Annotated in this window: 43 protein-coding genes and 5 tRNA genes (2 of these 48 running past the window's edge); 22 read left to right on the top strand and 26 right to left on the bottom strand. The window is 71.7% G+C overall.

What is annotated here, in order from left to right; genetic code table 11:
- Positions 1 to 471 carry the 3' portion of a hypothetical protein gene (locus WMF20_RS03035; protein WP_437610523.1) on the top strand. 402 nt of this gene lie to the left of the window's left edge, so only the last 471 of its 873 coding nucleotides appear in the window; the start codon falls outside the window, past its left edge; the stop codon is at positions 469 to 471.
- A gap of 114 nt (positions 472 to 585) precedes the next feature.
- Here the strand turns inward: WMF20_RS03035 and WMF20_RS03030 are convergent, their stop codons facing one another.
- The gene (locus WMF20_RS03030; RefSeq protein ID WP_437610521.1) at positions 586 to 1,584 is read right to left on the bottom strand and encodes an OmpA family protein; all 999 of its coding nucleotides are present in this window, start codon (positions 1,582 to 1,584) and stop codon (positions 586 to 588) included.
- 116 nt (positions 1,585 to 1,700) lie between these two features.
- Here WMF20_RS03030 and WMF20_RS03025 point away from each other — a divergent pair, with 116 nt between their 5' ends.
- From WMF20_RS03025 to WMF20_RS03015, 3 genes are all read left to right on the top strand, one after another.
- Positions 1,701 to 2,681 carry a LysM peptidoglycan-binding domain-containing protein gene (locus WMF20_RS03025; RefSeq protein ID WP_437610519.1) on the top strand — a complete coding sequence of 327 codons (981 nt, stop codon included), beginning with the start codon at positions 1,701 to 1,703 and terminating at the stop codon, positions 2,679 to 2,681.
- Positions 2,678 to 3,925 carry a serine/threonine-protein kinase gene (locus WMF20_RS03020; RefSeq protein ID WP_437610517.1) on the top strand — a complete coding sequence of 416 codons (1,248 nt, stop codon included), beginning with the start codon at positions 2,678 to 2,680 and terminating at the stop codon, positions 3,923 to 3,925. Before WMF20_RS03025 ends, WMF20_RS03020 begins: the two co-directional genes overlap by 4 nt.
- Before the next feature lie 62 nt (positions 3,926 to 3,987).
- Complete coding sequence (locus WMF20_RS03015; protein ID WP_437610515.1) at positions 3,988 to 5,412, top strand: Ig-like domain-containing protein; 1,425 nt, start codon at positions 3,988 to 3,990, stop codon at positions 5,410 to 5,412.
- Between the two features lie 32 nt (positions 5,413 to 5,444).
- Here the strand turns inward: WMF20_RS03015 and ftsH are convergent, their stop codons facing one another.
- On the bottom strand, positions 5,445 to 7,304 hold the full coding sequence (gene ftsH, locus WMF20_RS03010; protein ID WP_437610513.1) for an ATP-dependent zinc metalloprotease FtsH: 1,860 nt from the start codon (positions 7,302 to 7,304) through the stop codon (positions 5,445 to 5,447).
- Between the two features lie 274 nt (positions 7,305 to 7,578).
- Here ftsH and WMF20_RS03005 point away from each other — a divergent pair, with 274 nt between their 5' ends.
- Both WMF20_RS03005 and WMF20_RS03000 read left to right on the top strand, forming a co-directional pair.
- Positions 7,579 to 8,523, top strand: a complete 945-nt coding sequence (locus WMF20_RS03005) for a DUF58 domain-containing protein (RefSeq protein ID WP_437610511.1) — start codon at positions 7,579 to 7,581, stop codon at positions 8,521 to 8,523.
- Positions 8,520 to 10,616: a VWA domain-containing protein gene (locus WMF20_RS03000; RefSeq protein WP_437610509.1), complete on the top strand. Its 2,097-nt coding sequence runs from the start codon at positions 8,520 to 8,522 to the stop codon at positions 10,614 to 10,616. Before WMF20_RS03005 ends, WMF20_RS03000 begins: the two co-directional genes overlap by 4 nt.
- Before the next feature lie 103 nt (positions 10,617 to 10,719).
- Here WMF20_RS03000 and panB read toward each other — a convergent pair whose 3' ends face one another.
- The 19 genes from panB to WMF20_RS02905 form a co-directional block, all read right to left on the bottom strand.
- Positions 10,720 to 11,667, bottom strand: a complete 948-nt coding sequence (gene panB, locus WMF20_RS02995) for a 3-methyl-2-oxobutanoate hydroxymethyltransferase (protein WP_437610507.1) — start codon at positions 11,665 to 11,667, stop codon at positions 10,720 to 10,722.
- Positions 11,668 to 11,860: 193 nt separating this feature from the next.
- Complete coding sequence (locus WMF20_RS02990) at positions 11,861 to 12,490, bottom strand: GNAT family N-acetyltransferase (protein ID WP_129572921.1); 630 nt, start codon at positions 12,488 to 12,490, stop codon at positions 11,861 to 11,863.
- Positions 12,491 to 12,512: 22 nt separating this feature from the next.
- Positions 12,513 to 14,834, bottom strand: coding sequence for an HD domain-containing phosphohydrolase (locus WMF20_RS02985; RefSeq protein WP_272827724.1), 2,322 nt, complete (start codon positions 14,832 to 14,834; stop codon positions 12,513 to 12,515).
- A gap of 421 nt (positions 14,835 to 15,255) precedes the next feature.
- On the bottom strand, positions 15,256 to 19,545 hold the full coding sequence (gene rpoC, locus WMF20_RS02980) for a DNA-directed RNA polymerase subunit beta' (protein WP_129572920.1): 4,290 nt from the start codon (positions 19,543 to 19,545) through the stop codon (positions 15,256 to 15,258).
- A complete protein-coding gene (locus tag WMF20_RS02975; RefSeq protein ID WP_437610504.1) occupies positions 19,538 to 19,687 on the bottom strand; it encodes a hypothetical protein in 150 nt (49 codons plus the stop codon). The genes rpoC and WMF20_RS02975 overlap by 8 nt, the downstream gene beginning before the upstream one ends.
- A complete protein-coding gene (gene rpoB / locus WMF20_RS02970) occupies positions 19,687 to 23,823 on the bottom strand; it encodes a DNA-directed RNA polymerase subunit beta (RefSeq protein WP_437610502.1) in 4,137 nt (1,378 codons plus the stop codon). Before rpoB ends, WMF20_RS02975 begins: the two co-directional genes overlap by 1 nt.
- Before the next feature lie 366 nt (positions 23,824 to 24,189).
- On the bottom strand, positions 24,190 to 24,582 hold the full coding sequence (rplL, locus tag WMF20_RS02965) for a 50S ribosomal protein L7/L12 (RefSeq protein WP_129572918.1): 393 nt from the start codon (positions 24,580 to 24,582) through the stop codon (positions 24,190 to 24,192).
- A gap of 97 nt (positions 24,583 to 24,679) precedes the next feature.
- On the bottom strand, positions 24,680 to 25,210 hold the full coding sequence (gene rplJ, locus WMF20_RS02960; RefSeq protein WP_129572917.1) for a 50S ribosomal protein L10: 531 nt from the start codon (positions 25,208 to 25,210) through the stop codon (positions 24,680 to 24,682).
- Between the two features lie 3 nt (positions 25,211 to 25,213).
- A complete protein-coding gene (gene rplA / locus WMF20_RS02955; RefSeq protein ID WP_129572916.1) occupies positions 25,214 to 25,924 on the bottom strand; it encodes a 50S ribosomal protein L1 in 711 nt (236 codons plus the stop codon).
- A 145-nt stretch (positions 25,925 to 26,069) separates the two neighbouring features.
- Positions 26,070 to 26,513 (bottom strand): 50S ribosomal protein L11, encoded by a 444-nt coding sequence (gene rplK / locus WMF20_RS02950; RefSeq protein WP_129572915.1) that lies wholly within the window; start codon positions 26,511 to 26,513, stop codon positions 26,070 to 26,072.
- 117 nt (positions 26,514 to 26,630) lie between these two features.
- On the bottom strand, positions 26,631 to 27,161 hold the full coding sequence (gene nusG / locus WMF20_RS02945; RefSeq protein WP_020732609.1) for a transcription termination/antitermination protein NusG: 531 nt from the start codon (positions 27,159 to 27,161) through the stop codon (positions 26,631 to 26,633).
- A gap of 30 nt (positions 27,162 to 27,191) precedes the next feature.
- Positions 27,192 to 27,818, bottom strand: coding sequence for a preprotein translocase subunit SecE (secE, locus tag WMF20_RS02940; protein ID WP_437610499.1), 627 nt, complete (start codon positions 27,816 to 27,818; stop codon positions 27,192 to 27,194).
- A gap of 87 nt (positions 27,819 to 27,905) precedes the next feature.
- A tRNA-Trp gene (locus WMF20_RS02935) sits at positions 27,906 to 27,978 on the bottom strand.
- A gap of 29 nt (positions 27,979 to 28,007) precedes the next feature.
- Positions 28,008 to 28,178: a 50S ribosomal protein L33 gene (gene rpmG / locus WMF20_RS02930; RefSeq protein ID WP_020732607.1), complete on the bottom strand. Its 171-nt coding sequence runs from the start codon at positions 28,176 to 28,178 to the stop codon at positions 28,008 to 28,010.
- Positions 28,179 to 28,187: 9 nt separating this feature from the next.
- On the bottom strand, positions 28,188 to 29,378 hold the full coding sequence (tuf, locus tag WMF20_RS02925) for an elongation factor Tu (RefSeq protein WP_129344884.1): 1,191 nt from the start codon (positions 29,376 to 29,378) through the stop codon (positions 28,188 to 28,190).
- Between the two features lie 52 nt (positions 29,379 to 29,430).
- Positions 29,431 to 29,506, bottom strand: a tRNA-Thr gene (locus WMF20_RS02920).
- A 13-nt stretch (positions 29,507 to 29,519) separates the two neighbouring features.
- Positions 29,520 to 29,595: transfer RNA gene (locus WMF20_RS02915), tRNA-Gly, on the bottom strand.
- Positions 29,596 to 29,669: 74 nt separating this feature from the next.
- A tRNA-Tyr gene (locus tag WMF20_RS02910) sits at positions 29,670 to 29,751 on the bottom strand.
- Positions 29,752 to 29,832: 81 nt separating this feature from the next.
- Positions 29,833 to 29,905, bottom strand: a tRNA-Thr gene (locus tag WMF20_RS02905).
- Positions 29,906 to 30,780: 875 nt separating this feature from the next.
- Between WMF20_RS02905 and WMF20_RS02900 the strand changes: the two genes are divergently transcribed.
- Both WMF20_RS02900 and WMF20_RS02895 read left to right on the top strand, forming a co-directional pair.
- Entirely contained in the window at positions 30,781 to 32,580 is a 1,800-nt protein-coding gene (locus WMF20_RS02900) for a serine/threonine-protein kinase (protein ID WP_437610497.1), read from the top strand.
- 259 nt (positions 32,581 to 32,839) lie between these two features.
- Positions 32,840 to 33,133, top strand: a complete 294-nt coding sequence (locus tag WMF20_RS02895; protein WP_437610495.1) for a hypothetical protein — start codon at positions 32,840 to 32,842, stop codon at positions 33,131 to 33,133.
- Positions 33,134 to 33,340: 207 nt separating this feature from the next.
- On the opposite strand, the gene WMF20_RS02890 is transcribed toward WMF20_RS02895, so the two are convergent.
- Both WMF20_RS02890 and WMF20_RS02885 read right to left on the bottom strand, forming a co-directional pair.
- Positions 33,341 to 34,969: an MXAN_5187 C-terminal domain-containing protein gene (locus WMF20_RS02890; protein WP_437610493.1), complete on the bottom strand. Its 1,629-nt coding sequence runs from the start codon at positions 34,967 to 34,969 to the stop codon at positions 33,341 to 33,343.
- Positions 34,970 to 34,974: 5 nt separating this feature from the next.
- On the bottom strand, positions 34,975 to 35,730 hold the full coding sequence (locus WMF20_RS02885; RefSeq protein WP_237244980.1) for a hypothetical protein: 756 nt from the start codon (positions 35,728 to 35,730) through the stop codon (positions 34,975 to 34,977).
- A 213-nt stretch (positions 35,731 to 35,943) separates the two neighbouring features.
- Between WMF20_RS02885 and WMF20_RS02880 the strand changes: the two genes are divergently transcribed.
- The 8 genes from WMF20_RS02880 to WMF20_RS02845 all read left to right on the top strand — a co-directional run bounded on the left by WMF20_RS02880 (position 35,944) and on the right by WMF20_RS02845 (position 44,852).
- Positions 35,944 to 37,428 carry a prolipoprotein diacylglyceryl transferase gene (locus WMF20_RS02880; RefSeq protein ID WP_437610491.1) on the top strand — a complete coding sequence of 495 codons (1,485 nt, stop codon included), beginning with the start codon at positions 35,944 to 35,946 and terminating at the stop codon, positions 37,426 to 37,428.
- Positions 37,429 to 37,431: 3 nt separating this feature from the next.
- Positions 37,432 to 38,121 (top strand): bifunctional phosphoribosyl-AMP cyclohydrolase/phosphoribosyl-ATP diphosphatase HisIE, encoded by a 690-nt coding sequence (gene hisIE, locus WMF20_RS02875; RefSeq protein WP_129572911.1) that lies wholly within the window; start codon positions 37,432 to 37,434, stop codon positions 38,119 to 38,121.
- A gap of 284 nt (positions 38,122 to 38,405) precedes the next feature.
- The gene (locus tag WMF20_RS02870) at positions 38,406 to 39,308 is read left to right on the top strand and encodes a hypothetical protein (RefSeq protein ID WP_237244979.1); all 903 of its coding nucleotides are present in this window, start codon (positions 38,406 to 38,408) and stop codon (positions 39,306 to 39,308) included.
- Positions 39,309 to 39,389: 81 nt separating this feature from the next.
- Complete coding sequence (locus WMF20_RS02865; RefSeq protein WP_437610488.1) at positions 39,390 to 41,009, top strand: BamA/TamA family outer membrane protein; 1,620 nt, start codon at positions 39,390 to 39,392, stop codon at positions 41,007 to 41,009.
- Complete coding sequence (locus tag WMF20_RS02860) at positions 41,006 to 41,797, top strand: hypothetical protein (protein WP_437610486.1); 792 nt, start codon at positions 41,006 to 41,008, stop codon at positions 41,795 to 41,797. The genes WMF20_RS02865 and WMF20_RS02860 overlap by 4 nt, the downstream gene beginning before the upstream one ends.
- Positions 41,798 to 41,896: 99 nt before the next feature.
- A complete protein-coding gene (locus tag WMF20_RS02855) occupies positions 41,897 to 42,505 on the top strand; it encodes a precorrin-2 dehydrogenase/sirohydrochlorin ferrochelatase family protein (RefSeq protein ID WP_437610484.1) in 609 nt (202 codons plus the stop codon).
- Positions 42,506 to 42,653: 148 nt separating this feature from the next.
- On the top strand, positions 42,654 to 43,889 hold the full coding sequence (locus WMF20_RS02850; RefSeq protein ID WP_437610482.1) for a PEGA domain-containing protein: 1,236 nt from the start codon (positions 42,654 to 42,656) through the stop codon (positions 43,887 to 43,889).
- 12 nt (positions 43,890 to 43,901) lie between these two features.
- Complete coding sequence (locus tag WMF20_RS02845) at positions 43,902 to 44,852, top strand: hypothetical protein (protein WP_437610480.1); 951 nt, start codon at positions 43,902 to 43,904, stop codon at positions 44,850 to 44,852.
- Between the two features lie 45 nt (positions 44,853 to 44,897).
- Here the strand turns inward: WMF20_RS02845 and hflX are convergent, their stop codons facing one another.
- A complete protein-coding gene (gene hflX / locus WMF20_RS02840; protein ID WP_437610478.1) occupies positions 44,898 to 46,763 on the bottom strand; it encodes a GTPase HflX in 1,866 nt (621 codons plus the stop codon).
- A 220-nt stretch (positions 46,764 to 46,983) separates the two neighbouring features.
- On the opposite strand from hflX, the gene WMF20_RS02835 reads away from it, so the two are divergent.
- The 6 genes from WMF20_RS02835 (at position 46,984) to thiL (ending at position 54,361) form a co-directional block, all read left to right on the top strand.
- Complete coding sequence (locus WMF20_RS02835; protein ID WP_437610476.1) at positions 46,984 to 48,003, top strand: homoserine kinase; 1,020 nt, start codon at positions 46,984 to 46,986, stop codon at positions 48,001 to 48,003.
- Positions 48,004 to 48,166: 163 nt separating this feature from the next.
- On the top strand, positions 48,167 to 49,060 hold the full coding sequence (locus tag WMF20_RS02830) for a M48 family metallopeptidase (protein ID WP_237244977.1): 894 nt from the start codon (positions 48,167 to 48,169) through the stop codon (positions 49,058 to 49,060).
- 47 nt (positions 49,061 to 49,107) lie between these two features.
- Complete coding sequence (locus WMF20_RS02825) at positions 49,108 to 50,925, top strand: dynamin family protein (protein WP_437610474.1); 1,818 nt, start codon at positions 49,108 to 49,110, stop codon at positions 50,923 to 50,925.
- A 108-nt stretch (positions 50,926 to 51,033) separates the two neighbouring features.
- A complete protein-coding gene (locus tag WMF20_RS02820; protein WP_020732588.1) occupies positions 51,034 to 51,762 on the top strand; it encodes a GTP-binding protein in 729 nt (242 codons plus the stop codon).
- The gene (locus WMF20_RS02815) at positions 51,759 to 53,375 is read left to right on the top strand and encodes an ATP-binding protein (RefSeq protein ID WP_437610472.1); all 1,617 of its coding nucleotides are present in this window, start codon (positions 51,759 to 51,761) and stop codon (positions 53,373 to 53,375) included. Before WMF20_RS02820 ends, WMF20_RS02815 begins: the two co-directional genes overlap by 4 nt.
- On the top strand, positions 53,372 to 54,361 hold the full coding sequence (gene thiL, locus WMF20_RS02810) for a thiamine-phosphate kinase (RefSeq protein ID WP_437610470.1): 990 nt from the start codon (positions 53,372 to 53,374) through the stop codon (positions 54,359 to 54,361). The genes WMF20_RS02815 and thiL overlap by 4 nt, the downstream gene beginning before the upstream one ends.
- Before the next feature lie 139 nt (positions 54,362 to 54,500).
- On the opposite strand, the gene WMF20_RS02805 is transcribed toward thiL, so the two are convergent.
- Together WMF20_RS02805 and WMF20_RS02800 are read right to left on the bottom strand one after the other, a co-directional pair.
- Complete coding sequence (locus WMF20_RS02805; RefSeq protein WP_437610468.1) at positions 54,501 to 55,007, bottom strand: hypothetical protein; 507 nt, start codon at positions 55,005 to 55,007, stop codon at positions 54,501 to 54,503.
- A 210-nt stretch (positions 55,008 to 55,217) separates the two neighbouring features.
- Positions 55,218 to 57,671 carry the 3' portion of a vitamin B12-dependent ribonucleotide reductase gene (locus WMF20_RS02800; RefSeq protein WP_437610466.1) on the bottom strand. Its footprint extends 960 nt past the window's final position, so only the last 2,454 of its 3,414 coding nucleotides appear in the window; its start codon lies off the right edge, out of view; the stop codon is at positions 55,218 to 55,220.

Here is a 57,671-nt window from a genome sequence, read left to right as displayed (position 1 = left end):
CTCCGTCGCAGCAACGTTCCGGTCGTGACGGACCCGGCGGAAGCGGTCCGTCGACCGGAGCTGGGGGTGCTCTCCGCAATGGCCCACGGCGAGACGGAGCAAGGCGCAACGATCGCCGGGGCCGTGCTGCCTGCGATCCAGGGGCTCGATGACGAACGCGCCCGGCTCTACTACGATCTCCTATACAATTCCCTGAACGAGGCGGCCCGCCGGGCGCTGGAGGCCATGATGAAGGGCTACGAGTACCAGAGCGATTTCGCGAAGAAGTACGTCGCGCAGGGCCGTGACGAGGGGCGCATCGAGGGAGCGGTGCGCGCCCTGCTGAGCGTGCTCCGGGCTCGCGGCATCGCGGTGCCCGAGGCGGCACGCGAGCGCATCGTCGCCCAGAAGGACCCGGAACGCCTCGAGCGCTGGATCGAGAAGGCCGTCACCGCGGCCGCGCTCGCCGAGGTGCTCGACGACCCGAGCTGAGGACGGCCAGGCACCGGCCCCCCACCCCACCGCCGGCTCCTACGACGCGCACGGCCTCGCCGCGGTGCGCGCCGGGACGCCGGCCGGAGAGCGAAGGGGCCGCTCTCGCACCCCTCAGGGCGCCGTCGCCGCCCCCGCCTCGCCGGGCGCCTTCCCCGCCCCTTCCGGCTCGGCCTGCAGGACGATCTCGATGCGCCGGTTCTTCGCCCGCCCTTCCTCGGAGGCGTTCGGCGCCACCGGGGCGAACTCCCCGGCCCCGGCCGCAGACAGGCGCTCCGGCGACACCCCGCCCTCGATGAGCACCTCGACGACCGCCGCCGCACGCGCCGTCGAGACGTCCCAGCTCGACGCGCGGTTCGCGCCCCTCGCCTTCCGGTCGTCCGTGTGCCCGACGACCTGGAAGCGGTGATCGGCGATCGTTCGGAGCGCCCCGGCCACCTCGGCCAGGAGCTTCCGCCCGGCCGGCTTGACCTCGGTCCTCGCGCCGTCGAACAGCGCGTCGCTCGAGATCTCGAGCAGCGGCAGCCCGCCGCGGATCCCGACGCGGATCTTCCCGCCGTCCACCGTCGCCTGGAGCCGGCTCGCGGCGTCGCGCATCCGCGCCGCGCGCGCCTCGGCCGCCGCCTGGTGGCGGCGCAGCTCGTCGACCTTGGCCCGCGCCTCGGCGAGCTCCGCCGACAGGCTGCCGCGCTCGTTCGCGAGCTGGCCCACGCTCTGCCCCGCGCTCCGGAGCCGCGCCGACAGCTCCTCGTTCATCGCGGCGAGCTCGTCCAGCCGCCGCGCGAGCCCGGCCTCGGTCGTCGTCACGTCGGACAGCTGGAGATCGCGCGCCCGGAGATCGTCCGCGAGCCGCAACAGCTCCGCCTCGATCGCGGCGGCCTGCGCCGACCGCTGCGCCGCCTCGGCGCGGGCGAGCTGGGCCTCGGCGCGCGCCCGCTCTCCCGCCTCGCGCTCTCTCTGGATCTCCGCGCGCGCCTGGTCGTACAGGTCCTGCCGGACGAGGCAGCCCGGCGTCGCCAGCCCGAGCAGGGCGGCCGTGAGGAGCCTCGCCGCGGCGGGCCAGCGCCGCGACATCCACGCCGGGATCTTACCGGCCGTCGTCGTGGTGTTCATGCGTCGCGCGCACTCTGGCACGAAACCGCCGGCGCGACGAAATCGCGGCGAACGTCCCGCGGCCGCCGCCGAACGAGCCGCCCCACGCCGGGCGATCCCCTGGTACCCTCGCCGGCGTGAGCTCTCGGCGAACTTGGGTTTCCGCGGGCGCCCTGGCCGCGACGACGCTGGCAGCCAGCGCCGCGGCGGCGTTCCCGCACGTCGTCCGCGAGGGAGAGACCCTCGCGCAGATCGCGGAGCGCACCTACGGGCGCGTGCAGATGGAGCAGGTGCTCGTCGCCGCGAACGCGCTCGACGCGGGCGCCGGCGTGCCGATCATGCCCGGCCTGCGGCTGGAGGTGCCCGCGCTCGGCCACCACCGCGTCACCGCCGGCGAGACCTGGGCGATCCTCGCGGAGCGCCTGCTCGGCGCCGCCGACCGGAGCGACGTCCTCGCCCTCTCGAACGACACGATGCCCTGGATCGAGCCGACCGACGGCCAGGAGATCATCGTGCCGTACAACCTCCGGTACGTCGTCGGACAGCACGACACGCTGCTCACCATCGCCTATCGCTTCCTCGGCAAGCGCGACAACGCGTGGATGCTCCACAAGTACAACCATTTCAAGAAGGACACGCTGCGCCGCGGCATGGTGATCCTCGTGCCGCTCACGGACCTGCCGCTCACGGCCGAGGGCAAGGCCGAGGCCGCGAGCGCCGGCGCGCTCGTGCGCTCCGAGGGGGCGGGCCGCGCGCGCGAGGCGCAGCGGCGGGTCGACGCCGAGCTGCCGCAGCTCGCGAGCGACGTGCGGAGCGGCCGCTACATCGACGCGGTGGCGCGGGCGAGCCGGCTGCTCGGCTACGGCGATCTCGCCCGGATGCAGATCGCCACGCTGCACCGGCACCTGCTCGAGGCCTACGTCGCGCTCGACGCGACCGGGCTCGCCGAGACCGCCTGCGCCGCGTGGCGCGAGCACGATCCGACCGCGCGGCTCGACCCCATCGAGCTCAGCCCGAAGATCGTGCGCGCCTGCACCTCGTTCACCGAGCAGCACCTCCGGCTGCCTCCGCCGGATCCCGCGCCGACGGACCCCGCGGACGCGGGTGGTGCGCGGTGACCTCGCCGCCGCCGGCGCCCGATCGCCTCGCCCCCGGGCACCGCGTCGCGTCGCGGTACACCGTGGAGTCGGTCGTCGGCGAGGGCACCTCCGGCGTCGTCTACCGCGCCGCCCGCGACGAGGACGGCCGGCGCGTCGCGCTCAAGGTGATCCACCGGCACCTCTCCGGCGCGCCGCAGATCTTCCGGCGCTACCACCGGGAAGCCGCCATCCTGAAGCGCCTCGAGGGCCCGCACGTCGTCCGGATGCTCGACTTCGTCGAGGAGGGCGGGCTGCTCACGATCGCGCTGGAGCACATCGACGGCAGCTCGCTGGAGGAGCTCCTGCGGGAGCACGCGCCGATCGAGGTCGACCGGGCGATCGAGATCGCCCTCCAGATCTGCGCCGCGCTGGAGACCGCGCACGCGGCGGGCGTGGTCCATCGCGACCTCAAGCCGGCCAACGTGCTCATCGAGCGCCCGGGCGCGCCGCCGCCGGGCGGGCAACCTGGAGGCGCGCCGTCGCCGCTCGCGGGCCGCGTCCGCGTGGTCGACTTCGGGCTCGCGAAGGTCGTGCACGGCGAGCAGATGACGACCGGGCTCACCGAGCAGGGCATGATCTTCGGGACGCCGGAGTACATGGCGCCGGAGCAGGTGCGCGGCGAGGACGTCGATCCGCGCTGCGACATCTACGCGCTCGGCTGCATCCTCTACGAGATGGTGGTCGGCGCGGTGCCGTTCAGCAAACGGACGCCCATCGCCGTCATGACGGCGCAGATCACCGAGCAGCCGCTCCCGCCGCGCTCCGGCAAGCGCGACGGGCTCATCTCGGCCGGCCTGGAGGCCGTCATCCTGAGGGCCCTCGCCAAGGACCCCGCCGAGCGGCACCCGAGCGCCCGGGCCTTCGCCGACGCCCTGCGCGCCTGCCGCGAGCGGCGCGTCGTGGGCCACACCCCCACGGGCCTCGCGGACGCCATCTCGATCACCGAGCTCGGGCTCGAGCGCACCGGCCTGGACCACGCCGCGACGCCCCAGAACGACGTTTCCACCGCGGACGTCGCTCCCGCGGTTCCGCCCCGGGAGAGCCAGGGGATCGGGGCGCTGCCCGCGGGCCGAGCCGCGGCGCGCGGCGACGCGCTCGGCCGCGGCGCAGCGGCCGCGGCGACGCCGGAGCGCGCCTCGCGCGAGCGGCTCCTCTGGACCGTGGTGGCCATCCTCTGCGCGGCCGCTGGCATCGTGGTCGGCACGCTGTTCGGGGCACGTTAACGACGCCGCACCCCTGGAATGCGGCTATGGCGAGGAGCGCGCGGATCGTGGTAATCGCTAACATGCGTTCTCTGCTGTCCGGCGACGCTGATCTCGAGGCCTCCCGCTCCGCCCGGCCCCGGCGCGCGCTCCCCTGCGCCACCGCCGCGCTCACCCTCCTCGCCCCCGCGGCCGCGTCGGCCTACGACTCGCTCGCTGCGCCGTGCGCCGACGACCCGTTCTATTGCCAGCGGGGCGCGCTCACCTTCCAGCGCAGGGAGGGAATCCCGCTCGAGCTCGACTTCGCTACGGGCTGGGTCCCTCCGGGCTCACCGTTGCAAGTGAACCTCCGGGCCGCGGTCTACGCGAACACGCAGCTCTCGTTGAGCGGGGCGCTCGAGGCGTCGTGGCCAGAGGCGCTCGCGCTCGCGGCCCCCGGCGACCAGGGCGGAGGCACGTTCAGCTGCGATTACGGGCTCGACGTCAGCGCAGAGGGGCGCATCGGCATCTCCGTCCTCGGCCAGGACTTCGAGTGGACGGGCGATATCCCTTATGTGCCCCAGATCGATTTCCAGGTGCACGAGAGCGAGCCGTTCGACGCCTGGGGCTGGGAGCCGGGCATCGCGATGGCCAGCTCGACCGCGCCGCAGCGGCTCGCGTCCGTCTCCCTCGGCGACCTCATCGGCGGCTCGATCCCCGGGATCGAGGGGAGGTTCGAGCTCGACGTCGCCATGGATGTCGACGCTCGCTACGTGACCCACCGCGTGGCCGTCGAGACGCTCGATCAGGCGACGGTGAGCGGGGGCGACATCACGAAGGAGCGCAGCGCCTCGTTCACGGAGTACCTGGGCGGTCCGTCGGTCGAGCTCAACGTGCGTCCCGAGGGCTCGGTGCGCTACGAGGGCACGCTCCACCTCATCCCCGCGTTCAAGGTCAGCCTGCTCGGCCGCGAGTGGTCGATCCCGATCGCCGACATCCCGCTCGACTTCCCCCTCACCGAGCGGGCGTGGATCTTCGAGAGCGAGCGCGTCCATGTGCCGCTCCCGGATCTCGCGCTGGACAAGCGGGAGATCCACTTCGGCCCGGTCGAGGTCGGGCGGGCCAACGTGGAGATCGTCCAGCTGTCGAACGCAGGGGAGGCGCTGCTCGACGTCGCGGTGACGACGGACGATCCGGAGAGCTTCGAGCTCGCCGACGAGGCGCTCGAGATCGACCCCGAGGCGGCGGTCGACTTCGCGATCCGCTTCGCGCCGAAGGCCGGCGGCGCGTTCGCGGCGACCGTCCGCGTCACGTCGAACGACCCGAGCGATCCCGTGCAGGAGATCACGGTGCGCGGGATCGGCGTCGCGCCGCCGGACGACGGGCCGGACGGCGGCGCGCTCGCGGAAGAGGACGGCGGCTGCGGCTGCCGCGCCGCCGGGGGCGCGGGCGACCGGGCGTGGGCGGCCGTCGGGCTGTCGCTCGCCGCGCTCGCGGGCGGCCTCAGGCGACGGCGCCGCGCGGCCTGAGCCCCGGATCCCGGCCCCGCGCGGCGCGCGCCTCAGGCCGCGCTCGGCGACCCCACGGAGATCTTCCGGCGCGTCGACACGGCCGCGATCTGCTCCAGCTCCTCGCCGCGGAGGGTCTCCTTGAGCACGAGCGCCTCCGCGGCGGCCTCGAGGCCCTCGCGGCGATCGACGAGCAGCTGCTTGGCCTTCAGGTACATCTCGCCGAGCCTCTCCCTCACCTCCTCGTCGACCTCGCGCGCGGTCTCCTCGCTGCACGTGCGCTCCTCCTGGATCACGCCGAGCAAGGGCGCGCCGACGTTGCGCGAGAGCGCGGGCAACCCGAGGCGCCGGCTCATCCCGAGGCGGGTCACCATCTCGCGGACGAGCGCCGTGGCCCGCCCGAGATCGTCGTGCGCGCCGCTCGAGACCTGGCCCAGCGCGATCTCCTCCGCCGCCCTGCCGCCGAGCATCACCGTGACGCGCGACTCGAGCTCCTGCTCGGTGACCAGCTGGCGCTCGCCGCGCGGCACCTGGATCGTGACGCCGAGCGCGCCGATCGTGCGCGCCACGATCGACACCCGCTCCACCGGATCGGCGGCCGGCAGCGCGAGCGCGACGAGCGCGTGCCCGGCCTCGTGGTAGGCCACGCGCCGCCGCTCCTCCGCGGTCATGATCTGCCCGCGGCGCCGGAGGCCGAGCTGCGACCGGTCGAGCGCCTCGTCGAAGTCGGCCTGGCTGATCTCGCTCGCGCCGCGCCGCGCCCCGGCGAGCGCCGCCTCGTTGACGATCTTGGCGAGGTCGGCCCCGACCATGCCCGGCGTGCGGCGCGCCACGAGCCCGAGGTCGACGCCCTTCGCGAGCGGCACCCGCCGCGCGTGCACGGCGAGGATCGCCTCGCGCCCCTGCAGATCGGGGCGATCCACGATGACCTGGCGGTCGAAGCGCCCGGGGCGCAAGAGGGCCGGATCGAGCACCTCGGGCCGGTTCGTGGCGGCCATCAGGATCACGGTGGTGCGCGCGTCGAAGCCGTCCAGCTCGGCGAGGAGCTGGTGGAGCGTCTGCTCGCGCTCGTCGTGGGTCGACAGGGCGCTGAGGCCGCCCCGGGTCCTGCCCACGGCGTCGATCTCGTCGATGAACACGATGCTGGGCGCGCTCTTGCGCGCCTCCTCGAAGAGCTCGCGCACGCGCGCGGCCCCGAGCCCGACGAACATCTCGACGAACTCGCTCGCGTTCAGCGAGAAGAACGGCACGTTCGCCTCGCCCGCCACGGCGCGCGCGAGCAGCGTCTTGCCGGTGCCGGGCGGCCCGACGAGCAAGAGGCCCCGCGGGATCCGCCCGCCGAGCGACCGGTACCGCGACGGCTCCTTCAGGAAGTCGACCACCTCGACGAGCTCGTCCTTGGCCTCGTCGACCCCCGCGACGTCGGAGAAGCGCACCGGATCCTGCTTGGACCGGTCGTAGATCTTCGCCTTGCTGCGCAGGAACCCGAGCGGCCCGCCGGCCCCCTGCCCCGCCCGGCGCAGCATCATGAAGAACGCCGCGTTGATGAACAGGAGCGGCAGGAGCCAGATCGCCGCCTGCGCCCACGCCGAGGACCGGGCGCTCTTCGCCTCGATGCGGACGTGCTGCTCGAGCAGCGCCCGCACGAGCGGCTCGTCCTCGACGCCGGGCAGCCGCGTCACGCGGACGTGCTCCTCGGTCCGCTGCGCGCCGGCGTGGCGGACGAGCTCGATCTCGTCGGGCTTCACGACCGCCGAGCCGACCTCCCCGCGCCGCACCGCGGCGACCGCCTCGTCGTAGGGCACGAGCGGGGGCCCCGGCGGCTTGACGATCCCGGAAAAGACCAGGATCGCGGCGGCGATCAGCAGGTACCCGAGCCACGTGCGCGACACCGGCCTTTTCTCGTCAGCCATTCCATGGAGCTGATGTGTGGCGGGCGTCACCTCGGCAAGCCCCGGGGCCCGGAAGAACCGGAAATCACACGGTAAAGCGGCGCGGGAGGGGAGCCCCGCCGGGAGCCGCCTGGCCGCGCTTCACGGCGCGTCCGCCCCCCGGCTCCACGCCTCCACCGCGCTTCTACCGCCTGGTCACCGCTCGGCTGCCGCTCGCCACCGCTCGGCCACCGCTCGGCCACCCACGGTTGCCGCCGGGTGATCGCCCCGGGGATCCAGGCTAAGAAGCGCCCTTGTGCCGCTCGCTTCCGACCGCGCCTCGCTCGCCGCGTTCCCCATCGACTGGGGCGGGCTCGCCCCGCTCCGCCTCAAGTCGCGCGCCGTCGCCGAGGGCGTCTACGCCGGCATGCACCGGAGCATCCGCAAGGGCGCCGGCGTCGAGTTCGGCGGGCAACGGCCCTACGTGCCCGGCGACGATCTCCGCTTCTTCGATCGCCGCGCCCTGCTCCGCCACGATCGCCTCATGGTGCGCGAGTTCGAGACCGAGACCGACCGCGCCCTCTGGCTGTGCATCGACGCGACCGCCTCGATGTCCTACCGCGGCCGGCGCGCGCCCGGCGCCAAGCTCGCGTACGCGGCGCTCATCGCCGCGGCCATGGCCCGCGTCGCGCTCGCCACCGGCGACCCGGTGGGCCTCGCGTGGCTCGGCGGCGCCGGCACCCACGGCCTGCCCGCCATGGCCGGGCGCGAGGCGTTCGAGCGGATCGTGGGCGCCCTCGAGGCCACCTCCGCCGCCCAGGACTGGAGCGGCGACGCGGGCGCCATCGAGCGCGCGCTCGCGCCCGTCGCGAAGAAGGCCCGCCGCGGCGCCGTCGTCCTGCTCATCTCGGATCTGCTCGATCTCGCTCATGAATCCGGCACGGAGCGCGCCCTCTCCGCGTTCACGCCGCTCAGCACCGGCGGCCGCACGCTGATCGCCCTCCAGGTCCTCGACCCGAGCGAGGCGGAGCTCGACTTCGAGGGCAACGTGCGCCTCCGCGCGCTCGAGGGCGGCGCCGTCGTGGAGGCCGACGCGGGCGCGGTCCGCGCGCAGTACAAGGCGCGCCTCGACGCCCTCGCCGACGTCTGGGCGCGCGCGCTCGCGTCGCGCGGCGGCCGCCTGCTCCGCGCGACCAGCGCCGATCCCCCGACCGACGTCGTCCGCGCCCTGGTGCAGGCGATCGCCGAGGTGCGGCGATGAGCTTCGTCACGCTCGGCGCGCTGCTCGTCGCGCTCCTCGTCGGCGCGCCGATCGCCGCGCACCTCCTGCGCCGCCGACGCGCCGAGGAGCGGCCGTTCCCGCCCGCGCGCCTGGTCCCGCCCACGCCGCCGACGGCGCGGCGCCGGAGCCTCCTCGAGGACCGCGCCCTCTTCGCCACCCGGGCCGTGTCGGTGCTCGCGCTCGCTGTGCTCGGCGCCACGCCGCTCCTGCGCTGCACGCACCTGTCGCTCAGCCGCAGGGCCGGCGCGTCGGTCGCGCTCGCCATCGTCGTCGACGACTCGCTCAGCATGCGCGCGCGCCCGGGCGGCGGCGGCGCGGAGCGCGCCGGCCCCTCGCGGTTCGAGCGCGCGCTCACGGCCGCGCGCGAGCTCGCCGGCGGGCTCGCGCCCGGCGACGCCGCGGCGCTCGTCCTCGCGGGCGCCCCGGCCCGCGTCGCCCTCGCGTCGACGACCAACCTCGCCGCCGTCACCGACGCGCTCGCCGCGGTGACGCCGTCGGACCGCGCCACCGACCTCGACGGCGCCCTCGATCTCGCGCGCGATCTGCTCCGGGGGCTGCCCCAGAGCGACAAGCGCATCGTGCTCCTCAGCGACCTCGCGGACGGCGCGCCCGGCGCCCCGCCCATCTCGGGCACCCCCGACATCGCCACGTGGGTGCCGCTCGAGGAGCTGGAGGCGGCGGGACAGGACTGCGGGATCGTGCGCGCGGATCGGTCCAGCCAGAAGGCGCGCGTCCGCGTCGTCTGCACCGCCCCGCAGGCCGCCGCGCCCGGGCCCGACCTCCCCGCCGCGGAGCGCGACGGCGGCGCGGCGGCGCCGGCCGCCTCCGCCGCCGCGGGCGCGTCCGCCGCCGCGGGGCGGTCCCTGGAGGTGCGCGCCGGCGACGCGGTGATCGGCAAGGTCGCGCTCGATCCGGCGCTGCGCGCCGAGGAGCTCACGATCGACCTGCCCCCCGGGACGCCGGAGCTCTTGATCGCCGCGCTCACCGGCGGCGACGCGATCGCCGAGGACGACCGCGCGCCGATCATCTCTGCCGGCGGCCCGCTCTCGATCGCGGTCGTCGTCGACCCCGCGGCCACGCACGTCGAGACGGGCGGCCCGCCGCCGCTGGAGCAGGCGCTCTCGGCGCTCGATCTCGACGCGCAGATCAGGCCGCTGCCCTCGGTCCCCGAGCACGCGGACGAGCTGGCCGCGCACGCGGGGCTCATCGTCGACGACGCGCCCGGCTTCACGCCCGAGGTGCGCCGCTCGCTCGCCGCGTGGGTCGAGCGCGGCGGCGTCGCGCTCCTCACGCTCGGCCAGCGCGCCGCCGCGGCGCCGCTCGGCGCCGGGTTCGAGCCGCTGGTGCCCGGCGTGGTCCGCTGGTCGGCGTCCCCGGCGCGCGGGGTGGATCCGGCCACGGCGGGCTGGCTCGGCCCGTCCGCGGCCGGCCTCGCCGACGTCGCCCCGCGCGGCCGGGCCACGCTGGGCGCCGAGGCCTCGGAGGGCGCCGAGGTGCTCGCCCGGTGGTCGGACGGCGCCCCGTTCCTCGTGCGCCGCCCGCTCGGGCGCGGCGTCGTGCTGTTCATGACGCTGCCGCTCAGCACGGAGGAGAGCGACGTCGCGCTGCGGCCGGCGTTCCTCTCGCTGCTCGACGGGTTCGTCGGCGCCGCGCGCGCCCGCGGCGGCGCGCGGCGGCTCGCCGCGGGCGAGACGTGGACGTTCGACGGCTACCACGACGTCAAGGTCGAGCGCGTGCAGGTCGACCGCGGCCAGGGGCCCGCGGGGCGCGAGGCGCTCCCCGTCGTGGAGGTCGAGCGGCGGCTGCGCGTCTCGCCCCCGCTCGCCGGGCTCTACGAGCTCACCCTCGACGGCGAGCGCTCGACGCGCGTCGTCTCGGTCCCGGAGCGCGAGATCGATCTCCGCCCCCGGCGCGTCGCCGAGAGCGCCCGCGCGGCCGAGCTGGGCGGCATGTCGGCCTCGATCGACGGATCGCCGTATGTCGCGCTGCTGCTGCTCGCGCTGCTCGCGGCCGAGCTCCTGCTGCGCGCCCTCGGCGGGCGGCGGGAGGCGGCGGAGCTCCGGGCGGGCTGAGGCCGGCGGCCGCCTTCGGCGCGGCCCGCGAGCGGCGCGGCCGGCGCTCGTCGAACGCCGCAACGCCGCAACGCCGCAACGCCGCGCCGCCGCGCCGCCGCGCTCAGTGCGTCTGCCAGTGCGGGGGGATCTCGTCCGCCGGCGCGAACTCGGGCTTGGCCGGCGCGGCGGGCAGGACGGCCGCTCGGCGGGGCCCGTTCGGCTTGAAGCTGTGCTCTGCGGCCGGGAACGTGCGCGACTGCACCTCGTCCACGTAGGCGCGCGTCGCCTCCACGATCTGATCGCCGACCTCGGCGAAGCGCTTCGCGAACTTCGGCGTCAGCTCGCGGTACATCCCGAGCAGGTCGTAGCAGACGAGCACCTGCCCGTCGCAGCCGGCCCCCGCGCCGATGCCGATCGTCGGCACGGAGACCGCCGCCGTCACCTCCTGCGCGAGATCCGGCGGGATGGCCTCGAGCACGATCGCGTAGGCGCCCGCCTCGTCGAGGATGCGTGCGTCGGCGATGAGGCGCTCGGCCGCCTCGTCGCCCTTGCCCTGCACCTTGAAGCCGCCCATCGCGTGCACCGACTGCGGCGTGAGCCCGAGGTGGCCCATCACCGGGATGCCCGCGGCGACGATCCGGCGCACGTGCTCCGCGATCTCGGCGCCCCCCTCGAGCTTGATGCTCTCGAAGCTGCCCTCCTTCATCATCCGCCCGGCGTTCTCGAGCGCGTGCATCGGAGAGAGCTGGAAGCTCATGAACGGCATGTCGCCCACGACGTGGGCGCGCCGCGCGCCGCGCGCCACCGCGCGCCCGTGATAACAGATCTCCTCGACCGTCACGGGGAGCGTCGTCGCGTGCCCTTGCACGACCATCCCGAGCGAGTCGCCGACGAGCAGCAGATCGGCGCCGCCCTCGTCGAGCAGCCGCGCTATCGTGAAGTCGTAGGCCGTCACCATCGCGATCGGCGAGACCCCTTTGCGGGCGCGGATCTCGGGGACCGTGACCTTCGTCGAGCGCTGCGCTGGCCTGCGCGCGCCGCCCCCACCATTGCCTTGCGGACCGTACATGTTCCTCCGGGTCGCGGCCGCACCTGCGGTCCACGCCTCCAGGGAGGCTAGGGCCGCGCCCGCGTCCGGGCAAGACGCGGCGCGCGCCGGCCGCGGCCTACCTGGTCACAATCCGCAATCGTCCTGGATACTTATCCACCTCGGCAGCCGCGGCGGGCGCGGGCGCGGCGCGCCCGCTCTTGCGCCGGCCCGCTCATCCGCGGCGGTGCCCGGCGCCGCCGGCGGGGAGCGCCGCTGCCGGCGCTCGCGACGCGCCCGGCGGCGCGGACCTCGGGTTCGTCAGCGCCGTCAGGACGTGGTCGCGCCAGGCGCCGTCGATGAACAGGTAATCGCGGGCGTACCCCTCGACGACGAAGCCGAGGCGCCGGAGCAGCCGGCCGCTGCGCTCGTTGTGCGGCAGGTAGTTCGCCATCACCCGGTGGAAGCCGAGCGCGTCGAACACGTACGCGATCGCCGCCTCGAGCGCCTCGAACATCACGCCCGCGCCCACGGCGCGCTGGTCGAGCGAGTACCCGAGCGTCGCGGCCTGGAAGGCGCCGCGCACGAACTGGGTGAAGTTGCAGACCCCGATCACCTCGCCGTCGGGGGCGCCGCGCCACTGCAGCGCGAGCCGGAGCGCCCGATCGGCGGCGAAGTCGTCGTGATCGCGGAGGATGCGCTCGCGCCAGAACGCCTCGGTGTAGAAGCCCTCGGGGCGCGGCGGATCCCACCGGGCGAGGTGCTCGCGGTTGCGCTCGAAATAGGCGAGGTAGCGGCCGGCGAAGTCGAGGGGCGGGAGGTGGACGCGCAGCCGCGGGGTCTCGATGCAGACGGAGCTCTTCAACCCGGCCTCCCGCGCGGCGCGCCTACGACAGCGTGCCCTCGTCGAGGCGGCGCATCCCTTCGAGGAGCAGCGCCTCGGGCGAGGCGGTGATGCTGCGCGTGCTGGGGGAGAAGGTCGGGTCGAGGCGGAAGTCGCCCTCGCGGAGCGTGAGCATCCGGTAGAACGCGTCCTCGCCCTGCGCGCCGGCCCAGAGCGCGTGGACGACCTGCCCGTCGGCGAAGTGGATCTCGCCGGCCATGGAGTTCGCCTGGATCTTGAGCGCGCACGTCTTCCGGCCGTGCCAGAGGATCTGGATCATGTCCGGCAGGCCCATCTCGGCGAGCGAGCCGGACACGCCGCGCGGGGCGGCGGTCGAGGAGCGCCGCTCGATGAGCTGGCGGAGCTTGGCGGCCATGACGTCGGTCGACGCCGGCTTCGAGACGAAGTCGTCGACGCCGAGATCGAAGGCGCGCTGGGCGGTCTGCCGGTCGGTCTTCGCGGTGAGGATGACCCACGTCTTGTCGCGGCCGAAGCCGAGCTTCAGCGCGTCGGCGCGGAGCGCGAGGCCGGCGTCGGGCTCCTCGAGATCGATCTCGCTGACGACCACCTCGATGTCCTTCGTCTCGAGCTCGCGCCGCGCCTGCGCCACGTTGCGCGCGATCGAGACCTCGAACCCCTGCTCGAGGAGCCGCAGCTCGAGCACCGTCGTCTCCTCGGGATCCGGGTCGACGATGAGCGCCTGGTGCCGGTCGGAGAGGAGCTTCGCGCGCATGTCGTCGCCGGTCATGACCTGGCGGAAGAGGTCGACGATGTTCGGATCGAAGATGGTGCCGCGGTACTGGGCGAGCACGTCGCACGCCTCGGGCGGGCGGAGCGCCTTGCGGTACGGGTTGCGCGGGTTCTGGGTGAGGTCGGCGTAGGTGTCCGCGACCGCGAGGATGCGCGCGCCGAGCGGGATCTCCTTGCCGGACAGGCCGTCGGGGAAGCCGCTGCCGTCGTAGCGCTCGTACATCAGGCTGATCGCCGAGACGACCTCCTGCGGCAGCCCCACCGACTCCATGAGGTGCGCCGGGAGGTCGACGCTCTTCGTCGCGGCGAGCCGGTGCCCCTCGTACTCGGCCACGTTGAGCGCGGTGAGGTGGTACGGGCCGTTCTTGCCGAGGTCGTGCAGGTACGCCGAGGCCACGTAGCTCGCGACCGTCGTCGGCGGCAGGCCGATGCGCTCGCAGAGCTTGCGGACGATGCGCGCGACCGTGGAGGAGTGGCCCCGGAGGTCCTGCCGCGCGTTCTCGAGCAGGCTCACGAGGACGTTCAGCGTCTCGACGTACGCGTGGCTCGTGGTCGGGTCGGGCGGCGGCGGCGGGGCCGCCGCGATCGGCGCGGAGACCGGGGCGACCTGCAGCTGAGGCGGCGGCGAGGGCGGCACCGGCGTGGGCGGGGGGCCAGCCGGGGCCACGCGCGGCGGCGCGGAGGGCGCGGCGGGCCCCCGCATCACCGCCGGAGGCTGCGGCGTCGCGACGAGCGGCGCAGGGATGGGCGCTAGCGCCGGCGTCGCGTGCGCCGGCTGGCCGTGCATCGGCTGCGCGTGCGCCGGCTGCCCGTGCATCGTCGCCTGCCCGTGCATCGTCGTCTGCCCGTGCATCGGCTGGCCGTGCATCGTCGCCTGCCCGTGCATCGTCGCCTGCGGGTGCGCGGGCGGCGCGTGCGCCGGCTGGCCGTGCATCGTCGCCTGCCCGTGCATCGGCTGCGGATGCGCTGCCGGCACGTGCGTCATCGACGTGCGATCGGGGATCGACGCGCGCTCGTACGTCATCGACGTACGCTCGAACGGATTGCTGTTGTTGTTGTAGAGGATCTCGTCGAACGAGCTGACCGGCCGCAGCAGCGAATTGAAGGCGGTCGTGTCGCCCCGGTAATGGTAGGCGATGGCCGCGCGCACCGCCGCCGGCCGGGCGACGATGGCGCGTACATCCCGCACGCCCGCGGCCAGCCGGATCTCGTGCAGCGCGGCGTCGTTGTCGGGATCCGCGGTCGCGACGGAGAGCGTCGTGTTCCGCTCGTCGAGCAGGACCGGAAAGACGCCGTGCAACGTCGCGGTGATCGCCGAGACCTTGGCGAGCACGCGGGGCTCGATGATCGCCTTCGAGAGCTTCTCGGTCGAGACGAAGCGGGTGTTGTGGACGGTCGCGATGAACTTCAGGAGCTCGGCCTCGTTGACGATATCGAGCTCGATGATGGCGTCCTCGATGCGGCCGCGGGTCCGCATCGCGTACTCCACCGCGCGACGATGGTCGTCCGGGGTGATGCGCCCCTCGAGGACGAGGCGATCGGCAATCCGCTGGTTCAATCCTTGAACGGAAGCCATCGAAACCCTGATTCTACTCAGAAATTGGAGGTAGGCGCGCGCCCAAGAACCCTCGCGGAACGAAAGCACGCGGGGAAAGCTGGCCAGCCGCTCGCGGCGTATGAGCCATGGGGTGCGCTCGATGGATGAGAGCAGAGCTCGGAGCGGTGCGCGAGCCCCGTGAGCATCCCGGCCAGCGCCGGTTGGCCCCCGAGGTCCCGCTCGACCCGATGCGCTGCTACGTGGAGATGAAGACTGACCCCGGGTAGGCGCTCACGCCACGTCCGGCGCGGTTCGCCAGGCCGGCAAGCTCAGAGCTGGGAGAGGAAAGCGGCCCCCGGGGCGGCGCGCCCGGTGACTGGGGTGCCGGGCGGCGCGCCCGGAGTCCGGCCGGCGCGCCCGGAGGCGGGGGTGGGCCCCGCCCTGGGCGCGCCGGTGGCCGTCACTCCTCGTTCACCGCCGTGAGCGGCGCCGTCTCCTCGGGGCGCGGCCGCGGGGCGACGTACGGCGCCTGCACCACCGGCTCGCCCTCGACCACGACCTGGAGGCGCTTGTAGGCGGGCAGACCCGTCCCTGCCGGGATCAGGCGACCCATGATGACGTTCTCCTTCAGACCGCGGAGATCGTCCGTCTTGCCGTTGATCGCGGCCTCGGTGAGCACCTTGGTCGTCTCCTGGAACGACGAGGCGCTGATGAACGACTCGGTCGACAGGCTGGCCTTGGTGATGCCGAGGAGGAGCGCCTCGGCGATGGCGGGCTTGCCGCCGCGCTCGATGACGTTCTCGTTCTCCTTCTCGAAGATGTGCTTCTCCACCTGCTCGTCGACCAGGAAGTTCGTATCGCCGACCTCACGCACGCGGACCCGCCGGAGCATCTGCCGGACGATGACCTCGATGTGCTTGTCGTTGATGCCGACGCCCTGGAGCCGGTAGACCTGCTGGATCTCGTTCACGAGCCAGGCCGACAGCTCCTTCTCGCCCTTCACCCGGAGGATGTCGTGCGGGTTCGGCGGGCCGTCCTGGAGCGGATCACCCGCGCGCACCCGGTCGCCCGGCTGCACCTGGATGTGCTTGCCCTTGGGGATCAGGTACTCGCGCGCCTGATCGCCGAGCGCATGCCCGTCCGGCGAGTACGGCGTGATGATGACCTTCCGCTTGCCCTTCGTGTCCTTGCCGAACGTGACCTCGCCGTCGATCTCGCTGATGATGGCGTGATCCTTGGGCTTTCGGGCCTCGAACAGCTCGGCGACGCGGGGCAGACCGCCGGTGATGTCCTGCACCTTCGTCGTGTCGCGCGGGATCTTCGCGATGACCTCGCCGGCCTCGATGAGATCCCCCTCCTGCGCGACGATGTGCGCGCCGACGGGGAGCAGGTAGCGCGCCTCGAGCTCGCTGTTCGGGAGCTTCAGCGTCCTGCCGGACTCGGGGTCCTTCAGCGAGATGCGCGGGCGGACGTCGGCCGCCTTCGACTCGATGACGACCTTCCGCGAGAGGCCCGTCACCTCGTCGAGGCGATCCTGCACGCTGACGCCCTCGATGAGGTCGCCGAACTTCACCACGCCGGAGACCTCGGTGAGGATCGGCGTCGCGAACTGGTCCCACTCGGCGAGCAGCTCGCCGGGCTTGGTGCGCTCGCCGTCGGCCTTCTTGAGGATGGCGCCGTAGACGAGGCGGTTGTGCTCGCGCTCGCGCCCCGTCTCGTCGACGACCACGATCTCGCCGTGGCGGTTCATGACCACCATGGTGCCGTCCTTCTTCTTCTGGACGACCGCGCGGCGGAGGCGGACGGTGCCCTCGGTGCGGGCCTCGAGGTAGCTCGCCTCGATCTTGCCGCGCGCCGCGGTGCCGCCGATGTGGAAGGTGCGCATCGTGAGCTGCGTGCCCGGCTCGCCGATCGACTGGGCGGCGATGATGCCCACCGCCTCGCCGATGTTGACCCGGTAGCCGCGCGCGAGGTCGCGGCCGTAGCAGAGCGCGCACACCCCGCGGCGGAGCTGGCACGTGAGCACCGAGCGGATGACGACCTCCTCGATGCCGGCGTCCTCGATGGACCGCACCGCCTGCTCGTCGAGCTCGGTGTTCGCCGTGATGAGCACCTCGCCGGTGAGCGGGTCGACCACGTCCTCCAGCGCGACGCGGCCGAGGATGCGGTCGCCGAGCGGCTGGATGACCTCGCCGGCCTCCTCGAGCTTCGCCACGCGGATGCCGTCGAGCGTGCCGCAGTCGAACTCGGAGATGACCGCGTCCTGGGCCACGTCGACGAGCCGGCGGGTGAGGTAACCCGAGTTCGCCGTCTTGAGCGCGGTGTCCGCGAGGCCCTTGCGGGCGCCGTGCGTCGAGATGAAGTACTGGAGCACGCTGAGACCCTCGCGGAAGTTCGCGGTGATCGGCGTCTCGATGATCTCGCCGGACGGCTTGGCCATCAGGCCGCGCATCGCGGCCAGCTGCCGGATCTGCTGCGTGGAGCCGCGCGCGCCGGAGTCGGCCATGATGTAGATGGGGTTGAAGCTCGGCTCGACCGACTCCTTGCCCGTCTCGTGGTCGACGACGGTCTCCTTGCCGATGCCGCCCATCATCTCGGTCGTGACCTGGTCGGCGATGCTCGCCCAGATATCGACGATCTTGTTGTACCGCTCGCCGTCGGTGATGAGCCCCTCCTGGTACTGCTCGACGACGCGCTCGACCTCCTTCTGCGCCTCGCCGAGCAGGATCTTCTTGGCCGGGGGGATCACCATGTGATCCATGCAGATGGAGATGCCCGCCCGCATCGCGTGGTCGAAGCCGAGCGTGCGGAGCCGGTCCGCGAGGAGGACGGTCTCCTTGTTGCGGTGGATGCGGTAGCAGACGTCGATGAGCGCCGAGAGCGCCTTCTTGTCGAGGGTCTTGTTCGCGTACTCGAACGCGACCCCCTTCGGGAGGACCTCGGAGATGAGGACGCGGCCGACCGTGGTCTCGACGATGCGGCGCTTCACGTGGCCGAACTCGTCGAGCTGCGGGTTGCCGTCGTCGTCGATGACCGGCACGCGGACGCGGATGCCGGCGTGCAGGGCGACCTCGCCGTTGTCGTAGGCCATCCGCACCTCCTCGGGGGAGGCGTAGATGCCCCGCAGGTAGCCCTGCGCCACGCCGTCCTCGCCGACGGAGAGGGTGTCCGCGCGGAACGACCCCTTCTCGAACTTGCGCTCGCGGGTGGCGTAGTAGAGCCCGAGCACGATGTCCTGCGTCGGGTTGATGATCGGCTTGCCGCTCGCGGGCGAGAGGATGTTGTTCGTGCTCATCATGAGCACGCGCGCCTCCATCTGCGCCTCGACCGACAGCGGCACGTGGACCGCCATCTGGTCGCCGTCGAAGTCGGCGTTGAACGCCGCGCAGACGAGCGGGTGCAGCTGGATCGCCTTGCCCTCGATGAGCACCGGCTCGAACGCCTGGATGCCGAGGCGGTGGAGCGTCGGGGCGCGGTTCAGGAGCACCGGGTGCTCGCTGATGACCTCCTCGAGGATGTCCCAGACCTCCGGCCGCTCCTTCTCCACCATCTTCTTCGCGCTCTTGATGGTGTTGACGTAGCCGCGCTCTTCCAGCTTGTTGTAGATGAACGGCTTGAAGAGCTCGAGCGCCATCTTCTTGGGCAGGCCGCACTGGTGCAGGCGCAGCGTCGGGCCCACGACGATGACCGAGCGGCCCGAGTAGTCGACGCGCTTGCCGAGCAGGTTCTGGCGGAACCGGCCCTGCTTGCCCTTCAGCATGTCGGAGAGCGACTTGAGCGGGCGCTTGTTCGGGCCGGTGATCGTCTTGCCGCGGCGGCCGTTGTCGAACAGCGCGTCGACCGCCTCCTGCAGCATCCGGCGCTCGTTCCGGATGATGATCTCCGGCGCGTTCAGCTCGAGGAGCCGCTTCAGGCGGTTGTTGCGGTTGATGACGCGGCGGTAGAGGTCGTTGAGATCGCTGGTCGCGAAGCGGCCGCCGTCCAGGGGGACGAGCGGGCGCAGATCCGGCGGCAGCACCGGGATCACGGTCAGCATCATCCACTCCGGCCGATTGCCGCTCTCGCGGAAGGCCTCGACGACCTTGAGCCGCTTCGCGAGCTTCTTCCGCTTGGCCTCGCTGGTCGCGGCGCGCATCTCCGTCCGGAGCAGCTCGGCCAGGCCGTGCACGTCGACCTGCTTGAGCATCTCGAGGATCGCCTCGCCGCCCATGCCGGCGCTGAACTTGTCGTCACCGTACTCGTCGAGCAGCTGCAGGTAGCGCTCCTCGCTCAGGAGATCGCCCCTCATCAGGCCGGTCTCCTTCGGATCGATGACGATGTAGGCCTCGCAATAGAGCACCTTCTCCAGGTCCTTGAGCGTGATGTCGAGCATGTTGCCGATGCGCGACGGCAGGCTCTTCAGGAACCAGATGTGGGCGACCGGCGTGGCCAGCGAGATGTGCCCGAGCCGCTCGCGGCGGACCTTCGACTGGATGACCTCGACGCCGCACTTCTCGCACACGATGCCACGGTGCTTCATGCGCTTGTACTTGCCGCAGTTGCACTCGTAGTCCTTCACCGGCCCGAAGATCTTGGCGCAGAACAGACCATCGCGCTCCGGCTTGAACGTCCGGTAGTTGATGGTCTCCGGCTTCTTCACCTCGCCGTGCGACCACTCGCGGATCTTCTCCGGGCTCGCGAGCGAGATGCGGATGGCGCTGAACGAGAGCGGGTCTTTGGGCTTCTCGAAGAAGCTGAAGATGTCACGCATGGAGACCTCCGGAGACGGAAACGATACCGATGAACCTGCCCGCGCCCACCGAGTCGGACTTCGGGGGCGCGCCGCCCGCGCGGCGCGCCTCTCCCGTCACCACCGACCGTTCGCGCGGCGCTCGCGACGTGACGAACTGCATCACTCCTCTTCCTCCGCGGCCGAGGCCTCCACGCCCCCGCTCGTCTCGACCAGCTCGACGTTCAGGCACAGCGACTGGAGCTCCTTGATGAGCACGTTGAAGCTCTCCGGCAGCCCCGCCTCCAGGGTGTAATCCCCCTTCACGATGGCCTCGTACATCCGGGTGCGGCCCATCACGTCGTCGCTCTTCACGGTGAGGAACTCCTGCAGCGCGTAGGCCGCGCCGTAGGCCTCCATCGCCCAGACCTCCATCTCGCCGAGCCGCTGCCCGCCGAACTGCGCCTTGCCGCCGAGGGGCTGCTGCGTGACGAGCGAGTAGGGCCCGATCGAGCGCGCGTGGATCTTGTCGTCGACGAGGTGGTGGAGCTTCAGCATGTACATGATGCCCACCGTGACGTTCTGATCGAACGCCTCGCCCGTGCGCCCGTCGAAGAGGATCGCCTGGCCCGAGGGCGGGAGACCCGCGAGCTCGAGGGCGCCCTTGATGTCCGACTCGTGCGCGCCATCGAACACCGGAGAGCCCATGAAGACGCCCTCGTCGACCGTCTTGACGAAGCGCTTGACGTCGGCGTCCTCGAGGTCGTCGAAGAAGCCGCTCATCGACTCGTCGCCCGCGTAGATGGCCTTGAGGTGCTCCTTGATGTCGGCGGCCGACCGCTGCTGCTCGAGCATCCGCTGCAGCTGGTTGCCGAGCTCGAAGGCGCCCCACCCGAGGTGGATCTCGAGGATCTGACCGACGTTCATGCGGCTCGGCACACCGAGCGGGTTGAGCACGAGATCGACCGGCCTGCCGTCCTGCAGATACGGCATGTCCTCCTCGGGGAGGATGCGGCTGATGACGCCCTTGTTGCCGTGGCGGCCCGCCATCTTGTCGCCGACCTGGAGCTTGCGCTTGATGGCGATATAGACCTTCACCATCTTGATGACGCCCGGCGGCAGCTCGTCGCCCTTGGACAGGCGATCGATCTTGTCCCGGAAGTGCTCCTCGCGCGTGCGGACGAGCTCCTCGAGGTCCCGCAGGATCTGCTGGACCCGCTCGGCGTCGTCGACCGGGATCTCGCCCCAGTACTTGCGGGGGATCTCGGCGAGCGAGGCCTCGTCGATGATGGCGCCCTTCTGGAAGAGCACCTTGCCCTTGTCGTCGACGAGCTTGCCCGTCGTCTCCTTGCCGAGGAGGAGCTCGCGGATGCGGCGGAAGAACGAGTCGCGGAGGATCTTGATCTCCTCGTCGCGCGTCCGCTCGATCCGGGCCCGCTCCTGGTCCTCGATGTCCCGCGCGCGGTCGTCCTTCTCGGTCCCCTTGCGCGAGAACACGCGGGCGTTGATGACGATCCCGCCGACGCCGGGCGGCACCTTGAGCGAGCTGTCGCGCACGTCGCCGGCCTTCTCGCCGAAGATCGCCCGGAGCAGCTTCTCCTCGGGCGAGAGCTGGGTCTCACCCTTCGGGGTGATCTTGCCGACCAGGATGTCGCCCGGGCGCACCTCGGCCCCGATGCGGACGATGCCGGAGTCGTCGAGGTCCTTGAGCGCCTCCTCGCCGACGTTCGGGATGTCGCGGGTGATCTCCTCCTTGCCGAGCTTCGTGTCGCGGGCGACGCACTCGAACTCCTCGATGTGGATCGAGGTGAACACGTCGTCCTTGGCGATGCGCTCGGACACGAGGATGGAGTCCTCGAAGTTGTAGCCCTGCCACGGCATGAACGCGACGAGCACGTTCTGGCCGAGCGCGAGCTCGCCCATGTCCGTCGACGGGCCGTCGGCGAGCACGTCGCCCTTCTTCACCACCTCGCCCGTCCGGACGACCGGCTTCTGCGTGTAGCAGGTCGACTGGTTCGAGCGCTGGAACTTCATGAGGTGGTAGATGTCGGGCACCTCGGCGCCCTCGCCCTCGGCCCGGACGACGATGCGCGTCGCGTCGACGCTCTCGACGACGCCGGGGCGCCGCGCGATCACGCAGACGCCGGAGTCGCGGGCGAGCCGCTCCTCCATGCCGGTGCCCACGAGCGGCGCGTGCGACTGGACGAGCGGCACGGCCTGGCGCTGCATGTTGGCGCCCATGAGCGCGCGGTTCGCGTCGTCGTGCTCGAGGAAGGGCACGAGCGCGGCGGCGACCGACACCATCTGGTTCGGCGCGACGTCCATGAGCTCCACCATCTCGGGCGTGACGATCTTGAACTCGCCGTTGTAACGGGCCGAGACGAGCGACTCCTTGAAGCGCCCGCTCTCGTCGAGGTTCACGGTCGCCTGCGCGATGTACTTGCCCTCTTCCTCGAGCGCGGACAGCCAGATCACGTCCTCGGTCACGCGGCCGTTCTCGACCTTGCGGTACGGCGTCTCGACGAAGCCGAACTCGTTCACGCGGGCGAACGTCGACAGCGAGGCGATGAGGCCGATGTTCGGCCCTTCCGGCGTCTCGATCGGGCAGATGCGCCCGTAATGGGTCGCGTGGACGTCGCGCACCTCGAACCCGGCCCGCTCGCGGGTGAGGCCGCCCGGCCCGAGCGCCGACAGGCGGCGCTTGTGGGTGACCTCGGAGAGCGGGTTGGTCTGGTCCATGAACTGCGAGAGCTGCGAGCTCCCGAAGTACTCCTTCACGACCGCGCTGACCGGCTTCGCGTTGATCAGGTCGTGGGGCATGAGCGTGTCGATCTCCTGCGACATGCTCATGCGCTCCTTGATCGCGCGCTCCATGCGGACGAGGCCGATGCGATACTGATTCTCCATCAGCTCGCCGACCGCGCGGACGCGGCGGTTGCCGAGGTGGTCGATGTCGTCGACCGAGCCGCGCCCGTTCTTCAGCTCGATCAGGTGGCGCACCGTCTCGAGGATGTCCTGCGGCGTGAGCACGGTGAGGTCGAGCCCCGGCCGCTCGTCCTCAGGGACGTCCCGGTAGAACTTGTAGTTCAGCTTCAGCCGGCCGACCTTCGACAGGTCGTAGCGCTCGGCGTTGAAGAACAGGTTGTGGAACAGGGTCTTCGCGGTCTCGAGCGTCGGCGGATCGCCCGGCCGCAGCCGGCGGTAGATCTCGAGGATCGAGTCCTCCATCGTCTTCACCTTGTCGGTGAGGAGCGTGTCGCGGAGGTACGAGCCCACGTTCAGGCCGTCGATGAAGAGGATGCGGAACTGCTCGATGTTCGCGTCGCGCAGCCGCTCGAGCTTCGCCTCGGTGAGCTCCTCGTTGACCTCGACCACAACCTCGCCCGTCTCCGGGTCGACGATGTCGTGCGCCGCGACCTTCCCGACGAGCTCCTCCGGCTCGAGGCTGAGCCGCTCGAGCTTCGCCTCCTTCATCTTCCGGATGGCGGCGCGGGTGAACTTCGTGTTCTTCTTGACGATGACGTCGTTGCCGATCTTGATGTCGCGCGTCGTCCGCTGGCCGGCCAGGAGATCGTACTCGATGCTCTTCGAGTACTTGCCCCCCTTCTCTAGGTACACGGTCTCGGTCGAATAGAAGTAGTTGAGCAGGTCCTGCGTCGAGTACCCGAGCGCGCGCAGCAGCACGGTCGCGTGCATCTTCCGCCGCCGATCGATGCGCACGTAGATGATGTCCTTCGGGTCGAACTCGAAGTCGAGCCACGAGCCGCGGTAGGGGATGACGCGCGCGGAGTAGAGCAGCTTGCCGCTCGAGTGCGTCTTGCCCTTGTCGTGGTCGAAGAAGACGCCGGGGCTGCGGTGCAGCTGGCTAACGACGACGCGCTCGGTCCCGTTGATGATGAACGTGCCCGTCTCGGTCATCAGCGGGAGCTCGCCGAAGTAGACCTCCTGCTCCTTGATGTCGCGCACGATCCGCTCCCCGCCGTCGCGGGTGTCGTAGATCATCAGCTGGTTCGTGACCTTGATCGGGGCCGAGTAGGTCATGCCGCGCTGGCGACACTCATCGACGTCGTACTTCGGCGGCTCGAGGTTGTACGAGACGAAGACGAGCTCGCTCGTGCCGTTGAAGTCTTTGATCGGGAAGACCGAGCGGAACACCGCCTGAAGCCCGACTTCCTCCCGCTCGTTCGGCGGAACGGTCATCTGGAGGAACTTGTCGTAGCTCGACTTCTGGATGTCGATCAGGTTGGGGACGTCGATGATGCGACGAACGCGACCCAGGTTCTTACGGACGCGGAAGTTGGATTGGACGACCGACGGCATCGATTTCCTCCGGCTCACACGAGCCGCGCGGGGCGGGCGCACGGCTCGAACCGAGCAACGAACACGAAGCTACGCACCAATGGCGAGCGAGCGTCCCCAGCATGTGGGGACCCAAAACATCTTGGCTGTGGGGGCAGAGCGGACCGCGTGGCGACCCATTGAGCTCCGGCATTGGTCGAGGACCCGCACCCGCGGTCCTCTTCAGAATTGACCGAGGACCCGTATCCGCGGCCCTCTTCAGCGTTGCGCGAGGGCCCGCATGCGCGGTCCCCTTCTTCAGACAAAAGCGGGACGTGCGGCAGGGACGATCGCCCTGCCGCCGTCCTCCGGCGGATCCCGATTTCCCCTGGCAGGGAGCGGTGATCGTTACTTGAGCTCGACGGTAGCACCTGCCTCGACGAGCTTCTTCTTCATCTCCTCCGCGTCCGCCTTGGAAACCTGCTCCTTGACGGTCTTCGGCGCGGCCTCGACCAGGTCCTTCGCCTCCTTCAGGCCCAGACCCGTGATCTCGCGGATCGCCTTGATCACGCCGATCTTGTTGCTGCCGGCGTTGGCGAGGATGACGTCGAACTCGGTCTGCTCCGGCGGCTTCTCGGCCGGAGCGGCGCCGGCGGCAGCGCCGCCGGCCGCGACCGCGACGGCCGCCGGGGCGGCCTTGACGCCCCACTTGTTCTCGAGGTCCTTGATGAGCTCGGCGATCTGGATGACAGGGAGGTTGGAGAGGTAATCGACGACCTGCTCGCGCGTGATCTCAGCCATTGCAAGACTCCTTCAAACTCTTCTGCGCGCCCCGGGGAGGGGGCCATGTAAACCAAAACCAGACGGGCGCAAGGCCCATTTTTACGAAAGCGCCCTCTCAGGCCGACGTGCCCGCCGCGTCTTCCTTCGCCTTCAGGAGATAGGCGAAATTCTGGAGAGGCGCGTTGAGCTGCTGCACGAACTGCTGGAGCGGCGCCTGGAGCGTCGCGAGCAGCGTGGCGCGGAGTTCATCCTTGCCGGGCATCGACGCGAGCTGCGACTCGACGGCGTCGGCGGAGAGGATCTGCCCCTCGATGAGCCCGGCCTTGATCTGGAGCTTCTGGTTGTCCTTGCGGAACGCCTTGACGACCTTGGCTGCCGCGCTCGGATCCTCGTAGCTCCAGGCCACGCCGGTCATGCCGGTCAGGCTCTTCGCCAGCGTGTTCGCCCAGGGGTGCTCCTTGATGGCGTGGCGGACGAGCGTGTTCTTCACGACCCGGTACTCGACGCCGGACTTCCGGAACTCATCGCGAAGCTTTGTGACCGCCTCGACGTTCATCCCCTTGAAGTCCAGGAAGACCGCGGAAGACATCCGCTCGAACTTCTGCCGGACGGAGCCGACGACCTCTTCCTTCTGGGACCGTTCCATGGGCTACGCCTCCTCTGTCTTGCCGACGAAGTGGACCGGGTCGATACGAACCCCCGGGCCCATCGTCGAGGACATCGTGATGCTCCGGAGGTAGATGCCCTTGGCCGTCGCCGGCTTGGCCCGGACGAGCGCCTGGATCAGCGCGTCCGCGTTGACCTGGAGCGCGTTCTCCGCGAAGGAGACCTTGCCGATCCGAGCGTGGACGATGCCCGCCTTCTCGACGCGGTACTCGACCTTGCCGGCCTTGGCCTCGGTGATGGCCGTCTTCACGTCGAACGTGACCGTCCCGACCTTGGGGTTCGGCATCAGGCCGCGCGGACCGAGGATACGGCCGAGCTTGCCCACCAGGCCCATCATGTCGGGCGTCGCGATCACGCGGTCAAAGTCCATGAAGCCTTCCTGGACCTTGTTCACGAGATCCGCCTCGCCGACGAAATCGGCCCCGGCAGCCTCGGCCTCCCTGGCCTTCTCGCCCTTGGCGAACACCAGCACCCGGAGCGACTGCCCCGTACCATGCGGGAGCACCACGGCGCCGCGGACCATCTGGTCCGCGTGCCGCGGGTTGACCCCCAGCCGGACCGCGAGGTCCACCGTCTCGTCGAACTTGGCAGGCGCGGCTTGCTTCACGAGCGCGCAGGCCTCCTGCAACGTGTACTTTCGAGCGCGATCGACGACTGCTCGCGCTGCGAGTTTCTTCTTGGCGACTTTCGGCACATGCCCTCCTTCTTAACGGCTCTCGCCTCCCACGGTGCGCCTCAAACTACCGTGGTAAGTCTTCTATCCCGACCGCCGGTGCGCCCTCCTCGGAGCGCCGCCAGGCGGCGCGCATCCCCGACCGCGGGGAGCGCTGCGACCCACCTCAGTCGACGATGTCGATGCCCATCGAGCGGGCCGTGCCCGCCATGCTGCGCATCGCGGACTCGAGGTTCGTCGTGTTCATGTCCTGCATCTTGAGCTGGGCGAGCTCCTGCAGCTGCTTCTGCGTGACCTTGCCCACCTTGACCTTGTTGGGCTCCTTGGAACCCGCGCCCGGCTTCTTCTTGGTCTCGAGCCCCGCCGCCTTCTTGAGGAGGACGGAGGCCGGCGGCGTCTTCATGATGAACGTGAACGAGCGGTCCGAGTAGACCGTGATCACCACCGGGATGATCATGTCTCCCTGCGCTGCCGTCCGCGAGTTGAAGTCCTTGCAGAACGCCATGATGTTGACGCCGTGCTGGCCGAGCGCCGGACCGACGGGGGGCGACGGGTTGGCCTTGCCCGCCGGAAGCTGCAGCTTCACGTACCCAGTGACTTTCTTCGCCATGATGAATCTCGCACCCTATCGAACCGCCGCCCGACGGGCGGTCTACTTTTCAGAGAAACAGCGGAGCGCCGCGGAGGCGCGGCGCTCGCCCGCAGGTTTGCAGCCGTTCGCCCCCGGCTAGCGCTTCTCCACGGCTGAGAAGTCGAGCTCCACGCTGGTGGGTCGGCCGAAGATGCTGACCTTCACCTTGAGCTTCTGCTTGTCCATCTTCACGTCGTCGACCGTGCCGGTGAAGTTCGCGAAGGCCCCGTCCAGGACCCGCACCTCCTCACCCACCTCGAACGTGAGCCGCGGCTTCGGCTTGACCGACCCCTCGACGATGCCCCGCCGGAGGTTGTCGATCTGCACCAGCGGGACTTCCTGCGGCGTCTGGTTGCCGATGAAGCCGGTCACCTTGGGCGTGTCCTTGACCAGGTGCCAGACCTGCTCGTTCATCTCCATCTCGACGAAGATGTAGCCGGGCAAGCTGAGCTTCTGACGGACGCGCGTCTTGCCGCCGGGACGGTTCTCCGTGACCGTCTCGCTCGGGATGAGGATCTCGCCGAACCGATCTTCCAGTCCGTACTGCTTCACGCGCTGCTGGAGCGCGTCGCGCACCTTCGCCTCGTATCCCGAGTAGGTATGGATGACGTACCACTTCTTGGCCATGGCGCTTGATTCCCTCAGGATCCCCCTGCTTCAGCTTCCATCGCCGTAAACGATGTTGGTCACGAACGCCCAGAAGCGGTCGAGCAGCGCCAGGTAGAGGGTCGCCACGGTGGTCGTCGCGATGACGACGAACGTCGCGTTCGTCACCTCTTTTTTGGTCGGCCACTTCACCTTCGCCAGCTCGGAGGCGACCTCGTCGCTCCAGGTGCGGAGCTCCGCGTTGCGGAACGCACGCAGCACGACGATGAGCGCGACCACGCCGCCGACGACCATGCCGTAGGTCGTCTTGTCGTCGTCACCCACCGCGGAGACCGCCGGCAGCGCTCGGCTGAACCAGTCCTTGTTGGAGAGGGTCGCCCAGACGCCGTGGATGATCTTGCCGAGCAGGTAAGCGAGCAGCATCCCCGAGGCGAAGAAGCCGGCGAGCACATAGCGCTCGGTCCCGAGCTGCGTGGCCGCGACCTCTTCCTCGGCCTCCTCGGCGTCCTCGTGCTCGCCGGCGCGCTGCGCCTCGGCGCTCCCGGCGTCAGCGGCTTCCGGCTCCTCGCCCTGCGTCACGAGGGACGACGCTTCGGCGGGCGCGGGCGGTCCAGATTCATCCGGCTCCCCATCCTCCGCGACCTTCGGCGTTTGCTTGTCTTTTTGACCCTTCGCCATAACCACACCAAACGCGCCGGCACGCGGCAGACAGAAGCCTGCTCGATGGGGCTCCGAGGGCGCCCCCTGGGCGCCCACATTCCCCGGCAGGGGCAGAGAGGCTCGAACTCCCGACCTGCGGATTTGGAATCCGCTGCTCTACCAACTGAGCTATACCCCTAGAATCGTTGCGCCTTCCTGAGCACCCGTTCACTTCGTCTCGTTGTGAACCGTGTGCTTCTTGCACTGCTTGCAGAACTTCTTGAGCGAAACCACCTGGTCGGGCGCCTTCGTGGTCTTGTAGTTCCGCGACTTGCACTCGCAGCAGGCCAGTGAGACGGCGATGCGCGCCGCACGCCACCCACCGGCCTGCTCGCCCACGTCGGCCTCCTACGCGAGGATCTTGGTGACGACGCCGGCGCCCACCGTCTTGCCGCCCTCGCGGATGGCGAAGCGCATCTGCTCCTCCAGCGCGACCGGGGCGATGAGCTCGATCGTCATCGTGATGTTGTCGCCCGGCATCACCATCTTCACCCCCTCGGGGAGGTTCACCGTGCCGGTCACGTCCGTCGTCCGGATGTAGAACTGCGGCCGGTAGTTGGTGAAGAACGGCGTGTGGCGCCCGCCCTCCTCCTTCTTGAGGACGTACACCTCACCGGTGAACTTCGTGTGCGGCGTGATCGACCCGGGCTTCGCCAGCACCTGGCCGCGCTCGATCTCTTCCTTCTCCACGCCGCGGAGCAGACACCCGACGTTGTCGCCCGCCTGCCCCTGGTCGAGCAGCTTCCGGAACATCTCGACGCCGGTCACGACCGACTTCTTCGTGTCCTTGAAGCCGATGATCTGCACCTCGTCGCCGACCTTGATCACGCCGCGCTCGATGCGGCCCGTGGCCACCGTGCCGCGGCCCTTGATCGAGAACACGTCCTCGACCGCCATCAGGAACGGCTTGTCGATGTCGCGCACCGGCTCGGGGATGTAGCTGTCCAGCGCGTTGAGCAGCTGCTGGATCGTCTCCTCCCACTTCGGGTCGCCCTGGAGCGCGGGCAGCGACGCGCCCCGGACCACCGGCGCGTTGTCGCCGTCGAACTTGTACTTCGACAGGAGCTCGCGGACCTCCATCTCGACCAGGTCCAGCATCTCCGGGTCGTCCACGGCGTCGCACTTGTTCAGGAACACGACGATGTGGTTCAGGCCGACCTGCCGGGCGAGCAGCACGTGCTCGCGCGTCTGCGGCATCACGCTGTCGAGCGCCGACACGACGAGGATGGCCCCGTCCATCTGCGCCGCGCCCGTGATCATGTTCTTGATGTAGTCGGCGTGCCCGGGGCAGTCGACGTGCGCGTAGTGGCGCTTCTCGGACTCGTACTCGACGTGCGCCGCCGCGATGGTCACCGTCTTGGTCTCGTCACGGACCGTCCCGCCCTTCGCGATGTCGGCGTACGAGATCGCCTTCGCCAGCTGGCGCTTCGACTGCACCTTGACGAGCGCGGCCGTGAGCGTGGTCTTGCCGTGGTCGATGTGGCCGATGGTGCCCACGTTCACGTGCGGCTTCGTACGAGTGAATTTCTCCTTGGCCATCGAGATGTCTCCTGCCGAAATGAAGTTCGCGACTGCGTTGCGCTGTCCTCGCTGGAGCCCACCATCGGGATTGAACCGACGACCTCGTCCTTACCAAGGACGTGCTCTGCCAACTGAGCTAGGTGGGCAAACGACCGACCATGGAGCGGGCGACCGGGTTCGAACCGGCGACGTTCAGCTTGGAAGGCTGACGCTCTACCAACTGAGCTACGCCCGCGGGGTTCCGCCGGGAGTGTTCCCAGCGGATCTACTTCTTGGTCGGACCGCTGTCGGAGCGAACGACCGCTCCGGTGGAGGGTGATGGATTCGAACCATCGTAGGCATTGCCGGCAGATTTACAGTCTGCTCCCTTTGGCCGCTCGGGCAACCCTCCAGATTTTCTCTCTTTTCTTTATCTTACCGCGTTTGTCCGTCCCGTGGCCTCCCGAACCGTCGACCTGCTGCCTTGCATCGGAGCTGGCGAGGGGACTTGAACCCCTAACCCCCTGCTTACAAGGCAGGTGCTCTACCGATTGAGCTACGCCAGCGACATCGACCCGCTGCTCGCCCCCGGGGCTCCGGGAGGCGTGCGTGCTGACCTAGCGATATGTCCCAAGATCGATCACTTCTGTGCGAGCAATCAACTCCCGGCCCTGCTGGACCGTCAGCCTGCGCGGCTCGGGGCATCCCGAGCCGGGCTGGACCGCAGCGAGGTGGAGCAGCTGGTGCTGTTCACGTCGCTCCGAAGGTAGACGAGTCCCGCGAAGGGAGGAGGCTCTTAGCCCCCTGCAAGAGACGTGTCAAGCGGTGTGCATCGTTTTCGTCCCGTTTTCGTCCGTTTCGCTGGAATCGGCTGCGAAAGCGCGGGTCAAGCGCGCCGTCGAGCTGCGGCGGGCCGGAGCTCCTGCCTCGTCCGGCAGCGCCGATCTCGCTCGAGTGACGACCGTTTTCAAGGCGGACGTCGCGCCCAGCGCGAAGCGGCGCGGCGCGGGAGCGGCGCGGGCTCGATCCACACCTTCGCCGCCGGGCACGGCGGCGGGCCCAAGCCGCACGATGGCGCCGCGCCGGCACGACGGCGAGCCCGCGCCGCACCGTCGTCGCGCCGCGCCCTCCGGAGCACGACGCCGTCGCGACGCGCGGCGCGCTCCGGAGCACGACGCCGTCGCGACGCGCGCGCTCGCGGGGAGCCACGGGAGGCGAGCGAAGGCACGCTAGGGCACGCGAAGTCGCGGGAAGTCGCGGGAAGCCACGGGAAGTCACGGCAGACGCTCCGTGGCCGCGCCTCGGGCGAGCAAGAGCTCCCTTGCGCTCGGCGCGCGGCTGCTGCGATCCTGCCCGGCGCACGTTCGCTCGAGCGCGCAGCGGAGCAGCGCCGGGCGTCGTCGCGGTTCGTCACGCTTCGGGGGGGTAGAGGTTCGATCGCATGGACTGTCCCGCTTGCCATCAGCCAAACATCGATGGGGCGCGCTTCTGCGCCACGTGCGGCGCGCTCCTCCCTGTCGCGCCGGTGGAGGCAGACCCGCTCATCGGCACGATCGTGGGCGGCCGGTTCCGGATCGTCGGGGTGCTCGGCGAGGGCGGGATGGGCCGCGTCTACAACGGCGAGCAGCCGATGGGGACCTCGGTGCGGAAGGTCGCCATCAAGACGCTCCTCTCGCAGCACGCGAAGGACCCTCAGGTGGTCGCGCGCTTCATGCGGGAGTGCGGCACGGTCAGCGAGCTCGAGCACCCGAACACGATCAAGGTCTACGACTTCGGGCAGACGAACACCGGGGAGCTCTACATCGCGATGGAGCTCCTCACCGGGCAGTCGCTGGAGACGGCGCTCGAGCGAGGCGGCGCGCTGGCGCCCGAGCGGGTCGATCGCATCCTCGCGCAGGTGTGCGGGTCGCTCCAGGAGGCCCACGAGAAGGGGATCGTCCACCGCGACCTGAAGCCCGCCAACATCTTCCTGACCAGGCGCGCCGGCGAAGAGGACTACGTCAAGGTCCTCGACTTCGGCATCGCGAAGCGCGACGAGCGCAGCGCCAAGGCCGAGCAGAAGCTGACGCAGCAGGGGACGGTGCTCGGGACGCCGCCGTACATGAGCCCCGAGCAGTTCACGGGCAAGGAGCTCGACGCGAGGAGCGACATCTACTCGCTCGGCGTGCTGGGGTACGAGATGCTCACCGGGCGCCTGCCGTTCGAGGCCGACACCCCGTGGGCGTGGGCGACGCAGCACATGACGGCGCAGCCGTTCCCGTTCGAGGCCGTGCCGATGGGCGCCGCGGCCCCGGCGAAGATGAAGGCGGCCGTCATGAGGGCCCTCAGCAAGAACCGCGAGGACCGCCAGCAGTCGGCGCGGGAGTTCTACGAGGAGCTCACCATCGGCGCCGGGCCCCGCCTCTCGGTGCTCGGGACGCCGCCCCGCACCCAGGTCGGGCTCGAGGCCCCGACCAGCGGGACCGCGCTGATGCCGTCGCGCTCGGGTCAGACCCAGATCGGCGAGCCGCTGTTCGTCGCGGGGCCGCCCACGGGACCGGGCAAGACCGTCGTCCCCCACCACGCCGCCACCGTGATGGACCAGGCGGCGCTGCCGGGGGGCGCCGTGCCGGCCCACCCGCCCGTGAACACGGGCAGCGGTCAGGTGTTCCCCGCGCCGCCGCCGCCGCCGGTGCAGAAGAGCAAGACGGCCCCGATCCTCGCCGCGGTCGCGGCCGTCGCGGTGCTCGGCGTCGTGGGCGTCGTCATGATGACGAAGCGGGGCAGCGGGGGCGCGACCGAGGAGAGCACGTCGACCGCGATCCCCCTGCCCTCGGGCGCATCGTCCGTGGCGCCGCCCGTCTCCGTCGCGTCGGACCCGACCGTGCCCCCGCCGACGAGCGAGCCCTCCACCCCGGAGCCCCCGCCCGAGCAGGCGGGTCAGGTCAAGACGCCCCCCGACCCCACGAAGAGCACGCCGACCCCGACCGCCGGGCCCAAAACCCCGCCCGCCGGCAACGAGAAGGCCGAGCAGGAGTGCAGGGCCGCGATCAACCTGGCGAACGGCGGCAACACGGATCTCGCGGTGAAGCGCTTCGCGGCCTGCGACGGCCCCAGGAAGGCCGAGGCGAGGGCCGCGATCAGCGCGAGCGCCAAGCGGGCCGTCGCCTCCAAGGGGTGCGCGGCCAAGTCCCACGCCATGGCTGCCGCGCGCATCGGGGCGGGTGAGGCGATGTCCCAGCTGCCGGCGCGGTGTCAGTGACCATGCCGCGCGGACGTGGCCGACGTGGCGAACGCCGCGAGACGAACGTGGCGAACGGAGCGGCGCGGGTGCGACGGCTGTGGACGATCGGGCTCAACGCCGGGCGGGTCCGGTCTGTTCCAGGCTTGCCTTGACGCCCGATTTTGACCGATGCTAGATCCTGCCCCGACGGGTTCTGAAAGTTCAGTGAACGCCACAACCTGGCTTGGTAGGTTGGCGCTTGACTTTGGAACATGGGGGAGAAGGTCGCTCACGGGAAATGGGCAGTAAGATTCGTTTGGCCGCGCCTCGAATGACCTGGCGCGACATATGTCGATCCGAACAGTTTGCTGGGCGATGGATCGCCCTTGACAACGTCCGATACGTTCAGGGCGGCTGTCAGCCGGCCGAGGCCGACGTCGTGGACGCCGACGACGACCTGGCCGACTTATGCGCGCGGATGCGCGAAGCCGATCGTACGGCCTGTGCGATCCTCTTCGTCGAGGAGGAGGCCGGGGTTCCGTCACAGGTCCAGCGACTGCCGCAGCTCTGGCGCCGCGTCGCGCACCACTGACCGGTCACAACCACATCATCCAACCCGCGACCTGACGTAACGAGCGCTTCCGGAGCGACACGGCGCGCCGGGCACGGCTCGGCGAGCTCAGCTCCTGGGGCTCGCCGCGGTGGCAGTGGTGCGCGCGCGCCAGCGCCCGCCTTGGCGGGTCGCGCCCCCCCGGGGCCGCCTGGATCTGGCGGAGCCCGGCTGAGCGACGACGACCGGCTACTTCAGGATCGGCTTCAGCAGCGTCTTGCCGTCCTTGACGACGACGTCGTAGTCCACCGACTTGGCCGGGTTCGTCGCGCGCAGCTTCGCAGCCTGCGCGCGGAGGCTCTCGGCGAGGCGCTCGTAGGTGACGCCGGCCGTCGATTCCCGCGCGGCGCGCTTTGTCTCGACGTACTTCGCGTAGATCTGGCGCAGCCGTTGTTCCGGGAGCTCGTCGTCGCGCGCGGCCGATCGCTGCGGGGGCGGCCCGGGCCGCGGGCGCGCCGCGGGGTCCAGGCCGGCGCGCGCGGCCTCCGGCGGGCGCGACGATGCGCGCGGCGTCGCGTGCCGCGCTCCGCCGCTCGCCGTACCCGTGTCCGCCGCGGGCGGCGCGGTGGAGCGACGGCGCCGGCTCGGCGGCGGTCGCTCCGAGTGCACGCGGTCCTGCCGCCTCGCACCAGCGCCCCTCGCCTCGCCAGCCGCCGCGGTGGCGGGCGGCGCTGCGGCTGCCGGCGCTGCGGCTGCCGGCGCCTTCGCGGCGCCCGGAGCCGATGCGGTCGGCGGCGCTGCGGCTGCGGCTGCCGGCGCCTTCGCGGCGCCCGGGGCCGACGCGGCTGCCGGCGCGGCCGCAGCGCTCGGCGCAGCTCGGACGGGCAGCGGTGGCGGCGGTCGCTTCGGCGGAGCAGCCGGCGGCTCGGACGCGACGTCCGTCAGGGCCCCGGGAGACCCGGCGGCGACCGCCGCCGCGTCGCCGGTCTTGGCGCTCTGCGCGCGCTGAGCGCGCATCTCCGCCGCGAGCTCGGCCAACCGCTGGCGGTTGGCGGCGCCCGTCGCGGGCGGCGCCCGGTCGGCGGCGGTGCGCGCGGAGGTCCTCACCCCCGCTGGCGCTGCCTCGGTCGGCTTCGCTTCGGCCGGCTTCGCCTCGGCCGGCTTGATCTCCGGCGGCTTCTGCTGGGGCCTGGTCAGGCCGAGCCCCCGGGGCAAGCCCCCCAGCGGGGCCGGCTTCACGGCCGCCGCCGCTTGCGGCGTGGCGGGCGGCACCAGGGCGGGGCGCACCTGCGGGCCGGCGGGCGCCGGGGCCGGCGGCGGTGCGATCGGCGGCGCGACGGCCTCATACGGCGAGGCCTCCTCGGCGGCCAGCTCGACCGGCGGCTGCTTGCGCGACGGCGACGCGGCGGGCAGCGGCGGCGGCGCCAGCGTGACCGCCTCGTCGTCGACGTCGATCTCCTCGTGATCGTCGGTGTCATCGCGGCGGGCTGCCTCGCGCGCCGCCTGCTGCTCGGCGAGCTCCGCGTAGCGCTCCGCCCGCTTCCGGCCGACGATCGTGAGCGCCTCCTTCGTTCCGACCCGCTTCGCTGCGCGGATGACGTCGCGACGGTACGTCCCGTTCTCGATCTCGCGCGCGATGCGGCCCCAGTACTGCTGGAACGTGTTGTAGCGCTGGAACAGCATCTGGAACTTGAACCGGAGCCCGGTGTTCCTGATCTGCTCCCGCCGCATCACCCAGATGCGGCGCTCGACGTCCTTGCGCGGGATGAGCGGCTCGATCCGCTCGATCCCCATGAAGTACTGCTCGTACAGCGCGCGCAGCCGCTCGATGCGCGTCTCCAGCTCCTCAAGCTCCCGTTCGACCTCGCTCGATTCCATCGCGGCTAGAGGGGCGTGATGCGCAGGTTGTCGAAGCAGACTGGCGCATCCCAGTCGTTGAAGCCCAGGTGCTCGTGCCCAGGGCCGGAGAGCGGCGCGGGATCGCTGAGCTCCAAGGTGTCGACGCCGTTGACCGACCAGGAGAGCGTCCTGCCGTCGCGGCGCTCGATCCGGAAGCGGTACGGCTGCCCCGGCGCGACCGGGCGCGCGCGCTCGTCGTCGCTGTCCGGATCCACGTCGATCTCGAGGCGATCCGAGCCGTGCTCGTCGAGCCGGGCGAGCACGTGCTTCGTGTTCTTCCATCCGCCGAGGATCACGAGGTAGCTCGTCGCGTTCGTGTAGCTCGCCGCCGTCGCGCCGCTCCGTCCATCGCCCCAGAGCTCCGCCTTGAGATCGCCGTCGGGGGCCTCGGCGATGGCGTCGAACTCGATCCGAGCGTTCTCGGGCAGCGGCCGTCTCAACCACACGCCGCGGTTCCGCGCGCCGCGGACGCAGAGCCGCCCCTCCTCGATCTTCCACTTGGGGCTGAGGGCGTTCCAGTCGGGGCCGAGCGCCGACCGGTCGAAATCGTCCTCGAACACCCCCGCGCGCTGCGCCCCCTGGACGCCGCCCGCGACGATCGACGCGGAGGTCGAGGCCGCGACCGTCCCGGCTGGCCGCGCGCTCGTGTCGCCGGTGGCCGGACCCTCGGGCACGCACGACGCGCTCACGAGCAGCGAAGGCACGGCGAACACGCTGACGGTGGCACGGCCAGAGAGCACGGAATCGATGCTAGCAGCGGTGCGCGCGGACTTCGAGACCGCTGGCGGACGCCATCGCCGGGAGGGAGTCGAGCCTGCGCCGCGCCGCCAGTCCGGGCGCATGGCGATCGCCCGACGCGGCCGGACCGGCGTCCGAAAGCGCCTTGGCTCGCCGCGTCATGCCCGAGAGACGGCGCTTGATGGGCCCCAATCCCGGGCGTAAGGAGAGGCGCCATGCATCCCATCCTGTTCCGCGTCCCGCTGCCCGTCTGGACCGTGCCCCTGCTCTGGGTCTTCCTGATCGCTGCGGGCATCGCCTTCGCGGGCGCGATCGGGCTGCTCATCGGCAAGAACAAGCCAGGCGCCGCTGCGGCGGGCGTCGCGGGCGTCGTGCTCGCCGTGCTCGCGTCCCAGTTCAAGGAGCAGACCTACACCCTGGGTCCGATCCCCATTTACAGCTACGGGGTCATGCTCGGCCTCTCGCTCGTCGTCGGCTGGTACCTGACGCTCGGGCTCGCGGAGCGCGACGGCCTGCCGAAGGAGACGATGGCGAACTGCTACGTCGTCACCGCGCTCGCCGCGGTCCTCGGCTCGCGCGTGCTCTACATCCTCACGAACCTCGACGAGTTCGACTCGTTCGGCGCGATGTTCGACATCCGCCGCGGCGGGCTCGTGGCGTACGGCGGGTTCCTGGGCGGCTTCCTGGGCTCGTACCTGTTCCTGCGGTCCCACCGGCTCCCGCTGCTCCCCTGGGCCGACGTCGCCGTCCCGAGCCTCGCCTCGGGCCTCATGATCACGCGCATCGGCTGCTACCTCTTCGGCTGCGATTTCGGCCGGCCGCTCGGCGAGACGGCGCCCGCCTGGCTGAAGAAGCTCGGCACGTTCCCCCACTGGGCCGAGGGCACGCTGGACCACGGCAGCGGGTCCCCGGCGTGGGTGCAGCACGTCAAGGAGCGCGGGCTGGATCCGACCTCCGAGGCGTCGCTCGCCGTGCACCCGACGCAGATCTACGAGTCGCTCGTCGGCGCGGGGCTGCTCGCGCTCCTGCTCCTCGCGCGACGGCGGCAGAAGTTCCGCGGCGAGATCTTCCTGCTCTTCACGTTCTCCTACGGCGTCTGCCGCTACCTGCTCGAGCTCCTGCGCGACGACGCGGAGCGCGGCTCGATCCCGCCGACGCTCCCGGAGCACGTGCTGCTCCCCGCCGGCCTCCTCGTCTTCGCCGTGGGGTACACGATCGGGTTCTCCCACGTCATCCGCAACGACGTGGCGCGCAAGGTGACGCAGGCGCTCGCCTTCGTCCCCGCGGTCGCCCTGTACCTCGCCCTCAAGCCCGAGACGTTCGGCGCGTCCACGGCGCTCCAGTACTCGACCTCCCAGGCGGTCGCGCTGGCGACCGGGCTCGGCGCGTCGATCGCGTTCGCGGTCTACTACAAGGCCGCCCTGGACCACCCGGAGCAGGCGATGGCGCTCCACCTCCCGCAGAGCCAGCCCGCCGCCGACGACGAGGGCGATGAAGAGGACGAAGACGAGGACGAGGACGACGCGCCGGGCGACGGCGACGACGAGGAGGGCGCGCCGAGCGAGAAGCGCGGCGCGAAGGCGAAGGCCGGCGACAAGCCGTCGCGGGGGAAGCGCGGCAGCGCGAAGGACGGAGGCCGGGCGACGGCCCGCGAACGCGGCGCCGCTGCCGAGGCGCCCGACACCACCGGAGAGGCATAGGCTGTGAAGATCGCATTCGGAGAGGGCAAGCTCATTCCGGCCGTCGTGCAGGATCGGCTGACTGGACAGGTCCGGATGCTCGCGTACATGACGCGCGAGTCGCTCGCCCGGACGCTGGAGACGGGGCGCGCCACCTTCTTCAGCCGATCGCGCGGCGAGCTCTGGGAGAAGGGGGCGACGAGCGGCAACACGCTCGCCGTCACGAGCATTCACGCCGATTGCGACGGGGATGCGCTCCTCGTGCTCGCGGAGCCGCGCGGCCCGACGTGCCACACGGGCAGCGCGAGCTGCTTCTTCCGGCAGGTCGAGGCCCGCGGCGACGCCGAGCCGGAGGCCGCCGACGAGGGGCAGGACGCGTCCGCGGTGCTCGAGTCGCTCGAGCGGGAGATCGAGGCGCGCAAGGCGTCGTCGGCGACGAAGAGCTACACCCGCAAGCTGCTCGACGGCGGCGCGCCGCTCATCGGCGCGAAGCTGCGCGAGGAGGCCGGCGAGCTCGCGCAGGCGATCGCCGGGGAGAGCGACGATCGCGTCGCGTCGGAGGCGGCAGACGTCATCTACCACCTGCTGGTCGGCGTCGCGTCGCGCGGCGTCCCGCTGCGCGCGGTCCTCGCCGCGCTCGCGGCGCGCATGGGCACGAGCGGCCTCGTCGAGAAGGCGCAGCGAGCGCAGAAAGACCGGGCGGGAGCGCCGTGACGCGCCGCCGTCTCAGCGCGGCGGCGTGGGCGCAGGCGTGGCCGCCGCGCATCGCGCGAAGCCCTCGGTGAGCTGCCGCGAGGCGTCGGACCGCACCTCGCCGCAGCTCGCCATCGCGTAGCAAGACCGCCCCGGTCGCGGCGGCGCAGGCGAGGGCGAGGCAGCAGGCGGCCATGCGCTTCACGCGCCGAGCGTGTAGACCGTGAAAAGCGGGCGCAATCCGCCGTGGCCGCTGCGCCGCGGCGCGCCCTCCGCGCCGGCGAGGGATGGGCTATCCTGGAGGCGTGAGCCCGTTCCGTGAGCCGCCCGGCGTCGAGCTCGGCCCGCTGGAGGTCGGCCTCGGGCGCGCGGCGCGGCGAGCGATGGTGGGCCTCATCCCGAGCGGCGGAAGGCTCATCGCGCCCGACGGCTACGCGCGGCTCATCCAGGGCGAGGGCGGCGCCTTCCGCTGGCGGTCGCATGCGGCAGGCGCGCTGGGCTCGCTGGGGCTCTTGCTGGCGGCCGCCTGCGCCTTCGTCGCGGCGACCGGCGGCATCAGGCTGCGCGGCGTCGGTGCGACCGCCGCGACGGTGGCGCTCGTGATCGCCGGAGGGCTCTCGCTGGCCGCGGTGCTGCGCGCCCTCGATGCGCCGCGCGAGCGGCTCACCGTGCGCGGCGCCGTGGTCGGCAGGGCGGCGAGGCGCGCGCTCCGCAGCGCATTGCGCCTCGCCCGCCAGGCGGCGCGCGCGCCGGAGCGGTTCGGCCCCCGCCGCGTCGCCGCGCTGCGCAGGACGCTCTCCATGCTCGCGGATCCGCTCGTCGCCGACTGGATCCCCGCGGACGTGCGCGGCCGCGCGGAGCTCCTCCTGGCCCGCGCCATCGCCGCGAGCGCCGGCGCGCGCTGGACGCGCGACGCCGGCGTCCGCGACGAGGTTCGGTCGCTGCTGCTCGCCGCGGCCGATCACCTGCTCGAGCCGACGCCGGCCCGGCTGGATCTGCTCACGCTGGCGGAGCACACCGAGGCCGCCCCGATCTCGCGCGAGCCGCGGCGGCAGCAGCGCGCGCCCGCCGCGGCGCGGATCCGCCGCGGGGCGCCGTCGCCCGAAGCCCCTCCCGGCGACGACGCCGCGGACGCCGCGTCGCTCGCCGAGCTCGACGCGGCCGAGCCCGCCGGCGGAGGAGAAGGCCGTGCTATGGTGCGCCGTTGACCGGTGCCCCGCTGAGCGATGCGTCGTCGAAGGGTGCGTCGCTGACGCCGCAGCAGGCTCCGGCGGTGTCGCGGCGATCCTGTGAATCCTCCTCGATTCCGGAGCGCGTCACGCTCCCCGGCCATCCCCCTGCCCCCTGTGCTCCGCCGCGCGCTCCTCGCGCTCTGTAGCGCGCTGCTCGTGGGGTCGCGCCCGGGCCCTGCGCTCGGTCAAGGCGCGGAGGCGGCCGCCGGCGCGGGGACCGCGGCCCCCGAGCCGGCGCCTCGCGCGGCGGCGCGCCACCGCGCGGCCGGGCTGTCCGCCGGCGCGACGCCGCCGGAGAGGCACCGGGTCCGGTACACCCTCGACGGCATCGAGATCCGCGGCAACGTGCGGACCGCCGCGCGCGTGATCCTCCGCTACGTCAGGTTTCGCGCAGGCGGCGTGCTCGACGTCGAGGATCCGGAGATCGAGCTCACGCGCTACCGCCTCCTCGGGACCGGGTTCTTCGCGTCGGTCGGGCTGTCGCTCCGCAAAGGGGCCGAGCGTGGGAGCGCGACGCTCGTGATCGACGTGGTCGAGCGCAACACGTTCGTCGTGCAGGACCTCTGGCTCGGCATCGCGGCCGACGAGGACACGGCGGGCAACGCGCGGCCGCTCTCCGCGTTCACCGGCGTGCAGGCCGCCGAGACAAACCTCGCGGGGACCGGGATCACGCTCGGCGCCGGCGTCGGCCTCGCGGCGGACCAGCTCGCCCTGAGGACCCGCTTCGTCGATCCCGCGTTCGTCGGGACCCGCTGGTCGGCCGCGGTGACGGTGCTCTACAACGACGCGCGCGACTTCTTCGGCAACCGGGACGTCTCGTTCGAGTCCCCGCTGCTCGAGCAGCGCGAGGTCACGGGCTACGCGGTCGTCGCCTACAAGCGGTTCGGCGCGACGCTCGGCACGGGCCACGACGTCTCCTCCTCCTCGCAGCTGTCGCTCGACTACCACCTCGAGCAGATCGACGCGACCGTGCCCACGGTCGCCTCGCACATGCGCGGAGACCGCCGCGAGCCCATCGATTTCGACATCCTGGGCGGCAAGACGGTGCTCTCGTCGCTGCGCGCCGCGATCGACTACGACACGCGCGACGCGCCGTTCCTCACCACGCGGGGCACGCTCGCCTCCGTCGCGGTCACGGTGGGCGTCCCGCCGCTCGGCAGCGACTACGGCTACCAGAAGTTCGAGTTCGCCGCGCAACGCTGGTTCCGCCTCCCGATGCGGCACGTGCTCCGCGTCGAGGCGTTCGCCGGCGCCGTCGCGGGGGACGCGCCCTTCTTCGAGAAGTTCTACGTGGGCGACCTCACCGATCTCCTGCCGGATCGGCTGCTCGACCTCGCCCCCGATCGCAGGCAACCGCCGAACTTCCTCAGCACGGACATCATCGAGGTCCGGTACGGGGACTTCGCCGCGAAGCTCGAGGCGGAGTACCGGATCCCGGTCTACGCAGGCCGCGGATCGATCTACGGCGTCGATCTCTTCGGCGCCGCAGGCGTGTACGGGCTCGCGACCCGCCGCGAGTTCACCGATCCGCCGACCGGGTACGAGGGCTTCGCCCGCGTGCCCGTGGACATCACGTACAACCTCGGTCTGCGGGTCGACACGGCGGTCGGCGGCGTGACGCTCGCCTTCTCGAACCTGCTCGGGCTGATCCCGGCGCGGCGCGGTGAGCGGAAATGACCTGCCCTGGCGCAGGCCGCGGCGCGGCGCGCTGGCTCTGGATCGCGCTGCTCGCCGCGCTCTCCCTGGGCGCGCGCCGGGCGGCGGCCCAGGAGGGGCCCGGCGGTGCGGACGGCCGGCAGGGGACCAAGGAGATCGCCGACGCGGACGCGCAGCAGGCGCTCGGCACGCCGGCCGCGCTGCCCATGCGCGTGGCGAGCCTCTCGCTCGACAAGACGATCGTGCAGCTCACCGTCGGCTTCCGCGACGTGGTCGACGGCGAGATCTCGAAGAAGCTGCTCAGCGGGCTGCCGACCGTCATCACGATGCGCGGCTATCTCTTCCACGAGAGCGGGGGCAACCCGGTCGCGCTCGCCGCCAAGAGCTGCCGGATCGTCTACGACCTCTGGGACGAGGTGTTCCGGATCCAGCTGATCCAGGCCGGAGGTCAGTCGAGCACGGTCGCGGTCAACGTCGAGGGCGTGCTCCGCAACTGCGCCGAGGCCCGGAGGCTGCCGCTCGTGGAGCGGTCGCTCGTCCGCGACGGCAACCGCTATTTCGTGGCCGTGCTCGTCGAGGTGAACCCCATGAGCGCCGAGATGCTCGATCGCATCAAGCGGTGGGTCACGCGCCCGCCCGGCTCCACCGCGATCGGGCCCAGCGACTCGCTGTTCGGCTCCTTCGTCGGCCTGTTCGTGACGCGCATCGGCAACGCCGACCGGAGGCTCGCGTTCCGCACGCAGGCCTTCCTCCCGCCGGCTCCGCCGCCGAGCCCTCCCCCGCCGCCCCAGAGCCCCCCGAGCCGCTGAGGCGCGGCGCGCTCGCCCGCCGTCACGGCGCAGCGCCGCCGCGTCCGACGCTCGACAATCGCTGCGCGGCCAGCCCCGGTTCGTGTCTACTCCACCCCCATGCGCCTCTTTCCCATCGCGCTCGACCTCAACGGCCGGCGGGCCCTCGTCATCGGCGCCGACGGCGAGGTGCCCTACACCGTGGAGCGGCTCCTCTCGGCGGGCGCCCGCGTCTCCGTCGTGGCGCCGGGGCAGGTCGACGCGTCGATCGAGCGCGCCGCCCAGGAAGGGCGGCTCGAGCTGCACCGGCGGCCGTTCGCGGACGGCGACCTCGCCGGCGCGGCGATCGTGTTCCTCGCGCCGGGCGACGACGCGCTCTCGCGGCGTCTCCATCGCGAGCTCGCGGACGCCGGGCGACTCGTCTGCACGCTGGATCGCCCGGAGGTGTCGAGCTTCGCCAACCCTTCGGTGGTCTCCGCCTCCGGACTGACCATGAGCTTCAGCAGCCACGGCGTCAGCCCGGGGACGATACGGCGCATCCGGGAGGATCTCAGCGCGCTCTTCTCGGATCCCCGGTTCGCGCGCTACATCGAGGCGCTGCGGCGGCTCCGCGAGAGCCTCCCGCGGGGCGCCGAGCGGGCCGCGCGCATGCGGAAGGCCACCTCGGGCTTCGGCGTGGAGGCGAGGCTGCGGTTCCCTGCATGGGTGGAGCGCGGCGACGAGCCTTGATGTCCGGAGATGCCGCGGGCCGGGCCGGGGGCGCCGCGAACGAGGGGGCGCGCGGTCCCCCGATGGACGCGAAAACCCTTGTGTAAAGCGGCCTTCAAGGCTTAAGTGGGCGCCCACGCGACACTATCCGCGGAGGAGGGCTTACGGTATGCGTTCACGATCGGGCCGGCTGACGATGTTGACCTCGGCGGCGATGGTCTCTGGGCTCCTGACGCTGACGAACGTCAGCCCGGTATCTGCGCAGACGGCGCCGCCTCCGGCGGGCAAGCCGGCCGCGCAGGCGCCCGCCGGGGCCGCGCAGGCGCCCGGCGCCACGCCGCCCGCCGCCGGCGTCACGCCGCCCGCCGCCGGCGCCACGCCGCCCGCCGCCGGTACGCCCGCGACGGCAGCGCCCGGAAAGACCGCCGAGCCCGCGGCGAAGGTGACCACCACCAAGCCGAAGAAGCCGCTGACGGAGAAGCAGAAGAAGGAAGAGGCGAAGAAGCTCTACAAGGAAGCCGAGGCCAGGTTCGAGAAGGGCGAGTACGCCGTCGCGGCCGACCTGTACCGCCAGGCGGACGAGCACGTGCCCGGCGCCGCGCCGAAGTACAAGCTCGCCCTCTCGCTCGACAAGCAGGGGCTCGCGGCCGAGTCGGTCGCGGCGTGGCAGGCGTTCCTCGACTCGAAGCCGGACGCGGAGAAGTTCAAGGACAAGATCACCGAGGCGCAGGGGCGCGTCGAGGCCCTGAAGAAGACGCCGGCCAAGGTGAAGGTCGCGACCGTTCCGGAGGCGCCGCCGGGCCTCAAGATCGCGATCGACGGCGTGGCTCAGACGGGCGCTGAGCTCTCGGTCCCGCCCGGCAAGCACACCCTCACCGTCTCGGCCGAGGGGTTCGCCGACGCGAGCCAGGAGCTCGAGGTCACCTTCGCCGAGGCGCGCGAGGTCAGCGTGGCGCTGACGCCCAAGCCGCCGGAGCCGGTCGCCGCGACGCCGGCGCAGCCCCCGGCCCCGCCGCCGGCCGCCGAGGTGCCCCCGGCGCAGCCGCCGCCGCCTGCGCCGGTGACCGAGCCGCGCTCCCCGGTGCCGGCGTACGTGACCCTCGGGCTCGCCGGCGCCGGCGTCGTCGTCGGGACGATCTTCGGCATCCAGGCGCTCGGCGCGAAGGGCGACTTCGACGAGCAGCCGACGACGAAGAACGCGGATCGCGTCGACCGCTTCGCGCTCATCTCGGACATGTCCTTCGCGGTGGCGCTCACGTTCGGCGTCACCGGCGCGGTCCTGCTCCTCACCGATGACGCGCCGGCCGAGCCGAAGGCCGCTGCTGCGAGCGCGAAGAAGAAGGCGTTCGTCACTCCGTACGTCAGCCCGACAGGCGGCGGCGCCGCCGCGCGGTTTACCTTCTAAGGGGACTACACCATGTGGAAGAACCAGTACCTTCTCGCGATGGCGCTCTGCGCCGGCGCGCTCTCGACCCTCGGGATGGGCTGCGAGCTCATCGCCACGGTCGACCGCTCGCGCATCCCCGGGGACGACGGCGTCACCGACGGGTGTGCTGACGGCACGAAGAACGGCGAAGAGACCGACATCGACTGCGGCGGCCCCACCTGCCCGCAGTGCGAGCTCGCCAAGGCGTGCACGGCGAAAGAGGACTGCGCGAGCGGCTTCTGCGCCGACGGCGTCTGCTGCAACGCCGCGTGCGACGCGGAATGCGACGCCTGCACCGCCGCTCTCAAGGAGTCGGGCGAAGAGGACGGCTCGTGCGGCCCCGCGAAGGCCGAGTCCGAGTGCGGCGAGGCGACGTGCTCCGAGGGCGTCCAGACGGCCCGCGGCACCTGCGACGGGACGAGCGTGGAGTGCGCGCCCGGCGAGGAGACGTCGTGCGAGACGTTCGCCTGCGATCCGGAGGCGAACGCGTGCTTCTCCGAGTGCTCGGAGGACACGCAGTGCGCCAAGTGCCACGTCTGCGATGCGGAGACCTGCTCGCTGGCCCCGGCGGGCACGCCGGGCCTCGGCTGCGAGGACGACCAGGCGTGCGACGCCGCGGGCGAGTGCAAGGCCGCGAACGGTCAGGAATGCACGGAAGCGGCCGACTGCGGCAGCGGGATCTGCGTCGACGGCGTCTGCTGCGACACCGCCTGCGACTCGGCTTGCCAGGCCTGCAACGTCGAGGGGTCGGCGGGCACGTGCTCGAACGTCCCGCTCGGCGCCGAGGACGGGATGGACTGCAGCGACATCAACGTCTGCGACGGCGAGGGCGCTTGCAAGCTGGCCGAAGGCCAGAGGTGCGCCACGGACGACGAGTGCGCGAGCGGCAACTGCCTCGGCACCGTCTTCACCTGCGACGAGATCGCGACCCCGGATCCCTGAGCTCTCCCCGGCTCCCGCCGGGCTCCCCGCGGAGCCCGGCGGAGCTCACGCCCCGAACGTCCCTCGCGCGCGCGCGCTGCTCGCCTCGGCCCCGGCGCCGGAGGTCGGGCCGAGCACCGTCATCGACTCGGCTTCCCCGTCGAACAGGCCGCCGTCTTCCTCCGGCTCGCCGCCTTCGGCCTCCGCCTCGTAGGCGGGCACCGTCGCGGCCTCCTCCCAGCGGCTCTTGAGCCGATCCGCGAGCTTCGCGAGCAGCTCTCGCGTCGTCTCCCGGTCCGTGGCGGACAGGAGCACCGCGTCCGGGTGCCCGAGCAGCAGCCGCCGCCCCTCCTCCGGGGCGATCAAGTCCGCCTTGTTGAACACCAGGATGCGCGGGATGCCGATGAGATCGAGCTCGGTCAAGAGCGCCTCGGTCGTCTCGATGTGCTGATCGCGCGCGGGATCGCTCGCGTCCACGACGTGGAGCAGGAGGTCGGCGTCGGCGGCCTCCTCGAACGTCGCCCGGAAGGCGGCGAACAGGTCCTTCGGGAGCTCCCGGATGAAGCCGACCGTGTCGGTGATCACCACCTCGCGCTCCTCGGGGAAGCGCAGCCGCCGCGAGCGGGTGTCGAGCGTCGCGAACAGCTTGTTCTCGGCGAGCACGTCGGCGCCGGTCAGCGTGTTCAGCAGCGTGCTCTTGCCGGCGTTCGTGTAGCCCACGATCGAGACCACCGGCACGCCGAGCCGGGCGCGGCGCCGGCGGCGCTGCTCGCGCTGCCGGGAGAGCCGCTTCAGCTGCGCCTCCAGGAAGCTGACGCGCTCCTTCGCGCGGCGGCGCCCGATCTCGAGCTTCGTCTCGCCGGGACCACGCCCCCCGATGCCGCCGGTCAGGCGGGACAGGGAGTCGTCCTTCTGCCCGAGGCGCGGGAGCGTGTACTTCAGCTGGGCCAGCTCGACCTGGAGCTTGCCGTCCGACGACTCTGCGCGCTGGGCGAAGATGTCGAGGATGAGCTGCGTCCGATCGAGCACCTTGAGGTCCGTGTGCTTCGCGATCGCCGACGCCTGCGACGGGGTGAGATCCCGGTCGAAGACCAGCGTCTCCGCGTCGAGCTCCGAGGCGCGCAGCACGACCTCGTCGAGCTTCCCCTTGCCGAGCACGAGCCGCGGATCGATGCGGTCGCGCAGCTGGAGGACCGTGTCCGCGACGTCGACGCCGGCGGTCCCGGCGAGCTCGGTCAGCTCGCGCAGGCTCTCCTCGGCCCGCGCGAGCGCGCCCGCCTTGGCCTTCTCGGCGACGTGCACGAGGATCGCCCGGCCGTCCTTGGCCGAGACCGATCGCGTGCGCGAGCGCTTCGCGAATTCGTCCTCGAGCGCCTGGATGAGCGCGCCGAAATCGACGTCGACGCGGCCGACCGCGACGGGGCCCACGGTCCGGTACGGCAGCTCCGCCTTCCCGCGGCCGTCGCCGCCCTCGTCGTCCACGGTCACCGTGACCGCTCCCTTCCCGTGGACCGGCACGTTGTACGCGTACTGGACGGTCCGCGGCTCTCCCTGCGGGGAGAGCTGCACGGCCGCGATCAGATCGAGCCGGAGGCGGACGAGGTCGACGAGGTCGTCCCGCGTGAGCGGCTCGTTGAAGAGGTGCGTGTGGACGAGCCGGAGCGCCCTGAAGCGCCCCTGCGCGGCGCGGAGGCGCCCGATGTCGGGCAGCATCAGCCGGGTCGCGTCGCCGACGACGACGTAATCGATCTCGCCCGAGCGGTGGACCAGGGCGCCGACCTGGCGCCCCGTCTCGTGCGACGCTTCGGCGAGCGCCTTGATGAGCTCGGGCGTGGCGATGCTGGCGAGCGGGACCTTGCGGCGGTAGATGCGCTCTAGGGTCTTGGTGGCGAGGGGGCTGAGTCCGGTGGTGTTTCCGTAGAGGGTGGGCATTCGGTGGTCGAAGGGAGTGTTGCTCCCGCTCATTCATAACGCACGCAGGGCCGGTCCGCGACCTGGCCCGCCGCGGATCTCGCGTGGTTCGCGCATTTTCTCGTCGCTCGCCTCCATCTCCCCTTCCAGCGTCCCCTTCCCCGCGCTTCGCGTCTCCCGCCTGCGCGCGCCTCCACGTTCCTGTAGAGGCCGCGGCCGAGCCGTGGCAACGCTGCCCACGATGGCCATCCTGACCCCCCTCTCGCTCGCAGATGCCCGCCGCATCGGCGCGCTCTACGGCCTCGAGGTCGCCGACGTCCGCGGCCTCCTCGCCGGGAGCGTGAACTCGAACTTCGCGCTGACGCTCGCCGACGGTCGCGGGCAGGTCTTCCTGCGCATCTACGAGGAGCAGCAGCTCGGCGCCGCCTCGCGCGAGGCGCGCATGCTGGCGCACCTCGCGGCCGGCGGCGTGGCCACGCCGCAGCCGCTCCGGCGCCAGGATGGGATGTCCGGGTCGGAGGACACCGCGTTCATTGCAGAGCACGCCGGCAAGCCGGTCGCGCTGTTCCCGTGGGTCGCGGGCGACTCGCTCTGCCAGAAGCGCGTCACGCCCGACGCGGCCCGACGCGTCGGCGCGGCCCTGGCGCGGGTGCACCTCGTCGGCGCGTCGTTCGAGGGGGCCAACGCGAGCCGGTTCGACCTCGACAGCCTCGACCAGCGGCTCCAGGGCCTCCGCGCGCCGGCGCGCCCTACCGGCGAGGCCGCCGCGGCCCTCCCGCCCGATGTGGCCGCCGCGGTGGACGAGCTCACCGGCCGGCTCCAGCGGATCCGCGCCTCGGCGCCGCGGGCGCCCGGGCCCGAGACGCTGATCCACGGCGATCTCTTCCGCGACAACGTGCTGTGGCAGGGCGGCGAGATCTCGGCGCTGCTCGACTTCGAGAGCGCCTCGCGCGGCAGCGCCGCCTTCGATCTCGCCGTCACGATGCTGGCGTGGTGCTACGGCGACGACCTCGACCCCGACCTCGCGGCCGCGCTCGTCGCCGGCTACACCTCGGTGCGGCCGCTATCAACCGAGGAGCGCGGCCGGCTATTCCACGAGAGCTTGGTCGCGGCGCTGCGGTTCTCCATCACGCGGATCACCGACTTCGAGCTCCGCCCGAAGGGCAGCGGCGTCTACAAGGATTTCCGGCGCTTCCTCGCGCGGCAGCGGACGATCGAGCGCCTCGGCCCGGAGGGGCTCCTCGCGCTGCTGCGCGTCTGATCGCGACCGCTCGCGTCATGATCGCGCCTGTGTTGCGCCCGCTCTCGTCCGCTCGCGTCCGATTCGGGTGTGCGCGATGGTCGCCTCGTGATTTTGCGTGAAGTTCACGGCGCCGGGCGAGGGCGGCGTTGCGCGCCCGCGGCCCGACCGTTACCTTCGCCGGATGGCACAGGTCGGAACGCTCGATTTCAAGGGCTTCATCGAGAGACGGAAGGGCCAGCGCGCGGGCGGCGGGGACGGCGCCGGCAACGCGTACGCCTACGTGTCCGATAAGAACACGCGGCTCGCGTTCGAGAAGATGCGTCCGGTCGAGCTCGCCGTGACCGCCGCGGTCAGGCTGTTCAAGACGGTCGGCAAGAACGAGCTCCTCGGCCACGCCGTGAAGGTCGGCCCCGCGCAGTTCCCGCGCGTCCACAAGCTCGCGGTCCACTGCGCCGAGACGCTCGGGATCGCGACCCCGACGCTCTACATCGTCAATAGCCCCACCCTCAACGCGGCCACCTACGGCACGAACGACGACTCGTTCATCATGGTGCACTCGGCGCTCGTCGACCATTTCACCGACGACGAGCTGCTCAGCGTCATCGGCCACGAGTGCGGCCACATCCACAACAGCCACGTCGTCTACCTGACCGCGATGCACTACCTGACGCGGATGGCGTCGGTCTTCGTGAAGTGGATCGTCGGCCCGGCGATGCTCGCGCTCTCCGGCTGGTCGCGCCGGGCCGAGGTCACCTGCGACCGCGCCGGCCTGCTCTGCGCGAAGAGCCTCGACGTCTCGACGCGCGCGCTCACCAAGCTCGCGCTCGGCTCGACAAAGCTCTACGAGGAGCTGAACCTCGAGGCGTTCATCGCCCAGCACGACGAGGGCAAGGGCGGCATCGGCCGGTTCGCCGAGTTCACGGCCAGCCACCCGTGGCTGCCGAAGCGCGTCCTGGCGCTCCGGGCCTTCGCCGAGAGCGAGCTTTACCAGCGCCACGCCGGGCTCGGCGCGGGCGGCCTCTCGATGGAGGAGGTCGACGAGAAGGTGCACGAAGTCATCAAGATCTGGGGCTGAGGGGCTCGCTCCTCCTGGCTACCGACCCAAGGCCGAGGTCAACGCACATGCTCGAATCCTTCCACAGCCGCAAAGACGACGTGACCGGGGCGCTCCGGGAGCTCGCGGAGTTCGCCGAGGGCCTCGGCGCGAAGAGCGTCGGGACGCGCATCACGAACGATCTCGTGAAGAAGCTCGAGGCCGACAGGTTCCACCTCGTCGTGGTCGGCGAGTTCAACCACGGCAAGACGACCTTCGTGAACGCCCTGCTCGGCGCCTCGATCCTCCCCGTCGGCGTGACGCCCACGACGGCGGTGATCCACCACCTCGAGTACGCGGCCGAGCCGCGCGCCGAGGTGGTCTACGCGTCGGGAGAGCGCGTGGGCCTGCCCTTCGAGGACGTGCGGGCCTTCACCGTCGGCGGGGAGCGCTCGTCGAGCGCCGGCGAGGTCAAGTTCCTCGAGGTGGGGTACCCGGCCGAGCTCCTGCGCGAGCGCGTCGTCCTCGTCGACACCCCCGGGGTGAACGACCTCTCGCTGCAGCGCGCGGACATCACCTACAGCTACATCCCGCGGTCCGACGCCGTGCTGTTCCTCATCGACGCCGGCCAGCCGCTCAAGGAGAGCGAGCGCGTCTTCCTCCAGGACAAGCTGCTCGGGCAGTCCCGCGACAAGATCCTCTTCGTCGTGACGAAGCGCGACATCTGGAGCCATGACGAGGAGGCCGAGGCGCTCGCCTACATCCGGGGCGAGCTCGGCAAGCTCGTGAAATCGCCGGTGGTGTTCCCGATCTCGAGCGAGCGGGAGCTGGAGGGTGACCGGGCCGGCAGCGGCATGCCGGAGCTGCTCGATCACCTGACCCGGTTCCTCGCCGAGGAGCGCGGGCGCATCCTCCTCGACAACGCGCTCGGCGAGGGCCTGGAGTCCGCGCGGCTGCTCGGCAAGGGCGTGGACGCGCGGCGGCGGGCGACCGCGATGTCGCGCGACGAGCTCAGCCGCCGCATCGAGATGATCGAGAAGGACCTGGCCGGCCAGTCGCGCACCATCGAGGAGCGGCGCGCCGGCATCCGCGAGGAGGTGAGCGCCATCCGGGCGTGGGTGCGCCGCGACCTGGACCGCTTCGTCGACGACGTGCTCCGGCAGCTGCCGGCGATCATCGACGAGGCCCACACCGACGAGATCAAGGTCTACCTCGGCGCCTTCCTGGAACGCACCTTCGCGGAATGGGCGCAGGCCGAGACGAAGGAGATCGCCACGGCGCTCGAGACGCTCGCCGAGAAGACGATCGCGCTCGTCCGCGAGGACGCGCACGACGTGGCCAAGCGGGTCAGCGAGGCGCTCGGGGGCGACGTGAAGACGCCGAACGTCGAGGTCGACACGTTCGGCTACGACGTCGGGGTCTTCGCGCTCTTCACGATCGGCCTCGGCGTCATGTTCACGAACGCCCTGCTCGGCGGGATCCTGGCGCTCGCGGCGCCGGTCCTGGCCGTGTACGTGAAGGAGAAGGTCGAGGCCGAGACCCGCAAGAAGGCGAAGGAGATGGCGCCGAACGCCCTGCGCGAGGCCGCCACCCGGATCGGGCCGAAGCTCGACGAGATGATCCAGGAGTTCGCGAGCCGCCTCGACGCGTGGGTGGTCACGGCCGGCCAGGAGCTGCACCGGGAGGTCATCGAGGTGCTCAAGGCGGCCCGCGAGGAGCGGGTCCGCGCCGAGCCGAGCAGCGAGAGCCAACTCAGGGCGTGCGACGACCAGGCGGAGGCGCTCAAGGCGCTGACGGCCCGCCTCGAGGGGCTGCGCAGCGCGCTCTGGACCGTCGAGAACGGCGAGAGCAAGCCGATCCCCCCGCCCGTGTCCAGCGTGCCCAACGCGCCCGGCGGCTCGGCCTGAGCGGCGCGCACGCCTCCTGACACGGGGGGAGGCGCCGCCCGGCCCGGCCCCCTCGGCCGGGCGCCGTGGCCATATCCAACCGTCCGGCGCTCATGCGAGAATGCGGCCGTGCAGCTCGACTTCGCAGCCCGTGAAGTGACGATCAAGCTCGTCTATTACGGCCCGGCGCTCAGCGGCAAGACGACGAACCTCGTCTCGCTGCACGGGCTCGCCGGGTCGGACGCTCGCGGACGCCTGATGACGCTCGAAACGCAGGACGATCGCACGCTGTTCTTCGATCTCCTGCCGCTCACCTTCCGCGCGAAGGACGGCGACGTCTCGCTCCGCATCAAGCTGTTCACCGTGCCCGGCCAGCCGATGCACGCCGCCACGCGGCGGCTCGTGCTCCAGGGCGCGGACGGGGTCGCGCTGATCGCCGACTCGCAGATCACGGAGACGCAGCGCAACGCCGAGGCGTTCTTCGACCTCCGCCAGAACCTGCGGGAGAACGGCCTGGATCTCGCCCGGATGCCGCTCGTCATCCAGTTCAACAAGCGCGACCTCCCCGATATCCGGAGCGACGAGGAGCTGGCGCGGCTCGCCGCGCGGGGCAAGGAGCCGGTGTACCGGGCCATCGCGACCCGCGGCATGGGCACGGTGGAGACGTTCATGGGCCTGCTCCACCTCACGTGGGAGACGCTCGATCAGACGCACCAGCTCTCGAAGCGGCTGTCGATCAGCGGCGAGGAGCTCCTGAACAGCGCGGCGCGCCAGCTCGGGGTGACGAGCTCGGTGGGCGAACTCCTGGCGAGGCGTATGGGCGGCAGCTTCGAGAAGAGCTCCCGGATCGTTCCATGAGGCCCGACGCCCACAAGGGGACGCCGGCTGACTTCGGCCTCGACGACGAGGACCTCCTCCATGTGCCGAGCTCCGCGCCGATGCCGTCGGCGCGCGTCGCGGACGCGCCCAGCTCCTCGAAGCGCGACGGCGCGGCGAGCGCGCCCGAGCCCTCGACGCTGCCGCCTCCCGCGGCCGCGCCGGTCGTCGATCTGGTCGGCATCGGCCCGCTCTCGCTCGAGGATCTCGTCGATCGCCAGGCCCTCGGCGAGATGGCGACGTCGTTCCACGAGCTGTTCGGGCTGCCCATCCGCATCCAGTCGATCGGCGGCGCGATGCTCGCGGAGGCCGGCGCGCTCGCGCCGCCCGCGTCGCTCGCGTCGCCGGGCGGCCCTGCCGGCGACGCGCAGGAGACCCAGCGGACCGGCGCGCCGCCTCCGGATCGGGCGCAGCGGCGCGGCCCGGCGGCCGGCGGCGAGCTCGCGGATCCCCGCTTCCCCGGCGCGCTCTACCAGGTGTTCCCGATCGAGTACGACGGCCGCGCGATCGGCCGGTCGATCCTCGGCCCGTACCTGCCCGAGGGCCTCGACGCGCCCCCCGCTGCGGAGCTCGCCGCGGCGGCGCAGCTCGAGCAGGCGCGCGCGGCGGAGGGGCTGCCGCCGCTGCCGAGGCTCCGGCCGGAGCGGCTCGGCCAGATCGCGGATCACCTCCGCGCCGTCCTCGATCTCATCCTGTTCAGCGGGCACAAGTCGCTCCTCACGTCGACGATGCACGTCGCGTCGATCCGCGAGAGCTTCCGAGAGCTCTCGCAGAAGAACGCCGAGCTGGAGCAGGCGTACGAGCGGCTGAAGGAGCTCGATCGGCTCAAGTCGAACTTCCTCGCCACGGTGTCGCACGAGCTCCGGACCCCGCTCACGTCGATCATGGGCTACAGCGAGATGCTCGCCGAGGGCATCGGCGGCCCGCTGACGGGCGAGCAGCGCGAGTTCATCGACACCATCCGGTCGAAGAGCGAGCAGCTGCTCGGGCTCATCATGAGCCTCCTCGATCTCTCGAAGCTGGAGAGCGGCACGCTGATCGTGCACCGCACCGAGGTGGCGGTCGGCCCGGTGCTCGTGGAGGCGGCGTCGACGATGGCGCCGGCCGCCTCGAAGAAGGGCGTCGAGCTCCGGATCCACGCCGAGAGCGATCTCCCGCCGGTGCTCGGGGACAGCGACCGGCTGCGCCAGGTCTTCGTCAACCTCGTCGAGAACGCGGTGAAGTTCACCGAGGCGGGGGGCGAGGTGCAGCTCGTCGCCCGCGCCGTGAGCGAGGACACGGACGATCTCCCCGGGCTGGTGCTGGTCGCGCCGCTCCAGCAGGCGGTCGAGATCCGCGTCGTGGACACGGGCATCGGCATTCCTGCGGGCGAGCGGCTGAAGGTGTTCGATCCGTTCTACCAGATCGATCAGAGCTCGACCCGGGAGCACGGCGGCACGGGCCTCGGCCTCTCGATCGTCAAGCGACTGGTCGAGGCGCACAGCGGCACGGTCCGCATCGAGCCGAACGAGCCGCGCGGCACCGTGTTCGTGGTCAAGCTGCCCACGGTCGCCGGCTCGTCGTCGAACAGCCTCGTGCCGCCGATCTTCCAATGAGCGGGCGCTCCGAGTGGACGCGCATCGAGCTGCTGCGCGCCGTGCTCGGCGGCGCGGCCGGCGAGCACGTGCTCTGCGGCATCGGCGACGACGCCGCGATCCTCGCGCCCGTGGCTCCGCAGGGCGGGGCGCTCCCTGGCGGCGCGGCGCCGCTCGTCTGGACGGTCGACAGCGCCGTCGAGGGCGTGCATTTCCGGCGCGATCTCCTGAGCTTCGAGGACCTCGGCTACCGGGCGACGATGGCCGCGGCGAGCGATCTCGCCGCGATGGGGGCGCGCCCGCTCGGCCTGCTCGCCGCGCTGGTGTTGCCTCCGGACGTGAGCGACGACGATGTCGGCGCCATCGCCGCGGGCCAGCGCGCCGCGTGCGACGAGATCGGCGCGGCGATCGTCGGCGGCAACCTCTCGCGGGGCGGAGAGATCTCGATCACCACGACGGCGCTCGGCGCCGCGGCCGCGCCGCTCCGGCGCGACGGCGCGCGCCCCGGCGACGCGCTCGCGCTGGCGGGGCCGGTCGGCCTCGCCGCGGCGGGGTTCGCGCTGCTCGACCGGCGCCTCTCGCCGGCCGACGCTGCGGCCGCCCCGGCGATCCGGGCGTTCCGCCGGCCGGTGGCCCGCATCGAGGCGGGCCTCCGCGCGGCCGCGGTCGCCCGCGCGGCGATCGACATCTCCGACGGCCTCGCCGCGGATCTCGCGCACCTCGCGGCCGCGAGCGGCGTGCGCGTGCTGCTCGACCCCGGGGCGCTCGTGAGCGCCGAGCTCCGCGAGGCCGCCGCGCTGCTCGGCGCCGATGCGCTGGAGCTCGCGCTCTACGGCGGCGAGGACTACGCGTTGGCCGTCGCGGGCCCCGACGTCGGGGCGCTCCCCGGCTTCGTGGCGATCGGCCGCTGCGCGCCGCGGGAGGAGGGCGCGAGCGACGTGGCGCTGCTCGGACCCGACGGGCAGCTCACGAGCCTCGTGGCGCGGGGGTACGACCACTTCGCCTGAGCCGCGTGCCGGACGGTGCTCGGCGGAGCGGCTGCTCCGGGCTGGTGGCCTGTTCTGAGCAGCTCGCGGCGCTCGCGAGCGCGCCTGGGGCTCTCCACATCGCGTCCGCGGCGCTCGCGAGCGCGCTGGCCGCCCTGGCTCAGTTGCACTCGGCGGGCGGCGTGGTTCCGCCGAGGCTCGCTCGGATCTGGGTGAGCGCCTTGGCGCGCGGGGTCTTCCCGCTCTTCACGAGCTTCTCGATCCCGGCGCAGAGATGGGATGCCGTCGCCGCCTTCGACTTGGCCTCCGGCGACTTGCCCGACTTGGTGGCGACGGCGTGGAGCGCCGTGCAGCACGCCTGGATGGAGGCGCCTCCCCCGCGGGAGGTCCCCGCCCCCGCCGCCGGCTCGGCCTCGGCCGTCGCCGCCCCCGCGTCTGCATCTGCGGCGGCGGCCGCGGGCTCGGCGGAGGCCGCTGCGGAGGGCTCCTGGGTTGCAGCGGGCGTCGGATCCGGCGTCGCAGCGGGCACCGGATCGGCGGCCACCGGCGCGACCGTTTGCGCGGGCGCGGGGATCGTCTCCGGCTCTGCTTCTTCTTTCTGGCAGGCGCTGGACAGGATGCCGCAGGTGAGGACGACGAAGGCCATGGACGAGCGCGACCGGATCATGCCTCGTCTTCTACAAAGCTTCGCGGAGCACAGCCATCGGGCCGACAAAGTAGAACCGCGTCCGGACGTCCCCGCAGACCTCGCGCGCAGCGGGGCGTTCCAGCCCCATCTCACCGGTTCAGGAGGCCATAGCCGCCAAGAGGCGCGAGTTCGTGGGAGGGGCCCCCCGCCAGCCCCTCTCGCATCCCCCCCACCCCCGCCCGTCGCTCTTCAGCTGCAACCCATGCTGTTGCCGCAGTTGAGGCACTTGTAGCAGGCCCCGTTGCGCACGGTGATGTGCCCGCAGCCGTCGCAGACCGGCGCGTCGCCCATCATGTCCTCGAGCTGGGCGTCGAGCGCGCTCGACGCCCGTCCGCCGCCGTCGGGCAGCGCCGACGCCGAGGAGCCCTGCGTGAACGACGCCACGCCGCTCTCCTGGGCCCGCGACTCGACCGGATCCTCCATGGCCGAGGTGACCGGCTGCACGTGGGCGAGATCGTAGCGGTTCAGGTACTCGACCCCGAGCACGCGGAAGAGATAGTCCACGATCGACGTCGAGAACTTCACGTAGTCGTGCCCTTCGACCACGCCCTGCGGCTCGAACCGGGTGAAGGTGTACTGCTCGACGAACGTCTCGAGCGGCACGCCGTACTGGAGCCCGATCGACACCGCCATCGCGAAGCAGTTCATCATCGAGCGGAACGCGGCCCCCTCCTTGTGGAGGTCGATGAAGATCTCGCCGAGCGTCCCGTCGTCGTACTCGCCGGTGCGGAGGTAGATCTTGTGCCCGCCGACGCGCGCCTCCTGCGTGAAGCCCTTGCGCTTCCTGGGCAGGCGGAACCGCTCGGGCGCCGCCGCCGAGGGCGAGCGCGGGCGCGCCAGCGCCGTCGCCGCCTGGAGCACGGGCCCGGCGATCTCGGCCTTGTCCGCCTTGCCCTTGGCGTCCGCCTTGCTGTCGCTCGAGCTGGAGGTCGACGAGAGCGGCTGCGACGCCTTGCAGCCGTCGCGGTAGAGCGCGACCGCCTTGAGCCCGAGGCGCCACCCCTCCTCGTAGATCCGCTGCACGTCCTCGACCGTCGCGTCGTTCGGCAGGTTCACCGTCTTCGAGATCGCGCCGGACAGGAACGGCTGCGCCGCGGCCATCATCCGGACGTGCGCCATCGGCGCGAGGAAGCGCCGGCCCTTCTTGCCGCAGCGGTTGGCGCAGTCGAACACCGCGTAGTGCTCCTCGCGCAGGTGTGGCGCGCCCTCCACCGTCATGCGGCCGATGATCGTCTCGTTCGCCTCCTCGATCTCCGCGGGCGAGAAGCCGAGGTGCTGGAGCAGCGAGAAGCCGAAGCGCGCCCGCGACTCCTTGGAGACGCCGAGCCGGTCGTAGGTCTCCTCGCCGAGGATCCACGGGCCGAAGGCGAGATCCAGATCGAAGACGCCGGGGATGGCGGCCTCGACCTTCGCGAGGTCGTCGTTCGTGAGCCCCCGCGCCTTGAGCGAGGCCCGGTTCACGTGCGGCGCCGCCAGGAGGGTGTTCGTGCCGGAGACGTAGGCGACGATCTCCTGCACCTCGGCCTCGGGGTAGCCGAGCCGCCGGAGCGCCTCGGGGACGGACTGGTTCACGATCTTGAAGTAGCCGCCGCCGGCGAGCTTCTTGAACTTCACGAGCGAGAAGTCGGGCTCGATGCCCGTCGTGTCGCAGTCCATCAGCAGGCCGATGGTGCCGGTCGGGGCGAGCACGGTCGCCTGGGCGTTGCGGTAGCCGTGCTCCTGCCCGAGCCGCACCGCCTCGTCCCAGTCGGCGCACGCCGCCCGCCAGAGCGACTCCGGGCAGCGGTCGCGATCGATCGCATAGGCGGCGTCGCGGTGCATGCCCATCACCCGGAGCATCGGCTCGCGGTTCCTCGCGAACCCGGCGAACGGCCCCTTCGCCGCGGCCATCTCGGCCGAGACCCGGTACGCGTGGCCGCACAGGATCGCGGTGAGCGCGCCCGCGACCGCGCGGCCCTGGTCGGAGTCGTACGGGATGCCCTGCAGCATGAGCAGGGTGCCGAGGTTCGCGTAACCGAGCCCGAGCGGGCGGTAGTCGTGCGAGTTCTTCGCGATGTTCCGGGTGGGGTACGCCGAGAAGTCGACCAGGATCTCCTGCGCGACGAAGAACACCCGCACCGCGTGGCGGTAGCCCTCGATGTCGAACGAGCCGTCCTCGCGGAGGAACCGGGTGAGGTTGAGGCTCGACAGGTTGCAGGCCGAGTCGTCGAGGAACATGTACTCGGAGCACGGGTTCGAGGCGTTGATGCGCGCCGTGTTCGGGCAGGTGTGCCAGCGGTTGATGGTCGTGTCGTACTGCACCCCCGGGTCGGCGCAGCCCCACGCCGCCTCGGCGACCTGACGCCAGAGGTCCTTGGCGCTCAGGGTGTCGACGACCTCACCGGTCGTCCGGGAGCGCGTCTCCCACGACGCGCCCGTCGCCGCAGCGCGCATGAACTCGTCGCTCACGCGCACCGAGTTGTTCGAGTTCTGCCCGCTCACCGTGTGGTACGCCTCGCCGTTGAAGTCGGAGGGGTACCCCGCGGAGATGAGGGCCATCGCCTTCTTCTCCTCGCGGACCTTCCACTGGATGAAGTCGACGATCTCCGGGTGGTCCATGTCGAGGCAGACCATCTTGGCGGCGCGCCGCGTCGTGCCGCCGCT

It is taken from the genome of Sorangium sp. So ce834, from assembly GCF_051521425.1.
Taxonomy (GTDB): domain Bacteria; phylum Myxococcota_A; class Polyangia; order Polyangiales; family Polyangiaceae; genus Sorangium; species Sorangium cellulosum_D.
The sequence above is the reverse complement of the archived record's forward strand: the minus strand, read 5'-3'. Positions and strand labels throughout refer to the sequence as shown.

Coding starts and splice junctions, on each gene's coding strand:
- hflX (WP_437610478.1), bottom strand. CDS start 46,763: ATGCCCACCCTCTACGGAAACACCACCGGACTCAGCCCCCTCGCCACC.
- WMF20_RS02985 (WP_272827724.1), bottom strand. CDS start 14,834: ATGGCTTCCGTTCAAGGATTGAACCAGCGGATTGCCGATCGCCTCGTC.
- rpoC (WP_129572920.1), bottom strand. CDS start 19,545: ATGCGTGACATCTTCAGCTTCTTCGAGAAGCCCAAAGACCCGCTCTCG.
- WMF20_RS02815 (WP_437610472.1), top strand. CDS start 51,759: ATGAGGCCCGACGCCCACAAGGGGACGCCGGCTGACTTCGGCCTCGAC.
- WMF20_RS02805 (WP_437610468.1), bottom strand. CDS start 55,007: ATGATCCGGTCGCGCTCGTCCATGGCCTTCGTCGTCCTCACCTGCGGC.
- rplJ (WP_129572917.1), bottom strand. CDS start 25,210: ATGGAACGGTCCCAGAAGGAAGAGGTCGTCGGCTCCGTCCGGCAGAAG.
- WMF20_RS03030 (WP_437610521.1), bottom strand. CDS start 1,584: ATGAACACCACGACGACGGCCGGTAAGATCCCGGCGTGGATGTCGCGG.
- WMF20_RS02900 (WP_437610497.1), top strand. CDS start 30,781: ATGGACTGTCCCGCTTGCCATCAGCCAAACATCGATGGGGCGCGCTTC.
- WMF20_RS02835 (WP_437610476.1), top strand. CDS start 46,984: ATGGCCATCCTGACCCCCCTCTCGCTCGCAGATGCCCGCCGCATCGGC.
- rplK (WP_129572915.1), bottom strand. CDS start 26,513: ATGGCGAAGAAAGTCACTGGGTACGTGAAGCTGCAGCTTCCGGCGGGC.
- WMF20_RS02855 (WP_437610484.1), top strand. CDS start 41,897: ATGCGCCTCTTTCCCATCGCGCTCGACCTCAACGGCCGGCGGGCCCTC.
- rplL (WP_129572918.1), bottom strand. CDS start 24,582: ATGGCTGAGATCACGCGCGAGCAGGTCGTCGATTACCTCTCCAACCTC.
- WMF20_RS03000 (WP_437610509.1), top strand. CDS start 8,520: ATGAGCTTCGTCACGCTCGGCGCGCTGCTCGTCGCGCTCCTCGTCGGC.
- WMF20_RS02850 (WP_437610482.1), top strand. CDS start 42,654: ATGCGTTCACGATCGGGCCGGCTGACGATGTTGACCTCGGCGGCGATG.
- WMF20_RS02890 (WP_437610493.1), bottom strand. CDS start 34,969: ATGGAATCGAGCGAGGTCGAACGGGAGCTTGAGGAGCTGGAGACGCGC.
- thiL (WP_437610470.1), top strand. CDS start 53,372: ATGAGCGGGCGCTCCGAGTGGACGCGCATCGAGCTGCTGCGCGCCGTG.
- rpoB (WP_437610502.1), bottom strand. CDS start 23,823: ATGCCGTCGGTCGTCCAATCCAACTTCCGCGTCCGTAAGAACCTGGGT.
- WMF20_RS02860 (WP_437610486.1), top strand. CDS start 41,006: ATGACCTGCCCTGGCGCAGGCCGCGGCGCGGCGCGCTGGCTCTGGATC.
- WMF20_RS02880 (WP_437610491.1), top strand. CDS start 35,944: ATGCATCCCATCCTGTTCCGCGTCCCGCTGCCCGTCTGGACCGTGCCC.
- secE (WP_437610499.1), bottom strand. CDS start 27,818: ATGGCGAAGGGTCAAAAAGACAAGCAAACGCCGAAGGTCGCGGAGGAT.
- ftsH (WP_437610513.1), bottom strand. CDS start 7,304: ATGGCTGACGAGAAAAGGCCGGTGTCGCGCACGTGGCTCGGGTACCTG.
- WMF20_RS02845 (WP_437610480.1), top strand. CDS start 43,902: ATGTGGAAGAACCAGTACCTTCTCGCGATGGCGCTCTGCGCCGGCGCG.
- panB (WP_437610507.1), bottom strand. CDS start 11,667: ATGTACGGTCCGCAAGGCAATGGTGGGGGCGGCGCGCGCAGGCCAGCG.
- WMF20_RS03015 (WP_437610515.1), top strand. CDS start 3,988: ATGCGTTCTCTGCTGTCCGGCGACGCTGATCTCGAGGCCTCCCGCTCC.
- WMF20_RS02830 (WP_237244977.1), top strand. CDS start 48,167: ATGGCACAGGTCGGAACGCTCGATTTCAAGGGCTTCATCGAGAGACGG.
- WMF20_RS02975 (WP_437610504.1), bottom strand. CDS start 19,687: ATGCAGTTCGTCACGTCGCGAGCGCCGCGCGAACGGTCGGTGGTGACG.
- WMF20_RS02895 (WP_437610495.1), top strand. CDS start 32,840: ATGGGCAGTAAGATTCGTTTGGCCGCGCCTCGAATGACCTGGCGCGAC.
- WMF20_RS02825 (WP_437610474.1), top strand. CDS start 49,108: ATGCTCGAATCCTTCCACAGCCGCAAAGACGACGTGACCGGGGCGCTC.
- nusG (WP_020732609.1), bottom strand. CDS start 27,161: ATGGCCAAGAAGTGGTACGTCATCCATACCTACTCGGGATACGAGGCG.
- tuf (WP_129344884.1), bottom strand. CDS start 29,378: ATGGCCAAGGAGAAATTCACTCGTACGAAGCCGCACGTGAACGTGGGC.